Raw genomic sequence first — 57,671 nt, 5'->3', positions numbered from 1 at the left:
CAGAAATTTGATATCTGTGGTAACCAGAATTTGCCGTGCAAGTTAATTAGAAATTACTATTGACAAATAAAATTAATAATATATAATAAAATCAAAGAACACCCCCTAGAGGGGGAGGGAGGAAATTATGAGCGAAGAGAGAAAAAAAGCATTGCAATCATTAAAAACAGCAAAGGGTCAAATTGAAGGAATAATAAAAATGATCGAAGATGACAGGTATTGTATAGATGTTGCTAATCAATTAATGGCAGTTCAATCATTAATTAAAAAGGCCGATTTGATGATCTTACAAGGACATTTGCGTCATTGTGTAAAAGAAGCATTACTTAACAATAATCCTGATGAAAAGATCGAAGAATTAAACAAGGTTTTAGAAAAGTTACTTTCAAAATAATGATAGAGATTTGATAGAAATTATAAGTAAAGAGGTGAAAGTGAAGAATGAGTAAAAAAGCATTTAGAATTGAAGGAATGACATGCTCGGCATGTGCTAATAGAGTAGAGAGATTTGTTAAAAAATTAGAGGGAGTAAATATTGCTAATGTTAATTTTGCAACAGAGACATTGAATGTTGAATTTGATGAAAATATCTTAAACAGTGAAAATATAGAAGGTGCTGTAGTAAAGGCTGGATACGGAGTTAAGAAAAATTTAAAAACTTATACCTTTAAAGTTGAAGGGATGACATGCTCTGCATGTTCAAGCAGAGTTGAAAGAGTTACAAAAAAACTTAATGGAGTTCAAAGCTCTGTTGTAAATTTGGCAACAGAAAAGCTTACTATAAATATTGACGAAGATGAAATTGGTTATAGTGAAATTAAAGCGGCTGTGGATAAAGCAGGATATAAGCTGGTGAAGGAAGCAGAAAAAAGTGAAGAAAAGAAAAAATTAAGTGCAAGTGAGGTACTATTAAGAAGATTCATTTTATCATTAATTTTTACTGTTCCACTTTTAATAATAACTATGGGACACATGCTTGGAATGCTGCTTCCAGATATTATTGATTCTATGATGAATCCATTTAATTTTGCAGTAGTTCAATTGGTTTTAACCTTACCAGTAATGGCAGCTGGGTATAGATTTTATGTAGTAGGAATTAAAAATTTATTTAGATTAAGTCCTAACATGGATTCTTTAATAGCAATAAGTACACTCGCTGCAGTTTTGTATGGAATATTTGCAATTTATAAGATAGAAACAGGAGACACTAGCTATGCTATGCATTTGTACTTTGAATCAGCAGCAGTTATTTTAACATTAATAACTTTAGGCAAATATTTAGAAGCAGTTTCAAAGGGCAGAACTTCGCAGGCAATTAAAGCATTAATGGGACTCGCACCTAAAACTGCAACAATTGTAAGAAATGACACTGAAATGGTTATTCCAGTGGAAGAGGTAACTGTTGGTGATATTATTTTAGTAAGACCAGGTGAAAAACTTCCTGTAGATGGAGAAATTATTGAGGGAAATACTTCTATTGACGAATCAATGCTTACAGGAGAAAGCATACCAGTTGAAAAGACTATAGGAAGCAATGTAATAGGAGCAAGTATCAATAAAACAGGATTTATAAAGTATAAGGCAACTAAGGTTGGTAAGGATACTGCACTTGCGCAAATAGTAAAATTAGTGGAAGAAGCACAAGGATCAAAGGCTCCAATAGCAAAACTTGCAGACGTTATATCAGCATATTTTGTGCCAATAGTAATTGGACTCGCAGTTATAGCTTCAGTAGGATGGCTGATTGCTGGAGAGACAACAGTATTTTCACTTACAATATTCATCGCAGTACTCGTTATAGCCTGCCCATGTGCATTAGGTCTAGCTACTCCAACAGCAATAATGGTTGGAACTGGCAAAGGTGCTGAAAATGGAGTGCTAATAAAAGGTGGAGAAGCTTTAGAAACAACTCATGTAATAAAAACTATAGTGTTTGATAAAACTGGAACTATAACAGAAGGAAAGCCAGTAGTTACAGACATAATAACAAGTGATATTACAGAAGATGAGATATTAGTTTTAGCCGCAAGCAGTGAAAAGGGATCAGAGCATCCACTAGGAGAAGCAATAGTCAGAGGAGCAGAAGATAGAAGCTTAAGCCTTAAAGATATTGAAGAATTTAATGCAATTCCTGGGCATGGTATAGAAGTAAAAATAGAAGGAAAACATATATTGCTCGGAAATAAAAAATTAATGATAGAAAAAAATATAGACCTTAGTCAGTTAATAAAAGATTCAGATAGATTAGCAAGCGAAGGAAAAACACCAATGTATGTAGCTATTGATGGAACACTAAAAGGAATAGTTGCAGTGGCAGATGTTGTGAAGCCAAGCAGTAGAAATGCAATAAATGCTCTTCATAATATGGGAATAAAAGTAGCGATGATTACTGGAGATAATAAGAAAACCGCAGATGCCATAGCCAGCCAAGTTGGAATTGATATAGTTTTAGCTGAAGTATTACCAGAAGATAAAGCAAATGAAGTTAAAAAACTTCAACAGGGAGATGTAAAGGTAGCAATGGTTGGAGATGGAATTAATGATGCACCAGCCTTAGCACAAGCAGACGTTGGTATTGCAATAGGATCAGGAACTGACGTTGCAATAGAATCTGCTGATGTAGTTCTTATGAAAAGCGATTTAATGGATGTTATAACTGCTATTAAATTAAGCAAAGCAACCATTAAAAATATAAAGCAAAATTTATTTTGGGCATTTGGATACAATGTACTAGGAATCCCTGTTGCTATGGGCATTCTACATATCTTTGGAGGACCACTATTAAATCCAATGATAGCAGCAGCAGCAATGAGTTTTAGTTCAGTATCAGTACTTACAAATGCACTAAGACTAAGACATTTTACAGTTAACGGTTGATAGTTATCAGTTTTAGATACTAATTATGAACTATAACATTTTTAATGCGCATGATGAATGTTAAGCTATAAAATTTAATTTTAACAGCAACTGTAAACTGGAGTAAGGGGAGGAGGTGAAAAAATGAAAAAGAAAATATTAATTGAAGGAATGAGTTGTGAACATTGTGTTGCTCATGTAAAGGAAGGTTTAGAAAATTTAGATAAAGTGACATCAGTAGAAGTAAGTCTTGAGAATAAGTGGGCAATAGTTGAAACTGAAAATAGTGACGACGAATTAAAAAATGCAATTGAAGAAGAAGGCTATGATGTAGTCAATATAAAATAGTAGTTCAGAATTTATTTGATTAGAACTAAATGAAGGTTATGTATTTAAGATAATAAGATTAAATACATAACCTTATTTATTTTGAATTGGTTTAGAGTTGATGATTAATGTAATAAAATAATGACTAAACATAATAAAAGATAACAAAATATAAAATTTAACATCAATATATATAATAATAATATGTTTAGTAGAAAGATTTTGATAAATATAGACAAATAATAATAGGTGTGATAAATTAATATGTAATAAAACAATTTAATATGGTAGTAATGTATTTATTTGGATAAGGAAGAAAGCATAGTAATATTGTAGCAAAAAGAGTAATAAATACATTTGATAGCAATGACGCAACAGCGAAGAAATGATTTCTCTAGTAATGATTATAATAATCACTACTGCTGTTGTGTTTTTTTATTGTTGTATATAGAAAAGAAGTTAGAAGTAATTATTTAATATGAAGAAGTTAATTGAAGTATGAATTCATAAAGGAAAGGTGGTATAAGATGAAATTAGAGGTTAAGAATGCGTTTTGTGGTTATGGCACAAATATTATAGTCAAAGATATATCTATAAGCATAAGCTCTGGAGAAATATTATGTTTATTAGGAGCTAATGGTGTAGGAAAGACAACTTTTTTTAAGAGCATATTAGGCTTTTTGAAACTGCAGGGTGGAGAAATACTTCTAGATGGAGAAAACATAAGTGACTGGACTAGAAACAAGTTGGCCCGAACTATTGGTTATGTGCCTCAAGCCCATACCCCGCCTTTTCCATTTAAAGTTTTTGATGTGGTTTTAATGGGAAGAAGTCCACATATGTCTATGTTTTCTTCTCCAAGTCAGCAAGACATAGATATTGCAGAAAAAGCTATAGACTCTTTAAAAATATCGTATCTAAAGGATAAAATTTATACAGAAATAAGTGGAGGAGAAAGGCAGATGGTTTTAATTGCCAGAGCTCTTACGCAGCAACCTAAAATATTGATAATGGATGAGCCAACGTCCAATTTAGATTTTGGAAATCAAATTAGGGTTCTGGAGAGGATAAATGAGCTTTCTAAAAATGGCCTAGCAGTTATCATGACATCACATTTTCCGAATCACGCCTTTTTATGTTCGACAAAGGTTGCATTAATTCAGAGAAATAGTGAGTTCACAGTAGGAAATGTGGACGAAGTAGTTACAGAAGAAAAGCTCAAAAAAGCATATGGTATAAATGTTAAAATCATTACTACTAGTGATTTAAAGGGAGCTAAGATAAAAACTTGTGTACCAATGATTAGCTGAGAAAAATATTAATGGCATCTCTAGAGCTATTATTTATTTTTCTAATATTTATAGAAGGAGATTATTGTTTAATGAAGGAAACAAACCAGGTGACTCTAAAAAAAGCTAAAAGAATACCAATACAGATAATATTAATTTTAATACTGTTATTTATATTTCTAATTTCATTTTCAGTTGGAAGGTATTCTGTTACACCTAAAGAACTTATTTACATATTCTATGCAAAGATAACAGGAATTCCTAAAACTTGGTCCGATAATATTGAATCTGTAATATTCCAAATAAGATTACCACGAATTATGGCAGCTTTAATAATTGGCGCATCCCTCTCAGTTTCAGGAGCATCCTATCAATGTCTATTTAAGAATCCTATGGTTTCTTCTGATATATTAGGTGCTTCAGCAGGCGCTGGTTTTGGGGCAGCTATTGCTCTTTTATTATCCTTCAATATGTCAGGAGTAGAATTTTTAGCGTTTGTTTTTGGGATGGGAGCAGTTTTTGCAACTTACATAATAAGTAAGATCATTGGCCGCGGTAATAGCACGACATTAATATTAGTGCTTACAGGAATAGTAATTTCATCTCTATTTCAATCTCTTATTTCACTGATAAAATATGTAGCTGATCCAGATAGTAAACTGCCAGCTATAACGTTCTGGCTTATGGGTGGGATTTCTAATATAACAGCAAATGAAATTTATTTGTTACTAGCTTCATTTATTATAGGAATAATACCAATTTTATTACTGAGGTGGAAATTAAATATTCTTGCCTTTGGTGATGAAGAAGCAAAATCCTTAGGAATAAATGTAGATAGAATGAGGGTTATTTTAATATTCTGCTCTACTTTATTGACAGCATCTTCAGTTGCCATGGCTGGAATGGTCGGATGGGTAGGACTAGTTATTCCTCATGTAACCAGGCTTATTGTTGGACCAAATTATAAAACGCTTATACCAAATTGTGTAATAATTGGAGCGAGTTATCTACTCTTGATTGATGATATCTCAAGAACCATATTTCCAATGGAAATACCTCTTGGAATTTTAACTTCATTAATAGGGGCACCATTTTTTTTAAGTATATTGTTAAAAGCAAGAAAAAATTCAATATAAGGTATATTCGATTATACGTTTTAAACTAGTAATAAGAAAGAAGGAGAACAATAATGAAAAAATTAATAGCAGTAACTTTATGTATTTTTTTTGCAGCAGCATTTACTGGATGTAATTCAAGTCAAGGAACTACATCTTCGGAGCAGAATTCTAAAGCACAAGATTCTCAAAAAACGAAAAGCATTACGGATGCTTCAGGTGCAAAAGTTGAAGTGCCTACAACTATAAATAAAATTGCTGATTCTTGGAAAGCTCATAATGAAGTTTTATCTGTATTAGGTGTTGGTGATAAGGTGGTAGCAACCTCTCTTACTAAGGTAGCTACTCCATGGATTTATAAGGTTACTCCAAATATGAATAGCGCAGTCAGTACCTTTGGGGCAAATTTTAATACAGAGGATTTAATGAATAATAAGCCAGATGTAGTATTTGTACAAGCAGCTGATAAAAGCGTTGATAAAATTTCAAGCTTAGGTATTCCAACAGTCCAATTAAATTTCACTGATTTTGATTCAATGAAAAAGTGTGTGACTCTAACAGGAGAGGTTTTAGGTGGAGATGCTGAAAAACGTGCAGCTGAATATAATAAATACTTAGATGACAAAATAAAAATAATTAAAGATGTCACTTCAGATGTACCGGATAATGAAAAACCTAAAATTCTCCATGTAGAATCTCTATCTCCAATTGCAGTTGATGGAGGAAATTCTATTATTAATGACTGGATTGAATCTGCTGGGGGAATAAACGCAGCAAAGGAAATTAATGGTACTATGAAAGAAGTATCTTTAGAGCAGGTAATGGAGTGGAATCCTGATATAATTATACTTGGTGGTGACGGGTCTAATGGTAAAGTAAATCTTTTAGATAACATGGTTAATGATCCAAACTGGCAGAAAGTATCAGCAGTCAAAAATGGAAAGGTATATCAAAATCCAGCAGGAGCATATTTATGGGATCGTTACAGTTGTGAAGAAGCTCTTCAGATTCAATGGGCTGCCAAAACAATTTATCCTGATAAATTTAAAGATTTAGATATATCTGCTGAGACAAAAAGCTTCTTTAAGAAATTTTTGAATTACGATCTTACTGATGAAGAAGTTGAGCAAATACTAAAAGCGCAGCCACCTAACGAATAAAAGAATATTAGTATTGAATACTAGCCATTATAAAGCTATATGGAGATGTTATGTAGTAAATGTGATTTTTTATATGCTCTAAATTAAAGAATAAATATTGTTTTATTAATAAATCTTAGTTTAAACTATTATTAGAATTATAATATAGATAATGTTAAAAGACTGCTATGAAGAAAATATAGCAGTCTTTTATTATGATCTTATTTATCTTTAAAAAGATTCAAAAAGTTTTTCCCGGCAGAAGAAAGATAACCTGTTTTAGACCATATTATAGCTATTTGAGTTGACAGTTCTGCATTATCAATTTCCTTAAAAATTAAGTTTGAAGAACCTATTAATTTTATTGAAGATTTTGGAACTATAGCAATCCCAAGTCCAGCATTAGCCCAAAGTAAAGAGGTTCTTGCATCATCATTTTTGCAAAATATAGCAGGCTCAAAATTAGAAGCTTGACATACCTTGAATATTAGGCCTTCAAATCTCCTATAAAAGATTAATGGTTTATTATTTAATTCTGTAGTAGCAATAATATTATTATCTGTCCAATTAAGTTTCTTTACCATTGCTGCAACCATAGGCTCTTTTGGAAGAAAAATTGAGTTTATTCCAGAAGCATTAAAAGGAGTTCTTACTATTGCAATTTCAATTATGCCATTATTTAATGCTTCTAAGAGTTCGTAAGTATTCCCTTCATGAATTTCAAAATTTATGAAGGGATATTTTTCGTGAAATATACTCATTCTGCTGTCTAAAAGTGAAGCTCCAGATGAAGATACAGTTCCTATGGATAAGGTTCCGTTTACCCCATGTTTAAAATCCTTTAATTCATCTTCAGTAGATTTTGTCAGGGATAGTATTTGTTTAGCACGTTTATAAAGAATAAGTCCTGCATCTGTCAATTTTATATTACGGCTGCCTCTTTCAACTAGTTGTACTCCTAGTTCATTTTCTAGATTTTTCAGTTGATAACTTAATGGAGGTTGGGCAATGTGAAGCCTTTTTGCAGCATTCGTTATTTGTCCTTCTTCTGCGATAACATAGAAATATTTTAATTGCTTAATATCTATTTTTTTCACCTTCTCCCATATAAAAAATGTATGATAGCCATATATATTATGTATTTTTTATATGTGTCTGTTTTTGATATAATAATAAAGTAAATTTGAGGAATATTCAATATATAGATATCTAATTTAAGAATTTAACTTATAAATGTAATATATATGCATTATTGAGAAATTATAATCGTAACATTACACTATAAATACAATACATTTTTCTGGAGTAGGCATGTGAAATTGAGCTGATGAAGGTTCTTAAGCAGAGAGCCCAAATCTATGATTTGGTGTGAATCGCTTACTCAGCGAACGAATGTGAGTCGAGTTTCCTCTACGGCTTGTTCCATTTATAGCTTGTCAAAATTTTATATTTGGAACACGCTGAAATGGCGACAAGCTTATATTTAGAACCTTCCAGCGAAAATTTCACTAGTCCTGCGGAAGACAAATGTATTGTATTTCGGTAAGTTATCGCATAAGTCTAGGTTATATATTGTTTATCTATATGTCGAAGATCGGGGGATAAATTTTGAATAACTTATTAAAATTCATAAAGCCGTATAAAAAACAAGTTATATTAGGACCTATATTTAAATTGCTAGAGGCTGTTTTTGAAATATCAATACCTACCATAATGGTGCTTATAACAGATAAAGGCATAGGAACGAAGGATATTAACTACATAATTAGAATAGGAATTATAATGCTTTTAATGGCAGTCTGCGGAGTATTATCATCTTTTACCTGTCAATATTTCGCATCTATTGCTGCTCAAGGATTTGGAACAGCTCTTAGAAATGCTATATTTAAGAAAATAGGTACATTTTCTTATAATGAAATTGATGATTTTGGAACATCATCTCTTATTAATCGTGTAACCAATGATGTAAATCAACTTCAATTAGGTCTTGCAATGTTCATAAGACTTGCCATAAGAGTACCATTTCTTTGTATTGGTGGAATTATAATGGCAATGTTACTTGATGTTAAATTATCTTTAATAATGTATTTATCAATTCCATTTTTTATTTTTGCAATATATCTTATTATGAGTAAATCACTTCCACTTTATAAAGTAGTTCAAAAAAGACTTGATAAATTAGCTCTTATATTAAGAGAAAATTTATCTGGAGTAAGAGTTATAAGAGCCTTTTCAAGAGTAGAGGGTGAAAGAATAAGGTTTAAAGAATCCAATGAAGAACTTGCAGGTACTGCAATCAAGGTTGGAAAAATATCTGCCTTAATGAATCCTGTTACAAGTATAATAATGAATTTTGCACTTATGGCAGTAATTTGGTTTGGAGGAATAAGAGTAGATTCAGGAGCGATGACCACAGGAAAAGTCATTGCTTATATAAACTATATAAACATGGTTTTATCAGCACTTATAGTACTTGCTTCTCTTATAGTTACCTTTACCAAAGCAGCAGCCAGTGCAGCACGTGTGAATGAAGTGTTTAATACAGAAGCAAGCATTAAGTATAATGGAAATAAAAGTTTCAATAAAGAATGTGATGATACGATTCCAATACTTAAGTTTGACAAAGTATCCTTTTCTTATAAAGGTTCTAAAGAGGATGCCGTAAGTGATATAACATTTGAAATAAAAAGAGGACAGATGGTTGGAATTATAGGAGGTACAGGTTCAGGAAAAACTACTTTGGTTAATTTAATTCCTAGATTATATGATACCAGCAAAGGTGATATATTAATAAACGGAATTAATGTGAGGGATTATAAGAAAAATGAGCTTGATAATAATATAGGTTTTGTGCCTCAGAAGGCTGTTTTATTTTCAGGTAGTGTGTCAGATAACATAAAATGGGGAGCTCAAAATGCCACAATGGATGAAGTAAAAAAAGCAGCTGAAATTGGAATGGCGAAAGATTTTATAGAAAAAATGCCTGAAAAGTATGATACCTACATTTCTCAAGGAGGCGTGAATTTTTCTGGAGGGCAGAAACAAAGACTTACTATAGCAAGAGCTTTAGTAAAAAAACCAGAAATATTAATTATGGATGATAGCTTAAGTGCTCTTGATTATGCTACAGATGCAGCTCTTAGAAAAGCTCTTAAGGAAAATTCTAATGGAACAACTGTAATTATGGTTACTCAAAGAATAAGCACTATAAAAGATGCAGATTTAATAATTGTATTAGATGATGGAAAACTCGTAGGAGTAGGGAATCATGAAGAATTACTTAAAGAGTCAGATGTTTATAAGGAAATATGTAGCTCTCAAATTACAAAGGAGGCTATGTAAATGAAAAAAAGTACATTTTCTAGATTATTAAGTTATGTTTCAAAATATAAAGGTTATATGTTTATAGCTTTAATATTTGCTCTTATAAGTAATGTGCTCATTGCTTTTATGCCATTAATAGTTGGAAAGGCCATTGATAAGATAATTGCTAAAGGAAGAGTAGATTTTGATGGTTTAATTAATACGATTATAGTCCTTGGTGTAATTTATATAGTAAGTGCGATATTTACCTGGCTTTTCACCACAGTTGCTAATATAGTAGCTTATAATACTGTAAAAGATCTTAGAAATAAAGCTTTAGATAAAATAAGCAGTCTGCCTTTAAAGTATTTTGACAGAAATCCTCATGGAGATATTATAAGCAGGCTGACAAATGATATGGATAATATTTCAGATGGATTATTTCAAGGAATAACTCAATTTTATCCAGGAATAATAACAATAGTAAGTTCAATTGTTCTAATGATAAGTTTAAGCTTTAAATTAACGGTTGTAATAGTGTTAATGACTCCTCCATGTTTTATTATTGCTTCTTTTATTACAAGAAGGTCTAATAAAATGTTTAAGGAACAGCAAAAAACTCTTGGAGAATTAAATGGATATACAGAAGAAATAGTAGGGAACCAAAAGGTAGTAAGACTTTTTGGATATGAAGAGAGAGCAGAGGAGAATTTCTCTGGAATTAATAAAAGACTTTATACATGTGGACAGCTAGCACAGTTTTATTCCTCTCTCACAAATCCAGCGACACGTTTTGTAAATAATATTACATATATTTTAATTGGTTTAATCGGAGGGGTACTTTCTGTTTTAAGTGGATTAAGTGTTGGTGTAATTTCGAGCTTTTTAACGTACTCAACACAATTTTCACAGCCTATAAATAATATAACCAGTGTAGCTACTCAGCTTCAAGCTGCACTTGCTTCTTGTGAAAGGGTGTTTTCTATTTTAGATGAAATACCAGAAAAAGCAGATTCTAAAGAAGCTGAAAATATAAAGACTAGTGAGGGAAATGTTAAGTTTGAAAATGTATCCTTTGCTTATGATGAAAAAGTGCCCCTTATAGAAGATTTTAGTGTTGATATAAAAAAGGGAAGTACTGTAGCTATTGTAGGTCCTACTGGGGCAGGAAAAACTACTATGGTAAATCTTCTTATGAGATTTTATGAATTGAATAAAGGAAAAATCACCATAGATGGCAGAGAAATAAATAGTTTTACAAGAGATAGTCTTAGAAGTCAATTTGGTATGGTTCTTCAGGATACCTGGCTTTTTGAAGGAACTATAAGAGAAAATATAGCCTATGGCAAACCAAATGCCACTTTAAATGAGGTTGAAAGTGCTGCCAAGGCAGCGTATATCCATAGCTTCATAAAGAGACTTCCTGATGGCTATGACACAATGATAACTGAATCAGGAGGTAATCTTTCAGAAGGTCAGAAGCAGCTTCTAACTATAGCAAGGGTTATGCTCATAGATCCTCCTATGCTTATATTAGATGAAGCAACAAGTAACGTAGATACAAGAACAGAAATTAAGATACAGAATGCTTTTCTTTCAATGATGAAGGGACGTACAAGTTTTGTAATTGCTCATAGGCTTTCAACTATACGAGATGCAGATTTAATACTTGTTATGAAGAACGGTAAAATTGTTGAAAGAGGAAATCATGATGAGCTCGTAAATAAAGGTGGAATTTATACAGAACTATATAATAGCCAATTTAAGCATCAACTATAAAAAAGTATAAGAATTAAGGCACCATCGAAAAAATAATAAATCAGTATGTTTTATATAGTATTTATTTTTAAAGTCTAAAAAGCTTTTATTATCTAGTTAACTTGTCATTTATGTAATAGGGCATATGAAATAAAATAACAAGTTGACTAGATAATATGCATATATATTAATGTTAATAGATTAATTTTGAGTTATAGCTTGAGTAAACACCTTATTTTAATAGTGGACATCATAAATTTAATTAACAAATTAATAAATATATAACGAGGTAAAGAAATGAAGCTTAATCATAAGAACAAAGTAAATAGGAAAAGTAATATTAAGAAAGCAAGAATGAGTATACTATTTATTGTAGTTGCATTGTTAGTTATTACAGGAGGTTTAGTAGTTGCACAAAGATTTTCAACAAGTAAGCAAAGTGTACAAGCCATTACAGATAATGCAGTACAAAGCCAGGATAAGGACTCTGCTAAAGACAGTGATGATAATTCAATAGATAAAGAAAGTGATAGTAATGTGGAAAATGTTGCGTATTTAGAGAAATATATAGAGCAGCAGGTAAAAGGGCAAACGCCAGACGGAGCAGATGGTAAAAAAGTTGCTTACCTAACCTTTGATGATGGACCATCAGAAACAGTGACACCACAAATATTGGATATCCTTAAATCTGAAAATGTAAATGCAACCTTTTTTTTAATAGGAAAATATGTGGACAAAGATGATGCTAGTAAGGATCTGGTTAAAAGAGAAGTAGCAGAAGGTAATGCAGTAGGTATTCATTCTTATACACATGATTATAATTATTTATTTCCAAATGGAAAGATAAACTTGGCAAATTGTATGTCAGATTTTGATAAAACAGATAAAGCCTTAAAAAATGTTTTAGGACAAGATTTTTCCACAAGAGCCATAAGATTCCCAGGAGGACAGATGACCTGGAGTAAGACAGATCCAAAAGGAGCGGAGGCTGTGGATAAAGCTTTGCATGAGAAAGACTGGCATCAAATTGATTGGAATGCATTATCAGGGGATGCAGAAGATGGGGGACGTAAAAATGCAGCTCAGCTTACTCAGGAAGCTATAAAAACCATAGGAAATAGAGAAAAGGCGTTAATATTAATGCATGATACTTATGGAAAAGAAGAAACTGCAAAAGCTTTACCTGCAATAATAGAATATTTAAAGCAGAAAGGCTACGAATTTAAAATTATTAAATAAAGCTAAAGTAAATATGCAGATCAGGTAAATCATAAACTACTGATAAAAATTATGGTTTACCTGTATATATAGCATAAGAATATGGGATTATAATTTCGCTACCGATAACCTTGTAATTTGTATTTTCTACAGGATTTAAATCATTAATTAAGTTCATTCCAATAGTATAAAACATTTCAGCAGCAATATCTTGATTTTGAATGACAGTCCCAGTCATAATACCTTTATCAATTAAATTGATAGCTTCTGGCAGTCCGTCTATTCCAAATACCGATATATGTTTAGATTGATCGCCTTTGTTATATCCATATTTTTGCAGTGCTTCAATAGCACCTATAGCCATAGCATCATTATTGGATATTATTGCTTCAATAGTCCTATTATACTTGAGAAATAATTGTTCAAAGGAATCTTTAGCTAGTTCTTTCGTCCAATTAGCATCTATTATACCTAGACTCTCAGTTTTTATTGCTGAATCATTAAGTGTGGAAATGACATATTTACTTCTATCAATTGTTTGTGGATCATCAACTTCACCTTTTAATAAAACATATTGTAGTATGTTATCACCATTTTTATCTAAAGCTTTCCTATTGCTATTCCATAAGTCAACAATAATTTTTCCCTGGGTACTGCCAGCTTTTTTGGAATCTGGTAGTACAAAAGCTGCTTTACTATATAATGGGGAGACTTTTTTTACTGTATCTTGCGGAATATTCATAATAATTACTGGAATATTTTCTTTCTTAACATTAGAAATAATACTTTCTACAGTGTCTTCTTTTTTATTTGCTAAATTTAATATAATTAAATCAAAATTTTTTTTGAGAACAGAGTCTATTATTTCATTTTGTATAGCTATATTATTTTTGGCATCGTAAAATGTAAAATTGATATCATTATGTTTTCCCTGAATGTTCTTTAAGCTTTCTTTAAGTCTCATCATATAGGGGTCATCACCTCTATGAATTACTACTGCAACGTTATATATTTTTCTATTATTATTTATAGCCGAATAAGCAAATCTACTAACATTACTAATAGACGGTGGTATAAAGGCAATAAACATGACTAGAATAAATGTAATTATTTTTATTATTATTTTCATTATAATACCCCTAGATCTATATAAGAATTAAAAAATACATATATAGTTTATATAGAAATAGAAACTTTATTCTGTATTGATAGAATAATATAATGTTTTATATTCAAAATATTATATTATATAATTAAGAAAACCATAGAGAAATACTAATCTCTATGGAGTTTCACTTAAATTAATTGGAATTTTGCAAAAGGAGCTCGTGGTGTAACTACTTTTATTTTAATATATGATTTTAAATAGAATAATCTAGCCTAAGAAATGTGAGATTTTATTGAAAGCGTAATCCATCGCGCTTTCAAGATTTGAGTTATTTTTACCAGCACCTTGAGCCTGGAATGGGCTTCCACCGCCTTTACCATCAATAAGAGATATAGAATCCTTTAAAAGTTCATTCATTTTTATTTCACTAATATCTTTAGAGCAAGCGAAGAGCAGATTAACTTTGTCATCGGATTTTACAGCCATTAATGCTATGGTTCTCTCGCTTTCAATAAGTTTTGAAGTAAGATTGCTTACATACTTTAAGTTTTCTCCATCAAATATTTGTTTTATAAGTTTAATATCATTTACTTTAGCAGCATTTTCAAGGATTTCTTTGACTTGATATTTAGCTAATAAAGCATTGAGGCTTTTATTCATTTCATTGGCTGCACGAAGGCTTTCATTTAAGTTCTTAATACCATTTATGGCCTCATCTTCATTACAATTTAGGTATTTGCAAATAGAATTCTGGAACTCATCTTTTTTAAAGGAATCAGAAACAGCACGTTCACCAGCTAAAAATTCTATTCTAGTTCCTTCTTTGTGCTTTGTAAATCTTTTTATTTTAATAAGTCTTAAGTCTTGAGTTGATGCAGGGTGAAGACCACAGCAGGCATTTATATCAAAATCACCTATTTTGACAATTCTAATATCTTCTTCAGTATTTGGAAGGGCACGTCTTAAGCTTAACTTCTTTAATTCACTTTTAGTAGGAATAAAAGATTCAACAGTTAAAGCATCACCTATTATTTTATTTGCAAGCTTTTCAGCCTGGCGCACCTGCTCTTCAGATAAAATACCATAAATATCAACAGTACTTATATCAGAACCTAAATGTATAGCAAAGGTGTTAGCATTAAAAAGATTAAAGAAAGCTCCAGAAAGTACATGCTGGCCTAAATGTTGATGCATACCGTCTAATCTTCTAGTCCAATCAATTACACATTTAACCTTATGTATTTTTATGGGTTTCTTTTCAACTACATGATAAACAATTTCATTTTTTTCATAAACATCAAGAACTTCATGCTCTCCTATAGATCCAAGATCACAAGACTGACCGCCGCCACCAGGGAAAAAAGCAGTTTGATCTAAAACAACATGAAATTTACCATCAACTTCTTTTATGTCAACAATTTCAGCAGTAAAATCTTTAAGATATCGATTATCATAATAAATTTTTTCCATATGTAAACTAGCCTCCTAAATTTATTTATTCTAAACTCTTTTGTAGAAACATATTTATATTAGGTACAATCAAATAAATAACAAGTCCATCTGACAGCATACGCGGCTTTTGGAATTATTATTTATTTGTGATTGTGCCTTGAAATCCTAATTTGAGTCTTTAGAATAATTCAATAATACCATTATAGCAGATAAAAATTCTGTCTGCTAAAATAGTATCTAAAATATTGATAAATCAATTATATAAAATAATTATCCATTTTAGTTAAAATTTTAAGTGATTTTGGTAAGCTAGCACATAAGTTTAATTTTAAAGTTGCATATCTATATTTCTATTTGATATTAAGATCTCCGCTTACTGTGTTAATATTTATAAGAGAACTTTCATCTCCAGAAGTTAGCCTGTTATTTGGTGAACTTAAATCTCCTGAAACTGTTTCATAATTTATTTTATATCCAAAGCCCTTAGGCATGGATAAGATAACGGAACCGGAATGAGTACTTAAAGACATATTGTTTAAAGAATTTATAAATTGTAAATTAATATCTCCAGAGGAGGTGCTGCCAGTTATTATTCCAAGATTACCACTTCCATTAATATCACCAGAAGAAGAATTTAATTTAGTTTCTGACGATGTCTTTGTATTATTGAAATATATATCTCCACTAGAAGTATTAAAATTTAAATAAGTTAAATCTAAGTCGGAAGCTTTTATGCTGCCACTGGCAGAAGAAACATTTAAGGTATTCAAAGATAAATTAGAGATATTTACATCACCGCTGCTTGTAACAATTTTTAATGTCCCTCTATCTTGAAACTTTTTAGGAACATTCACTAAGATAGTGGAATCATTTGGTGTATAATATCTAGCATCAAGAATTAATTTATTACCGCTTTCAGTTTCAGATAATTCATTAGAGGTAGTATTATGACTCTTTATTTGAACATTTAAAGCATCACCATCATAATTAATAACTTTAACATCTTGAGAATTTAAATTAAAATCAATTTCATTAATGTTATCATTAATAGTGTAATCTTTTGAAGTAGAAGAAGCATTGAAGTCAAAGTTAAATTTATTAAGATCAAAATTATATTTAAAATCTTTAGGCTTTATATTAAGTTCATCTGCATAATCAGAAAGCTTATATCCACTTTGAACTAAAACAATGCAGCCAGAAGCGTAAAGTGCTATAGATAGTAGTAATAATACAAGCATAAATATTTTTATTTTGAAAGGAATTAACGCCTTCTCCATCATAATGCATCTCCCTTGCTTTTAAGTGAATGATAAATTTTGATTAGTATCTTTACAAAAAACTTGCAGAGGTAATAAAATAGAAGTATAAATAATATCGATAATGAAATTGATCCTAGGGAAAATAATACGACTACGGGGTATGGAAAGTTTGTAATAAATGCCGGTAAATTAGGAAGTCCAACAATGCTCGTAAAGGTTCCACCGATTAACACTCCTATGCTTGCAGCAAAAATGCCTATAGCTGCGCCAAAAAGTCCAATAATACAGCCAATGAATCCAGTTATGACTGGAAAAAGAATTATTAGAGCCAAAATGGCAATGCATATTTTTAGTATAGTATTTACATTAAAACGCGATGTTTTAGTACTATAATTTTTATTTGAAAAATTATTTGCGAAAGTACCTGAATTTTGATTATAATTAAAACTGCTATTATAATCATTTGATTTACTATTATTTTTAGTTTCCTCCTTTGTGTAATCGGTAGTGAAGATAGTATTGGTTTTGAAATCATTAGATTTATTATGAGCATCTATATTTTTATTTTTTGCAAAAGTCGGATCATCGACGTTGGATTCTTTTATATTGATATTATCTGTAGTATAATTTGGAGTAGTAAGAGTTAAATCTTCATTTCTATATTTATGAATTATTAAATTAGGGTCACCTAATTCATTTATTATTTCATTTTCTGTTTTTCCAGCAGCTAATCCAAGGGTGAAAATATTATCATAGAAAGAAATAACATCCTGTAAATTTTTTTCGGGTATGTCCTTTAGACCGTCCATTAGAATATTAAAAAATTCGTTTTGTGTCACTAAAGTAGACCTCCTTTATTTTAGTGAAAATATGAAAATAACGTTCTATCGTTTTCGTCCTCTAGTAAATTTTTAATGGTACGATTGATGAATTGCTATTTTTATTTAAATAACTAAGTTCCTGATTAAAAGTATATGATAGGAATAAACATACTACAATACATCAACAGGGAGTTTAATATTTAATTAAGGTATTATATTTGGAATTTAACAAAGAATTAAGAAATTATTAAGTTCTCCTATAATATTCTATTAATGTACAGGTAGATTTAAAATATCTACAATAAAACTGAATTTTGGATATAGATAGTATAAATTGTGAATAATATTGTGGATAAATTGTAAATTTATATAGTGAAAAAGTTAAGCAAAGCTAGTAATGTACAAGGGTTGTTCATAGTGTTGATAATTATGTAGGAACTGTGGATAACCTAGGTCAAGCTATAAATTTAGAAGTAAAGTTTATATTGCTATAATTTAAGTTTTTAATGAAAAATGATGATATTTGAATATTTTGATATTAATTTGTAGAAGAGTTTTTCTAGCAAATTTACTTTAAAAAAATTTATAATATTATAGTTATAAACAATATCCACACATTTGTGGAAAAAAACTGTGGATAATGTGGATAAAAAAGTGGATATTAATTTAAAGGTGGTGATAAAAAGATATATTTAGATTGTTAATTCTAATAAATTTAATTTTAAAACATAAAAGTATGCATAATTGAAAAAAATTATTATATAGTGAAATGTATTTATAGAAGTTTGATATATAATTCACGGGGAGAGGAGAAATTATGGCAAATAATAAAGAAACTAAATTTGTTCCACAGATAAAAGGTACTCTCAGAAATCATGTGATAGAAGTTCCTTCAGTTATAAGAAATTGCGGAGGGATTAAGATTTTTGGGAAAAGGATAAAATCATTGCTTTTTAGTACTGATGTTGCATTAATAAGAAATACTAATGCAGATGCAATTATTGCAGTATATCCATTTACACCTCAGCCACTAATAACACAAGCCCTTGTAATGGCAGCAGATGTTCCAGTATTTTGCGGCGTTGGTGGTGGAATAACCCAAGGAAAGAGAGTTGTAAATTTGGCTATGGATGCTGAATTTAAAGGAGCAATGGGAGTAGTAGTAAATGCTCCTACAAGTAACGAAATTGTTAGTAAAATTAGAGCAACTATAGATATACCAGTTATAGTAACTGTGATTTCAGAAGATGAAGATATTGCTAAACGCATTGAAGCTGGTGCAACTATATTAAATGTCTCAGGAGGAAGAAAGACAGCAAGTATTGTTAGAAATATTAGAAACAGGTTTCCGGAGTTCCCTATAATAGCTACTGGCGGACCTACGGATGAATCAATAAGCGAAACAATTCAAGCTGGAGCTAATGCTATCACTTATACACCACCAACTTCAGCAAGCATTATGGGCGATCTTATGGATGAATATAGAAACGAATAAAGTTAAATTTGGCAGGTGAAAATAATTCTTTTTATACTATTTAACTTTAGTAAGATGGCCTATTATAAAAGTTATTAGCAGATTTTATTTTAATATAATTTTCTAAAGAATAAAAAATAGTTGCTTTAAAAAGAATTTATGGTATCATATTTGTTATAGTTTAATATTATGGTACTATGATAAAAAAGCTATAGTAATATAGATTAAGAATTTTAAATGAAATTAATATAATAATATGACCTGGGGTAGAGGCGCCGTAATAAAGAGTAAGTATAAGGAGTTTGCAGACTGTGATTTATACTGAAAGGTATTATGGCCGAAGAAATAAATTATTGCAGAGATTTATTTCTGGGTGCTCATAAAATATGTGAGTAACTGTCACGAAAAGTGTTGAGCTACAAGGTGCTTTTTTCAGCCAACAATAATAAAGTTTGGCGATTAACAATTTAAGCAGAAATGATGAAGATTTTATAAAAGTAAATTCAAAAAATTTATTGAAATCTATTCGTATAATAAATTGATAATTAATGAAAAATATTGCACGCAGCAATAATATAATCTACCACTCGTCACAGACATATTCTGTGACGTTTGTTTTTTAATAAGAGCAAGGCATATTCAAAAAATAACAAGTCAGTATGCTAGTCTATTTCGTGTCATGCTTCGTCAGCATGGTTACCTAATAGGCCCGCTATGAGGTAACCATACTTCCTTGCCTGACGCAAAATATACATTGCATCTTTGACCTGTTATTTATTTCATATGCCTAAATCAAAATAAAGTTAATTAAGTTGATTGGTTCTGTTAATGGAATAATATCAATTAAGGTCTGTATTTTTACATTAGTTATCATTATGTTAGGTATATGGAAGAAATAACTAGTTCTAATATATAGATGGATCCACTTTTTATTTTTTTGATAATACCTTAATCAATGTATATTTCTTTTCAACATAGAGATGAAATCAAAATAAGTAATATTTAAATTTTGGGGGGGCAATCAAATGAAATTATTTGGAACAATGAAGGTACAAGATAATCAGCTAGCAATTGGAGGCGTTTTTGCTAAAGATTTAGTGAAAGAGTATGGAAGTCCACTATATGTATTTGATGAAGCTTTAATAAGAGAATACTGTAACGATTATAGAAAGTATTTTAAATGTGAAGAAAATAACAATAGAGTGGCCTTTGCCGGCAAAGCATTTTTAACAGTTCAAATGTGTAAATTGTTAAAGGAAGAAAATATGAGTTTAGATGTGGTTTCAGGGGGAGAATTATATACTGCATATAAGGCTGGATTTCCACTTGAAAGAGTAATGTTTCATGGGAATAATAAGACTTTAGATGAAATTGAGCTTGGTGTCAAATTAGGTGTAGGAAATTTCGTTGTTGATAATTATTATGAAATGGAAGCGCTAAATGATGCAGCTAAGGAATGTAATAAAGTACAGAATATTTACCTTAGAATAACACCGGGAATTGAGGCCCATACTCATGATTATATAAAGACAGGACAAATCGATTCTAAATTCGGTTTTGCACCAGTTGGAACTGTTATAGAAGATGCAATAAAAAAAGCAATAAGTTTAGAGCACATAAATCTTGCAGGTATACATTGCCATATTGGTTCACAAATTTTTGAATTAGAACCATATGAAGATGCTGTAGAAATAATGTTAGAACTTGTAAGAAAGACTAAGGAAAACCTTGGATATTTAATAAAAGAAGTAGATTTTGGCGGAGGCTTCGGTGTATATTATACAAAAGAAGATAAACCAAAGACTACGGAAGAATATTGCAGCGTAATAATTAACAAAGTTGAAGAAGTTTGTGCAAGAACTGGACAAGAAAGACCAATTCTTACAATAGAACCGGGGAGAAGTATTGTAGCGAATGCAGGTCTTACTTTATACACTGTAGGTTCAATTAAGGAAATTCCAAGTGTTAGAAAATATGTTTCAGTAGATGGGGGCATGACTGATAATATAAGACCGGCTCTTTATAATGCTGAGTATGAGTGCATTGTTGCAAATAGAATTCAAGATGCTGCAGATGAAACTGTAACTATATCGGGGAAATGCTGTGAATCAGGAGATATATTATTAGAAAATGTTAAGCTTCCACCAGTTGAAAGCGGCGATATTTTGGCTATTATGACTACAGGAGCTTATGGTTATTCTATGTCAAGTAATTATAATAAAATACCAAGACCAGCAGTTGTTATGGTTAAAGACAATTCGGCAAGAATTATCTGCAGAAGAGAATCTTATGAAGATTTACTAAAAAACGATGTTGAATAGTAAATTTTATTAGAAAAAAGAGTATAAGTTTTAAAAAATTAATAGGTGGGGATATCGCATTAGCGGATTCACTTTAGTGCGACAGCCCACCTATTCATTTTACACAGAATTTTTTTACAAAGCCTATTTAAAGTAAAGGCTTCTAATCTCATCAGTTAATTTTTTTACTTCTTTATCAATAATTATGTAAATTTCATCACACAACTCTTCAATATCATTATGATTATGACTTGTTAGTAAAATTGTATTCCCTTTATTCTTTAATGACTTTATCAATTCTCTTATATCCTTACTAGTTTTAAAATCCAATGCATTAAATGGTTCATCTAGTATAATTATATCTTGATCTTCCATGATAGCTTGAGCTATTCCAAGTTTTTGTTTCATTCCTAATGAATAATGTTTGACTTTCGTTTTATTATTTATATCTAAGCCTACTAACTCCATAGTCCTTTTTATTTTATTGTCATCAATTTTATTTTTTATCCCCGCCAAAAATTTGAGATTTTGAAAACCAGTATATACATTGATATATCCGGGCTTATTAATTACAATACCTATATTATCTGGGAAATCAAACTTTTTACCTAATTGATCTCCTCTAATATAGATTTCACCACAATCTGGTTGTAGAAGCCCACAAATTAATTTGAAAATTACAGACTTACCGCTACCATTCGCACCAATAAACCCAATAGTTGTACCTTTTTTTATATTTAAATTAATATTATTCAAAATAGATACTCCATTAAAACCTTTAGAAACATTGTTGATTTTTATAATCTCATCCATTGCATTCACCTCTAATAGAAATTTTTTTTATATACTCCATTCTGTAAATATAGATATATTAATATATTTATTGTTAACAATATATTGACTACAACTAAACATGATACTCCCTGGTCGCCAACAAATTCACTGATTCTTGCCAATGATCCCATTCCAATTGGAGTATACTTTGATATATCCGCTCTAAAAAAATAAGATAAATAACCAAATTGAATCAATAGAAATCCAGCTACTGAGTTCTTAGTATATAAATAACATGTAATAACAACTAAAAAATAAAAAATTAATTCTAGACTTTTTGTTATTAATATTAATAAGTATAAATTTTTTATATTAATAGCATTTAAATCATTTTTAAAAAGTAATCCGTATAACATTCCTATAACAAAACTAATACATAATGAAATAAGTATGTATGTAAAAATAAATAGAATGCCACACCATATAACTGAGCTAAACCATTGTTTTTTATTTTTTAAACGAATATTTAAAAAAATACTTCTATCATTTCTTTCCTTTTCTAGAAAGTGAGATAAAAGATATATCGGTATGCCATTATATATTATGAGACCAATAAAATCTACCAATTTAAAATAATTTATTCCATGTCCATAAAATTGTAATCTAATTAGATCATTAAAAGTTAACACATCAGTATTCAATATAATATTCATCACAAATATTATATTGAATACTACAATTATAAGAATATTATTTTTATGAAATAACATTCTCAAATACCATCTAATAAATCCAGTTTTTTTCATTAATTTTTCCATAAACCTAACCATCTATTTTACCAAACTTTCCGATTACATATAAAATTAAACTTGCAAAAGCAAACTCACTTAATATCATAATATAAAATTTACTACCCAATGCATCCAATGCATGGTGTAAAATTACATATTCATCTAAGAATAAAAAAGGAATTGCTTTATCAATGCCTGCGTTAAACCCCAATAATGCTAGCATATACATTGTCACTATTACTATTATAGTTAAATTTTTCTCTAATAATCTATTTGCACCTAATATCAAGATACCAACAAAAGTTAACCCTAATATCATATAAATTATATGTAAGCCTATTGCTAATACTGGTGTTTTAAAGTATTTATAGTAAGCAGCTATAACATCATTATAATTGCACGCTTCTACAGAAAATGTATTCTTTTTATTAAGGGCGACCCCTATTATTCCTACAATAAAAATGTGAATAAACATTAAAATAGCTGATATGCTAAACACTGAAGCTGCCTGTGCAAACAAATACCTTCTATATTTCTTTGTTCTGATTAATGTTAGACTATTTGTATCTTCCATAATTTTAAATACGGAAAAAATGTAAAAAGTCATTAAAAAATATAAAATATAATAATGATCTGTCACAGTATTAGCTATAAAGTCCCAATAAGTAAAATGATTGGCTTTAGCTTCTAGGAGAAATTTAAAACTAAACATAGAAAACACACTAATAAGTATTGCGATTTGTTTTGATAAAAAAACATCAATATTTTTATTTATTATATTTAATATCATAAATGTACGTAACCTTTCATAGCTAATTAAACAAAATCATATTTCGTATATCTTAGCTTTTTTTATTTTCGAAAAATACATTAAGGTGCAAAAAATAACTAAAAGTAATAAAACTGGTCCAACCAAAAGTCGCTCTATAGAGATTGCTTTCACAGCTAATGTACTTGGATCAAATGAGGTAATAATGCTGTAATATGGAACTCCTAAAATGGACAGTATGTAATGCGATATAAAAACATACACAAATGGAGCAGTCAAAACTATAAAAATGTTATTAATATACAATGAAAATACGAAGCCTAATATTCCAATACCAGCTCCTATAAAAGCTCTCCACAAGCTTAAAACCAATCCATATAAATAGGGATTATTAGCTAGATAATATCCACCGAATTGGTTAAGTGAACGATCATAACCCTGTAATTCAATCCCAGTCAATTCTATATTACTCGTAAAAATTGAGCAAAAAATTAGCCCGACAAATGAAACAATAAAAATTATTAATGCGCTTACTAAAGAAACCACTAGTAACTTATACAATATATATTTTTTCGGTGAAACTCTTGTTATCGTGTATATCAAAAAATTATTTTTTCTTTCATAATACATTAACCAGCACGTTGGTAAAACAACTATTAATGGAAATATTAAATCAGTAATTTGATTTGATTTTTGCCAAATTTCAATATTATGGTTATAATCATACCCAGAAGTAAATGGGAGAATAATTAAGCAACTATATATTATACTTATGAATAAGCTAATGCTGTAGGGATATTTAATTTTGTACCATTCTAATTTAATTAAATTCTTTTTCATTAATATACCTCCCAAATTAATACAAGCCTAAAGCAAAACTTACTAATAGGATTGTACAATTATAATTTAAAGTTATTCAATAATACTAGTGAGTAGCCCAAGTTCCACTAACTTGTACATTTACAGTCGTACTTAGGTTATTCTTAAATTGTAATCTTACATTGTCATCTTTTAAAAACTTATTTGAAACACTAAGATAGCAACACGTATCATCTCCTAGATCTGAAGTCCAACTTCCAGTATTTCCATTGTCATCTTGAGCTCTTACAGATACTAAATAATCTCCTCCAACGTATGTTGAATCAACTGAAGGCGATGCTCCAGTTGTAATTTGTTGTAGATACCCAGAATATCCATATCCAGCAATCTTTCCAACAGTGGTGTTATATGAACCATATGATGATGCAAATGCTGTAACACTTGATGAAATTAAAGCCATTCCTAATATAATTGCTATTTTTCTTTTCATTTTTCTCCTCTTATAACTTCAAAAAATATTAAAAGTTTATGCACAGTACTGCTTACATAATATATTAAATTATGTAAAAATTAAGCTTAATCTTATTTTATTTTACATTATTTAAGAACAATGTAAACACATATCTAAGTAAAACTTATAAATATTGGAGTAAATGGAAACTTATTGTGGATATTTAGAGAAAAAACATTAAACATATAACTACTGTAATAATAAATATTTCCAAACAACTTGATTATTAGAATAGCATCTAATACTAACTGCACGACTAGTTTTTCATTTGTTTTATTATCATGATTGCCTCAGTTAACACTAAAAAGGCTACAAGATCTGAAAGGGGCTGTCGCATCACGGATTAAAATCTTTAGTGCGACATCCCCTTTGTTATTTTAATAATTTACAAAAAACAAATGATAAAAAATATGTTTTTTGATAAATAATTCGTGCAATAATATAATATGAACAAATTGTTTGAAAATTAACAACTTGTAAATATTTTTAAGAGTAAAATATGGTATACTAGAACTATATATCTCAATTGACAATTAACAATGCCAAATTAGCAATGAAGGATGAAAATCCTAAAGGATTTTCTAAACAACATTAAGGATATTCAGAAGGAATATCATCCACAATTGTCAATTGTCAATTGTCAATTATATTTGGAGGAAATGTTGTGGCAGAAAACAAAGAAAATGAAACATTAAGTGATAAGAAAGCTAAAAAAAAGTCAATAATAAGAGAATGGATAATAGATATAGCAATTATCGCATCTATAGCAGTTCTAATTTGGAGGTTCGTAGGATATGGTGTTTGGATTACAAGTGGATCTATGATACCTACACTGCAAATTAAGGATAGATTAATTGTTGAAAGAGTATATAATCCTCAGAACTTAAAAGAGGGAGATATTGTATTATTTAAAAATGATGAATTTCCAGGAGATATTTTAATAAAGAGATTAATAGGGCTTCCTGGGGACAGGATAGAAATTAAAAATGGTGTTGTCTTTAGAAATGGAGAAAAGCTTGAAGAGAATTATGTAAAAAACAATGAATATATCAGTGGCGTTTATGAGGTTCCTGAAAGCAAATATTTCTTTTTAGGTGATAATAGAGCTAATTCTGATGACTCAAGGCATTGGAAAAATCCTTATGTTGATGCATCATATATAGAGGCAAAGGCTGTAATGAGATATTATCCAATAAAAAACTTTGAAATATTTAAATAACATAGTTAAAATATAGATTAAACAAAGCAATTTTAAGGGAGAATGTTAATGAGAGAAAATGATGATATTATGGAATCAAAAGATGTAGATTCAAACAGATTAGAAACCACCGGAAGTGCAGGAGAAATAGATAGTCAGAAAAAAGAGGAAACAGCATCTAAAAAAGGTTTTATAGGAGCTTTTTTATCAAAAGGTGGATTCTTTAGAGAATGGATAATTCCAATTATGGCAGCTATAGGAATAGCGATCTTAATAAATAAGTTTTTAGTATATAATGTTTATATACCAAGTGAATCCATGGTTCCCACTTTAAATGTTGGTGATAAATTAATGGTAACTAGAATATATGATACCAGCAAAATCAATCGTGGAGATATAATTGTTTTTTACTCAGATGAACTTGGTGAAACACTTATAAAGAGAGCAATAGGGCTTCCAGGCGATCATATTGTTATACATAATGGTATTGTTAATGTAAATGGTGAAGATATTAAGGAAGAATATGTGAAGAATAATGAAAATTTTAAAGGTGTCTATGATGTACCTAAAGGTAAATTTTTCTTTTTAGGTGATAATAGAATAAACTCATATGATGCTAGAAAGTGGATTAACCCATATATAGATGCATCAGATATACAGGGAAAAGCTAGAATTAAATTTTATCCTTTTCAAGACTTTGGAAATTTGCATTAAAAAATGGTTTAATTAATCTTGAATTAATTTATATTTATGAAAAGAGGATGTTAAATGAATGAAAGGTATATAATAGATAGAATAGAAGATAAATTTGCAATTGTTGAAAAGGAAAATGGAGACATGTATAAAATATCTGTTAATAGTATTAGAGGGAATTTTGAAGAAGGAGATATTTTAATAAATAAGGATGAATATTTTGAAATAGATAAAAATTTCACATTAAACCGAAAAAAAGAAATGGATGAAATTATGAAAGATATGTGGAAAGAGTGATCTGATCGATAAATATTGCTAGAATTTTAAAAGAAATTAACGTAAGGAAAGGTGATTAGATGCAAGATAATAATAAAAACAGTAAAAAGAAGAATAATAAAAATTCGTTTACTATAGCGATTACTTATTTTTTAATAGCTTTTGCATTTTTAATGGCATTTAACTATGCAAGAGATGAGGCTACAAATAAAGAAATTACTTATAATGAATTCTTAAAGATGCTGGATAATAAAGAAATTTCAAAAGTTACCATAACTAATGATAATTTAATAATAACACCAAGTGAAGATAATACAGAGTATAAGGGAAAAACTTTATACACAGCAAACGTAGGTGATCAGGCATTAATAGATAAGTTAAATACAGCAGGAATTGATTTTACAGGTAAAAACCCTAAAGAAAGTCCTATTATGAATATTGCTCTTTCTTGGATATTACCAATGGTACTTATATTCTTCATGTGGAGATTCCTATTCTCTAAAATGGGAGGCGGCGGAGGCGGTGTCATGGGCATCGGTAAGAATAACGCCAAGGTATACATGGAAAGTGAAATAAAAGTAACATTTGATGATGTGGCGGGTCAGGAAGAAGCAAAAGAATCATTAAAAGAAGTAATAGATTTCTTAAATGCGCCGGCTAAGTATACTGAAATAGGAGCAAAATTGCCTAAAGGTGTTTTACTTGTAGGACCTCCGGGAACAGGTAAGACTCTTATTGCTAAGGCTGTAGCAGGGGAAGCTAGAGTACCATTTTTCTCGCTTTCAGGTTCAAGCTTTGTTGAAATGTTTGTTGGAGTTGGAGCTTCAAGAGTTAGAGAATTATTTAAAGATGCAGTGGCAAAAGCACCATGTATTATATTTATAGATGAAATTGATGCAATTGGTAAAAGCAGAGATAATCAAATGCAGAGTAATGATGAAAGAGAGCAGACTTTAAATCAATTACTTTCTGAAATGGATGGATTTGATTCATCTAAAGGTGTTGTTCTATTAGGAGCTACAAATAGACCTGAAATACTTGATAAAGCGCTATTAAGGCCAGGTAGATTTGACAGAAGAGTTATTGTAGACAGACCAGATTTTAAAGGAAGAGAAGCAATACTTCAAGTTCATGCTAAAGATGTAATTTTAGGTAGTGATGTTGACTTGAAAGAAATTGCGAAAAGTACTCCAGGTGCTGTAGGAGCTGACCTTGCAAATATTATTAATGAAGGTGCTTTAAGAGCCGTAAGAAGGAGAAGAAAAACTGTTCTTCAAGAAGACTTAAGAGAAGCAGTTGAAGTTATAATAGCAGGTAAAGAAAAGAAGGATAGAATTTTGTCACCAAAGGAAAGAGAAGTGGTAGCTTTCCATGAAGTAGGGCATGCACTTGTCGCAGCAATGCTTAAGGGAGCAGATCCAGTACATAAAATAACAATAGTACCTAGAACTATGGGTGCATTAGGTTATACTATGCAATTGCCGGAAGAAGAAAAGTACTTAACTTCTAAGGAAGAGTTAATTAATCAGATAACCGTAATGCTAGGTGGTAGATCTGCTGAAGAAGAAGTATTTGATCTTGTTTCTACTGGAGCTTCAAATGATATAGAAAGAGCTACAGCCCAGGCAAGAAGTATGGTTTCAATCTATGGTATGTCTGATAGATTTGATATGATGGCTTTGGAATCAGTGCAAAATAGATATTTAGATGGCAGGGCAGTTAGAAATTGTAGTGAAGAGACTTCAACTGTTTTAGATGAAGAAACACTTAGAATAATAAGAGAGGCGCATAAAAATGCCAGACAAACTCTTAGAGATAATAGAGATTTATTAGATAAAATTTCAGAGGTACTTTTAGAAAAAGAAACAATATTTGGAGAAGAATTCTTTGATTTAATATATGAAAAGTATCCGGAAATGAAGACAGAACGAGAAAAGGAAAAGTTCGAGCACGAAAAGAGAGTCAAGGAATTAGAAGAAAGAAGAGCTAAAAAACATTCTTTAGATGTTATTATTGATGATAATGCTAAAAAGAATGAAGGAAAAACTGAAGAAGCTTTGGAAATGAAAGAAGAACAAACTATGTTAGAAAATATAAGCATAGGTGATAATGAGGAAGCTAAAAATTCAGTTACAAAAGAAGCTGATGAAGCAGATAATAATAAAACAGATGAATTTTAAAAATATTTAAATTAAAATTTAATGCACAATGGAGGTAAAACTAAACCTAGTTTTCAACCACACATTGTGCATTTTAGACTTATCAATTAACAAATTAAAATGTACAATTAACATTTAAAAAGGTATAATGTAATTTCTAATTATAAATTTGCATAGAAAAATTATAACTTTTAAACTAGAATTGCAAAATTAAGAAAGTTATATTAATAATCACTTGCGAATTTTAACAGTGAGCATGTAACTATAAAATACAAACTTAACTGTAAATTCCCCACAGGGTACCCTAAAGGGCATGAACTGTAATTTTAACTGCAAATTGTGAACTGTAAACTGAATTAAAGGCGGGGTGTTAATGATGAATAAAGAAGTAGATTTTTTAAGAGAAGAAGATAAACTAAATGAAATTTTAGATATATTAAATAAGGAAATATTAAATTATTTAGAAAAGAGGAAAAGTGTTACAAATTACATCCTCGAAGCTAGAAAAAAATATGTTGAAGAATATAAGGATGATGAAGATCAAATTATAGATTACTTTGACCATGAAAACTATGTTAAAGAAGAAGCTTATAAGACAATTGATAAAAGGCTTATGGAGTTTACTAAGCTTAAAGAAGTGCCTTACTTTGGAAAAGTTATTTTTAAAGAAGATGAGGATATACCAGAAGAAATTTATGTAGGCAGATATGGCTTGACTCTAGAGAAGAGCTTCGAACCATTAATAGTTGATTGGAGAGCACCTATTGCAGCACTATTTTATAAGGGGAATCTTGGAAGTTCAAGCTATAATCCACCATCAGGAGAAATAGATGTAGATATATTATCAAGAAAGCAGCTTATAATTAAGAAAGGTGAACTAAAGGGTATATTTGATTCAGCTATAGATGTTAAAGATGAAATACTACAAATGGTTTTAACTGAAAATTCCTCTGAGAAACTTAAGGATATAGTTATGACTATTCAAAAGGAGCAGGATGAGATAATAAGAGAAGATAGAAATAAAGTAATTGTTGTAAATGGTGTTGCAGGATCAGGAAAGACAACTATTGCGCTTCATAGAATCTCTTATTTACTTTACAATTTTAGAAAGCAGTTTGGCGATAAGGTATTGATTTTTGGACCTAATGATATTTTCATGGATTATATAGCTCAAGTACTGCCAACACTTGGTGAGAGTAATATAAAGCAGACTACTTTTGAGAATTTTGCGTTAAAGGAGCTTGGATTAAAACATGAAGATATAAAGAGCTTTGGAAGTTATATTGAAGATGCTATGAATGGAAATCAAGCAGCTTTAGAAGAATATAAATACAAAAGTTCTAAAGAGTTTGTAAACTTATTGAATTCAGGTATAGAAGTCTTAAATAAAGAGTATTTTAAAATAAAAGCGGTTAATTTCAAAGGGATAGAAATTGTTTCGGTTAAAGAAATAATTGAATTATTTGATGTATATTATAAGGATATGCCTTTATTTAGAAGAAGTGAAAAGATAAAGAGGATACTTACATCAAAAATTAAGGATAAAAGAGATGAAGAATTCTATAAGCTTAATGCGGAGTTTAAAGAAAAGATAAATAGTTTGTCTGAAGAGGAATTAAAGACTGAAAAAAATCACTTAGAATATTTAAAGAAAATTAAAATAAGAGAAATTATAAGAGAAGTTATGAAGTCTCGTGATGAATTAGATTCTTGGATTAACCATGAAACAATTATGGATATCTATAAGAAAGTCATAAATGCAGGAAGAAAAGGTAAGGGCTTAGAAGCTACAGCTAGTTATGCATCAGAAGAAAATCAAGACGAATTAGGATACATGGATTTAGCAGGAATTTTATATTTAATGGTTAAATTAAAAGGATTGAAGGTAAAGGATGAAATAAAACATATTGTAATTGATGAGGCACAGGATTACAGCTTTATACAATTTGAAATAATTAAAGAAATAACAGGCTGTATTAGCTATACAATAGTTGGAGACTCTAATCAAAGGTTAATAAAAACTGACGAAGATGTGGCAATGCTTCATTTAGATGATGTTTTTAAAGATTCTAATGTTGAAGTTAAAAACTATGATTTGAATAAGAGTTATAGATCAACTCAGGAAATAATGGAGTATTCAAATAAATTCCTAGATGAAGATAAAATTGTGCCCCTAGTTAGAAGAGGCGAGCCTGTTATTGAAGAAGAAGTTTCAAATGATGAAGAGTTTGTAAATACTATTGTTTCTATAATAGAAGACTACGAAGAAGAGGGTTATGAAAATATAGCAGTAATCTTCAAAGGTAAAAAAGAATTAAATAAATTTGCGGGTCTAATTAAAGAAAAGGTACAGTTACAAAACCTTGATAATGAGGATATCATTTATAAAGGAGGAAAGGTACTTATACCAGCTTATTTAGCAAAAGGATTGGAATTTGACGGGGTAATATTTATAGAAGAAGAGGAAGTTCAATCTTTAGTTAAATACATTATATGTACGAGAGCACTTCACAGATTATCTTTAATTAAGTATTCAAAATAAAAAGGTTCGATTTTAAATTTACACTTAGATGATGATTCACCGAAAGGTCAGGTACTCTGTTATTTCGGTTACTTAAGAGAATTAATTGTGGATTTCTAACATCAAAAGTTGCACTATTTCTGCATGTTCCCAAGGCAAGCGCTCACAGAGAAAGTTCGAAGAACGAAATATAAAATTTCGATTCTCACTTTTGTGACAAGCAAAAATAGAACAACTTCTGATGAAGAAATACCTACAATCAATTCTCTAATGTAACACTGCATAAAAGAGCACCTGACCTTTCTGGTATAGAATATGTTTCAAAGTATAAAAAACTTACAATATAGAATTGATTTAGATTTTAAATAGCTTAATTTCAAATGCCTTGTTTCACAAAATGTATATGGTTTCTGGTATAGCGTACACAAAGGTTTAGTAAGTATAGAGAATTATTTTATATATGTTGAAATAATAAAAGCATATTTAAGAAGTTTATTATTAAGGTAAATCCGTGAATATGAGTGGGGAAAAATAACTTTAACGTATATATTGATTTATAAGATGATTGAAGCGTTCAGCTACAATCATCTTTTTTAGAAAAAAGAATTTTAAAGCTTTTAAATAAAGAATTCAAAGTATGTTAAAAAATAGATTTTAATATTAAAAGTATATTAAATATATACCTTTATATATTTAAAAATCATATAATAAACAATATGTTACAAGTTAACTATATGGAATAATAGTAAATTTGTTACAGTAAACACTTGTGATTGTATTGTTACAATATTTTTACAAAAGCAATTTTTGCTTGATCTGTAGTTGTACAACTTTAGACTTATGAGGAAAGTATTTATTTAAAGGAGGATTTAATAATGAAAAAAGTTATTTCACTATTAGCAATGTTTATAATGGTGGTGGGCTTATTTGTAGGGTGTGGAAGCGGTAACAGTAAAAAAATACCGGATGAACTAGTTGTTTATTTTGTACCATCAAGAGAGCCACAAGAGATTATTACGGCAACTGAACCATTAAAGGATTTACTTAAAACTGAATTAAAGAATCAAGGGTATGATTTTAAAGATATTAAAATTGAAGTGGGAACAACTTATGAGGCAGTTGGAGAGGCATTAACAGCAGGAACTGCACATGTTGGATTCATTCCAGGTGGTACATATGTGCTATATGCTGATGGAGCAGATCCAATCTTAACAGCTACAAGAAATGGACTAAGCATTGATTCAAAGGAGCCAGCAGACTGGAATAAGGCACCAACAACAAATGTTGATAAGCAAGTAACATATTACAAGGCGTTAATAGTTGCAGGGCCTTCTGCTAAAGGTAAAGAATTAGCAGCTAAAATAAATTCTGGACAAAAATTAACAGCAGATGATATGAAGTCTGCAAAATGGGGTGTAATGGGAGCATCATCTTCAGCTGGATATATATATCCAAGTTTATGGTTAAAGGATAACTTTGGACTTAAAATAACAGACCTGCCAAATGTTGTACAAAACAATTCTTATGGAGATGCTATGACAAGATTAGCTTCTGAGCAATTAGATGTGATTTGCGAGTATGCTGATGCAAGAATAGATTATGCAGATAAATGGGAAAAAGATTATGCACGTAAAGATACAATTTGGAAAGAAACTAATATTATTGGTGTAACAGATAATATATACAATGATACAATTTCAGTTTCAAAGTCAAGTAATGCTGGCTTTATAGATGATAACTTTAAAAAAGCTCTTCAAACTGCATTTATAGACATTGCAAAGACACCAGAAGGGCAAAAGGTTATATCAATATATAGCCATAAAGGCTACGAAGTAGCAGATCCTAAGAATTATGAGGCTGAAAAGAAAGCTCAAGATTTAATAAAAGAAATGAATAATAAATAGTATTAATTAATTTAGTTATGAATTAAATCATATGTGTTTTAGAGTTAACTTTATAATTTTATAAGTAATAGTTAACTAGAATTTACAGGATTTTAGCATAAGGGTAAAGGACTGTCTCAAAATGAAGGTGATGCAATTTTATTTTTTGAATTATAATGTATCAAAAAGTTCATTTTAAGGCAGCCTTTTCATAATAATTAAGTTAATAATTTATAACAATTCGATAAATATTAAATTTGACATATTTGACTTTAATATGGAGGTATTATTTTGATTAAGTTTGAAAATGTAGATAAAGTGTATCCTAATGGAGTTAAAGGATTAAAAAATGTTTCGCTAGAAATTAATCAAGGAGAGTTTGTAGCGATAATTGGATTATCAGGTGCAGGAAAATCTACTCTATTGCGAACTATAAATAAAATGCATGATATAAGCAATGGAAGACTCACTGTGAATGGACAAGAGGTTAGGAAATTAAAAGGTAAAGAATTGAGAGTTTTTAGAAGAAAAATTGGAATGATCTTTCAATCTTTTAATCTTATCAGTAGAATAAGTGTCATAAAAAATGTATTAGCTTCTAGAGTTCCAGAACTTCCAACGTGGAAATGTATTCTAGGATTATTCTCGAAAGAAGATAAGATAGCAGCGTTAGAAGCTTTAGACAAGGTTGGAATTTTAGATAAGGCATATATTAGAGCAGATCAATTATCGGGAGGACAACAGCAAAGAGTTGCACTTGCAAGAACTCTTGCTCAAAATCCAGAAATAATTTTAGCAGATGAACCAGTCGCTGCATTAGATCCAGTTACGGCAAAAGAAGTTATGAATGATTTTAGAAGAATTAATAAAGAGATGAATATATCCATTATAATAAACATTCATCATGTAGATTTAGCATTGGATTATGCAGATAGAGTAATTGGAATAAAAGCTGGAGAAATAGTTTATGATGGTCCAGTTAGTGAGGTTGATAAAGAAACATTAACAAAAATATATGGACGTGACTTAATTTCTGGAGAGGTGATAGAAAGTTAATATGAAGAATATAAAAAATTTAATTATTCCTAAAAAGATAATTTTAAATAATGGCAAAGAAATTCAACCTCCAATACCTAAACTACCGTTTATACTGACTGGTCTTATAACTGTGATTATTGCGTCAGCAAATATTACGGATTTTAGTTTTGAGAAAATTATAAGAAATGGGAATCAATTCACCGCAATTTTAGCTGAAATGATTCCACCTAATTGGAAATATGCACAAGAGGTAATTAATCCTCTTAAAGAAACAATACAAATGTCTATGATTGGTTCGATTATTGGATCTGTTATAGCTATTCCATTTGCAATTTTAGCTTCAGTTAATGTAAATCACAGTAAGCCGTTGTTATTATTTATAAGATTTATATTAAGCTTAATAAGAACGTTACCAACATTAATAATTGCATTAATCGCTACTTTTGTATTTGATTTAGGACCATTTGCAGGAACAATTGCTATAGCGATATTTACTATGGGCATAGTAGCTAAAATGATATATGAAAAAATAGAAACTGTAGATATGGGCCCATTTGAAGCCTTGGAGGCATTAGGAGCAACAAAGTTCAAAGCATTTTTGTCAGCTATAATTCCACAAATTTTACCTACATATTTGTCAAATTGTTTATATTGCTTTGAAGTTAATGTACGTTATGCAGCTATACTTGGATATGTTGGAGCAGGCGGGATAGGTCTTATTTTAAATGAAAAAATAGGCTGGAGAGAGTATGATAAAGTTGGCATGATATTATTTATGTTATTTATTACAGTAGTGATAATTGAATATTTATCAAAATACATAAGGGGGAAATTAAGATAATGAAATTTGAAGTTAAAAATCAATTAGCAAAAGAGCCAAAACTTTGGATTGTAAAATTAATATCAACTCTTGTTGTATTGGCATTGATAATTTGGTCAGCTAATTCTCTTGAATATCATGGAATTAAGTATACAGGAGTTTCTATAGCAAAAAATATTTTAATTGGCTTAATTTCACCTAGCAAAGAACTTTTATTTAATTTTGGAACAAATGGAGTATTGTATCTTTTGCTTCAAACAGTAGCAATAGCTGTACTTGGAACTATAATAGGTTCAATAATATCAGTTCCTTTTGCATTTATGTGCTCAGCTAATATAGTACCTAAATGGATAAGTACACTAGGTACAATAATAGTTGCAGCTATAAGGACAATTCCAGCTTTTGTTTATGGACTAATGTTTATTAGAGTTACAGGGCCTGGAGCTTTTGCAGGTGTTTTAACTATTGGAATTGTTTCTATTGGCATGATGACAAAGCTTTATATTGAGGCGATAGAGGATCTAGATAGAAATATTATAGAGTCATTGGATGTCGCAGGATGTAATCTTGCTCAAAAAGTAAGGTATGGAATACTTCCGCAGCTTTCTACCAATTTTGTATCTACAGCAATATATAGATTTGAAATAAATTTAAAAGATGCAACTATTTTAGGCCTTGTTGGAGCAGGTGGAATTGGAGCACCGCTTATATTTGCAATGAATGCTTATAGATGGAAAGAGGTTGGAGCTATACTTATAGGGTTAGCTGTATTAGTTCTTATTGTAGAATACTGTTCAACAAAGATTAGAGCGAAGCTAGCTACAGGAATTTAATTCAGTTTGCAGTCAGCAGCTTATAATTAACTGTTAAGGATAAAATCCCTATAGAGATTTTTAAAAATAAATTCTTGAAAATCCATAGGCTTTTCCTCCACAACTGCAAATTGTTATAAGGGTGGTTATATGAAAACTTTAAAAATTTATTTTACCTCAGATATGCATGGATTTGTATATCCGACGGATTACACTGATAACATTCAGAAACCAATAGGTATATTAAATACAATTAACTCTTTTACTAAAGATAAAAATACTTTAGTAATTGATGGAGGTGATACGATACAGGGCTCACCATTTACAACTTATTTGTCTAAGATTAAACTTAAGGAGCATCCAATATCTAAAGTAATGAATGAAGGCGGATATGATTTTATTACTCTTGGAAATCATGATTTTAATTACGGATATGATTATTTGAAAAAATACTTAAAGGAATTTAAAGGGCAGTGTATTTGCTGTAATGTAAAGGATAAAACTGGGGAAATATCTATTTTACCATATGCAATTAAGAAAATGGAAAATGGATTAGTTGTCGGAATAATTGGCGTTACTACTGAATTTATAAATGTATGGGAGCAGTCTCATAATCTCGAAAATTTCAGCATAGAGGATACTTTATCTTCTTTAGAAAAACAATATAATGAGATAAAATATAAAGTTGATGTATTGATTGGAGTTTATCATGGTGGATTTGAAAGAGATTTAGATACAAATAAGATATTAAGTAATACTACAGAGAATTTGGGGGATAGAATTTGTAGTAAATTTAAATTTGACATTTTACTAACTGGGCATCAACATACGTCTATATCTGGACGAAGATTGTATGGTACATACATAGTACAAACTCCAGCAAATGGTCAGGGATTTATAGAGATAAACTTACAGTATGAAAATAGTATTAGTGAAATAAGTTCTTCAATAAGAATACCTAAAATAAAGCCTAATAAAAAAATGTTTAAAGAATTACTTCCTATGGAAAAGGAGGTTCAAAAGTGGTTAGATACGCCTGTTGGATATTTAGATGTAGATTTAATTCCCAAACATCATTTGAATATGGCATTAGAAGGATCTATAATAGCAAACTTTATTAATTTTATACAAATAAATGAGAGCAGAGCTGATATATCTTGTACATCCTTTGCCAATTCAATAAAAGGCTTTAAAAAGGAAGTAACTGTACGGGATATTGTTTCTACATATGTATATCCAAATACTCTAGTAGTATTAGAAATTACAGGAGAAATACTAAAGAAAGCTTTATTAAGAACTTGTGAATACTTTAATTATGATGGAAAAGAAATATCAGTATCAGAAACATTTTTAAAACCTAAAGTTGAACATTATAATTATGATTATTTTAGCAATATCCAATATTGTTTTAGACTTTATGAAAATAATAAACATAAACTAGAGTATGTTAGGCTAAGTGGTAAGGACATTGGAGATGAAGAGAAACTAACTATTGTAATGAATAATTATAGAGCAAGTGGTGCTGGAGGATATGAGTTTTATAAAAATTGTACAGTAGTTAAAGAAATTCAGTTGGAAATGACTGAAATAATAATAAATTACTTTGAAAAGTATAAAAATATCATTGTTGATAAAAATAAGTATGTTGAAGTTGTAACATAAAATAAAACACTGCATTATTTAATGAATAATAAATGTAGTGTTTTATTATTATGTAAGAGATTATAAGATTATTTAATATTGGAAGGCTGATTAAATTTGGAGTTAACACGGTGCAATTAATAATAAAGCATGGACAAACTAAAGAGTTTTATAAGAATATTTAAATGTATTCTGAAAAAGAATATTATACAAAATTGTATATTTTCAATTGTGGACTGCTAATTATAATCATGTAGTTTTGTTAAGGAAAATATGATTTTGAAGTTATAATATGCATAATTGTAATGTAGACTATGTATATTTTCCAATATTTTCTTGAGATAATTATAAAAGCTATTAAAAGGTTATAATAATTAACTATAAAATACAGAAGAATACTAGTGAAAAATTAAAATAAGTAAAAGTCCATAGATTGAGTATATGTAAAGCTATAAACGATACATAAATAATATAATAATATATATAATATATAGGGAAAATTAAATATTAATTAATAAAAATTTAAGTTTTTGATATATTACTATTGAATAAATATAACAAACTGTGTATAATTATGCTATCGGTTAAAGAAGGAAATAATTTTTGGAGGTATTTATTTATGAAAAAAGGAATAATAAAGAAAATAGCAGCGGTTTTAGCTGTGTCTACTATAGCAATAAGTATGATAGGATGCGGAAGCACTAGTAGTACAAAAAAAGATGGTGCTGCATCTAGCACTTCAGCATTAGATGCAATAAAAGCAAAAGGAGAACTTGTAATTGGAACAAGTGCTGATTACCCACCATACGAATTCCATAAGGAAGTGGATGGACAAGATCAAATTGTTGGTTTCGATATTAGTATTGCACAAGAACTTGCAAAAGATTTAGGGGTAAAACTTCAAGTAAAAGATATGGCTTTTGATGGGTTACTTGTAGCTCTTCAATCAGATAAAGTTGACATGGTATTTGCAGGTATGACTCCAACAGCTGAAAGAAAAGAAAATGCTGATTTCTCAGATATATATTATACAGCAACACATAGATTTATAGTAAGATCTGGAGATGAAACTGGAATTACTAAGATGGAAGATTTAAAAGGAAAGAAAATTGGAGTTCAAAAAGGTTCAGTTCAAGAAGGAATTGCACAAGCTAATTTTGAAGCAAAATATATTAAGTCTTTAGATAAAGTTACTGATTTAGTATTAGATTTAAAGAATAATAAAGTAGATGCAGTTTTAGCTGAAGAGCCAGTAGCTAAAATCAATGTTGAAAAGAATCCTGGTATAGCAATTGCAGATCAATTAGTAGTTAATGATCCAGACGGTGGTTCAGCTATAGCTATGAAGAAGAATTCACCAGACTTACAAGCAGAAGTTAATAAAGTAATAAAACAATTACAAGATGATAAGAAGATAGATCAATTTGTAATGGATGCAAATAAATTAGTAGACTAATATTTTAGGAATATAAAAAATATATGGGGATATATAATAAGATTATTTATTACATTTAAATTATAAAGAACATTAAAATAGTGACAAGTGATAAGTGATAAGGGGCAAGTTTAGGTAGAAAAATCTAAGGGTTTTTCAATAATACATTTTAGAAATTCATTTGGGAAAAAGAGAGATAAGTGAGAGTCCAAATTTTATATTTGGACTCTCGAACTTAGTTAAATTGCATATGCAATGTAACATCCTTTTATATATTGGATTTTCGCATTTTCTATTTGAGCTTCCTCCTTAACTTATTACTTGTCACTCTTAATTTGTCACGGATTAAAGTTTGCTAATGATTTTATTTTTCTTTTGATACATAAAAACATATTTAGCATAGTGTTTGTAAGTTTATACCTGTTGAAATTTTAGAATTAATAATTTATAATTAAAAATTAGTGATTATTTTATGATATTTGAATTTGAGGCATAATAAAAAATAACAGGCCAGTATATAATGTACCTCTTGGCCTATTGTTTATTTTTATGTGCTTGAGAACTAGGAGGGAAAATATTGAATTTTACGTTTTTAGGAAAATACTCGGAATATTATTTAAAAGGTGCGGAAATAACTGTTGTATTGGCGTTTTTTGCAGTGTTATTTGGTACGATTTTAGGACTTGGTTTAACACTTTTAAGACGCTCAAAAATTAAGCCAATAAGTTTTATAGCAGCTGCTTATGTAGAATTTGTAAGAGGTACTCCACTTCTAGTTCAAATCTATATAATTTATATTGGATTACCAAAGCTAATAGGAGTGGACATGCCAGATATGACCGTTGGTGCAATTTCATTAGCTTTGAATTCAGCAGCATATGTGTCAGAAATAATTAGAGCTGGAATAGATGCCGTTGACAGAGGTCAGATGGAAGCAGCAAGAAGCTTAGGTATGAACCAAAGGTTATCAATGATTCATATTATTATACCGCAGGCATTCAAGAACATATTGCCAGCCCTTGGAAATGAATTTATTGCTATACTTAAGGATTCTTCAATGGTTTCAGTTATTGGAGTTGCAGAACTTATGTATAATGCAGGAATTGTAAGAGGAAATACGGCTTTAGGTTTAGAGCCTATAATAGTAGCGGCAGTTGTGTACTTTGTATTAACTTTTACCATGTCAAGAGTACTAAACTATGTAGAGAGGAGAATGAAGGCAAGTGATATACGTTAAGAATTTATGCAAAAGTTTTGGAAAAAATGATGTTTTAAAAGGTATAGATGAGTGCATTAAAAAAGGCGAAGTTGTAGTTATAATTGGCCCATCAGGTTCAGGAAAAAGTACATTTCTAAGATGCCTTAATTTATTAGAGACTCCTACATCAGGTCAAATTACCTTTGAGGACAAGGATATAACAGCTAAATCTACTAATATAGATAAAGTTAGAGAAAAGATGGGTATGGTATTCCAACACTTTAATTTATTCCCTCATAAAACAGTGCGCGAAAATATATCTTTAGCCCCTGTTAAGGTAAAAGGAATTTCAAAGGAAGAAGCTAAAAATATAACAGTTGGACTACTAGAAAAAGTAGGTCTAATAGATAAAATAGATGCATATCCAGCTTCGTTGTCAGGAGGACAAAAGCAAAGAATAGCAATAGCTAGAGCTCTTGCAATGCAGCCAGCTGTTATGTTATTTGATGAACCAACTTCCGCTTTAGATCCAGAAATGGTAGGGGAAGTTTTAAATGTAATGAAGGATCTTGCAAAAGAAGGTATGACAATGGTAATTGTTACTCATGAAATGGGCTTTGCAAGAGAAGTTGGAGATAGAATATTATTTATGGATGAAGGAAAGATAATAGAATCAGGAACACCAGAAGAATTGTTTAAAAATCCTAAAAATCCACGTACAATAGACTTTTTATCTAAGGTTTTATAAAAAGTTAGCCTATGTTAAGGAATTATATTGGAAAGTATTATAAGAAAGACAACTAAATATTTAGTTGTCTTTCTTTATACTATCTTAAAATATATTCAATTTTTTATTAATTCTTTATATTTTTTAAGTAAAATGCTTATCGAGGGTGATTATACAATTATATAATGGATGGGAATTTTTGATTTCTTCAGAAATTTTATTAATTAATTCATCATCAGTTATAGATGCTTTCTTCTGAGTATCTATAACTGCATCAAAAATTAAATTTTTTATGTCACCCTGGCCAACAATTCTAAAATCATGTATGGATTCTATATAATTATATTCCTTTATTATAGATAAGACCTCTTCATAGGTATCTTTAATTTCACCTTCAATAATGCAGATTGGATCAATATGTATTACGAGATAAATTTTAAGTGCTGAAGATATTTCACGTTCAGCTTTATCAATTATCTCATGAATATCAACAACATTTATATCACTTGGGATTTCAGCATGAATTGATGCCATGCATTTTCCAGGACCATAATTATGAATGATTAAATCATGAGTACCAAGAATGTTATCATAAGATAAGACCATTTCTTGTATAGATTCAACCAGTTTAGGGTCTGGGGCTTCACCTAAAAGAGGATTAACGGTATCTTTAACAAGATTAAAGCCTGAATAAACTATAAATAGTGAAACAAGAATTCCCATGTAGCCATCTATAGGCAAAGAAGTGAATCTTGAAACCAAAAGTGAAATAGCGATACAAATTGTAGTAACAACATCAACTAATGCATCTGTAGAAGAGGCTTTTAAAGCAGCAGAATTAATTTTTTCACCAATGAATTTATTAAATTTTGAAAGCCAAAGTTTAAAAAAGATAGATACAATAAGCAAAATAAAAGAAACCATCTCAAAGGTAATAGGTTCTGGAGTAATTATCTTTTCAAAGGAAGATTTAATAAATTCAAAGCCAACCAGCATTACCATAAAAGCAACAAGTAAGGCTGAAAGATATTCAATTCTTCCATGACCAAAAGGATGTTCCCTATCAGCAGGTTTATTTGAAAGTTTAAAGCCTAAGATAGTTATTAAAGAAGAACCCGCATCAGAAAGATTGTTAAAGGCATCAGCTGTAATAGCTATACTTGAAACAATAATTCCTACAGAGAGCTTTATAATAAATAAAATCACATTTACTAAGATTCCAATAACTCCACCAAGCATACCATAAGAATTTCTAACCTTATCGTCTTTGATATTAGTATTATCTTTTACTAATTTATCAACTAATAATTTACTAAACATTTTGTACACTCCAATCATTTCCATAAAGAACTAACAATAATTAATACATTTATTATAACAATATTTTTAGTTAATAAGTATTTTTTATTATTTTAAATACATTCTAAGTTTATAGTATCACTTTACTATGTTATAATTATATAGAAAATATTCGAGGGGGCAATTTTTTATGAAGGATATTATATTTACTGGTGCAGCAGTAGCAATTGTTACACCTTTTACAGAAGATGGAGTTAATTTCTCTGAATTAAAAAAATTAATTGATTTTAATATAGAGAATGGTAGTGATGCAATTGTAATTGCAGGAACTACAGGGGAATCTTCTACTATGAGTGATGAAGAACATAGAGAAGTGATTAAATTTACAGTCGAGTATGTAAATAAAAGAGTACCAGTTATAGCAGGTACAGGTTCTAATGATACAATTTATGCGGTAGAACTTTCTAAATATGCTGAAAGCGTTGGTGCTGATGCACTTTTATTAGTTACACCATATTATAATAAAACTACTCAAAGTGGATTAATTAAACATTATAATTATATTGCAGATAGAGTTAATATTCCTATTATTTTATATAATGTACCATCAAGAACAGGAGTTAACATAGCACCTGAAACTTATGTTGAATTAGCAAAGCATCCACGTATAGTTGCTACAAAAGAAGCTAGCGGAGATCTTTCAGCTATTGCAAAAATAAGAGCTCTTTGTAAAGATGAACTTAATATTTATTCAGGAAATGATGATCAGATACTGCCTATATTATCGCTTGGGGGAAAAGGCGTTATTTCTGTTTTTTCAAATGTTATGCCAAAGGAAGCACACGAGATTTGTAGTTTATATTTTGAAGGAAAAGTAAAAGAGAGCAGTGAACTTCAAACAAAATATTTAGACCTAATTAATACATTATTCGTAGAAGTTAATCCAATTCCAGTAAAGACAGCATTAGGTCTTATGGGATATGAAGTGGGACCTCTTAGAATGCCACTATTCCCTATGGAAGGCAAAAACTTAGAGTTACTAAAAGAACAACTTTCTAAGAATAATCTTATATAGATATCTAAAGTATATATTTTGATTTATGCCATAACTTATCGAAATGAGAGGTACTCTGTTATTTCGGTTACTAAAGAGAATTAGCCTAAGGATTTCTAACAGCAAAAGTTGCACCATTTCTGCATGCTCCCGAAACAAGTTCGTGACAAGCAAAAATGGAACAACTTCTGCTGAAGAAATACCTACAACTAATTCTCTAATGTAACACTGCATAAAAGAGTACCTCTCATTTCTAGTATGGCATATATTTCAAAGCACAGATTGGATATCTATGTAGATATCCAGAATGTGTAGAGTAGAATTAAGCGTGTATCAAATGAAAAGAGATATATGTTTATTACGTAAAACTATAAAGATTTGTTTAAACAGTTAAGAATTAAAAATTCATATTAGGAATTTTGTTCTTAACTTATAAAAGTCAGAAAGAAAACACTTGTTTATTTATATAGGCAAGTGTTTTTATATATAATAAAATTTGCCTGAGTAAAAGTTTTTTGTAAATTTTTTGAAATTTATGTAATCTTTAAAATTAGAGCATATATCCTATATAGAAATTATTAATATAGAGGAGCGTGTTAAAAATGAGGGAAAGAAAATTTGTTAAATTAAGAGTTGATATGCATGAGGATACTAAATTTAAGATAATCGATAGAATGGAGCAGAGAGATCTTATTTGCTATATTTGGATCAGACTTATTGCTTTGGCTGGCAAAGTGAATTTAGGAGGAGAATTATTTTTATCTAGAAATATTCCATATACTATAGAAACTTTATCTATAGAATTCAATAGGGAGCCTTCTCAAGTTGAGCTTGCTATTGAAACTTTTATAAAGCTTGAAATGGTTGAATTAACTGAAGATAAAATATATAGAGTTAAAAACTTTGCAAAGCATCAAAATATTAAAGTACAGGAAAAAATTAAAACAGAAGATAAAATTGAAACAAATTCTAAAACTTCTGGAAATAAATCTGTAGCTAATAATGAGCAGGATAAAGAACAATTAGGAGCTAGCTGTGAGGCAGCAGCTGATTTAAATAATAATATTATTTCATTAAACAACAGTAGTACAAATGAAAATTCAAAAGCTGATGATACAAATAGAGCTGGTAATATAGGCAGTTTGACTTGTAGTAATGATACTATAAAAACTGATGAATCTAAGGATGTTAAAATGAACTTGACTCAGAATATAAATACTATGAATAATATTGAATGTATTGATCAAACTTCTAATGATGCCAAGATTGAGACAGAAAGAATTCATGCAAAAAGTTTCGAGTTCAATGTTCCAGAATTATTAGAAAAAAAGAAAAGGGTTAGTAAAGGTAAAAGGAAAAATAATAATATTAGTGATGAAATTAATGTCAATGATGATAATGAAGAAGTAATAGAATTATATAACGGTGAAAGAAAGTTAGGGAAAAATGAACAGCTTGTGAGCAGTTTTAGTTTTTGATTCACAGGGTGTTTATGTATGTGTGAGTATAGTATATAATATGAATAAATGAATAAATGAACGAGGTGAATAATATGCCGGTTATCACAAGATTTTATGGAATAGTAGTTAAAAATGTATCCAAATGATAATGCACCTCCTCATTTTCACGCAATATATGGTGAATTTGTTGGAGTTATAGACATTAATACATTGGAAATGTTAGAAAGAGATTTATCAAATAGAGCTTTAAAATTAGTGAAAGAATGGGCTGAGAAATATAAAAAAGATTTAATAGATATGTGGAATACTAAGGTATTTAGAAAATTGGAAGGGCTAGAGTAACAATTTATGGATTGCCATAAGATAAAAAATATACAAGTGGATTCTCAGCATTATATCCTACTAGTTTTATTTGATAATGGAGTAGTTAAGGAAATTGATTTTAAGCCTAAATTAGACGAAGAGTTTTATGGTGATTTAAAAAATAAATTATTATTTGAACAAGCAAAAGTAGATACTCATGGATATGGGGTTAGTTGGAATGAAGATATTGATATTAGTGAGTATGAACTATGGAATATTGGAAAGATTACCAATAATCAAATAAGTAATTAATATATAATTAAAGAAGGTAGACATATGAGCAATACACAACAATTATTAGATTTTATAAATAAGAGTAAAACGGCTTTTCAAGGTGCCTATGAGATTAAAGCAATTTTGGATAAGGAAGGTTATGAGGAGCTTAAGGAAGAGGATAAATGGGACTTAAAAAAAGGCGGAAAACATTATGTAATGAAAAATGACTCTGCTTTAATTGCATTTGAAATTGGAAGCGGCGATATTGAAAAGGATGGCTTTAGATTAATTGGAGCTCATACAGATTCACCAGGCTTTAGAATAAAGCCAAATCCTGAGATGAAAGTTGAAGGTCATTATATTAAATTAAATACAGAGGTTTACGGAGGAGCAATACTCAGCACATGGTTTGACAGACCACTAAGCATAGCAGGAAGAGTGACCTTAAAAGGAGAAAATCCATTTAAGCCAAAGACTCAGTTAATTGATATTAATAAGCCAGTTTTAATCATTCCAAATTTAGCAATACATATGAATAGAAGCATTAATGAAGGCTATGAATATAATAAGCAGAAGGATACATTGCCACTACTTACAATGGTTCAAGATAAACTGGAAAATGATCAATATTTAATTAATTTAATTTCAGAGACCTTAAAAGTAGATGCTAGTGATATATTAGATTTTGATTTGTTCTTATATGAGTATGCGGAGGGAATTCTATTTGGAGCAGATAATGAATTTATATCATGCGGAAGATTAGATGATCTTTGGATGGTATTTTCAGGCTTAAAGGCTTTAACTAGTAGTAATGAAATTAAGTCGACTAAAGTTTTAGTGGCTTTAGATAATGAAGAAATAGGAAGCTTAACTTCGCAAGGTGCAAATTCCTCTATTTTGAGTAATATTTTAGAAAGAATAGCTATAGGCCTAAGAAAAGAGAGAGAAGATTTTAAGAGAGCCTTAAGTAATTCAATAATGATTTCAGCAGATTTAGCTCACGCACTGCATCCAAATTATACTGAAAAATGTGATCCAACAAGCAGACCAATGCTTGGAAAAGGACCAGTTCTTAAAATTGCAGCGGGAGGAAGCTACTCAACAGACAGCTATGCAAGTGCAGTATTTAAGGGAATATGCGAAAAAGCTGGAGTACCATGCCAGGTATTTGTAAACAGATCAGACTTAAGAGGCGGAACAACAATAGGGCCTATTACAGCAGCAAAATTAAACATACCAGTAATAGATCTAGGTGCACCAATACTTAGTATGCATTCAATAAGAGAATTAGCAGCTGTAATGGATAATGAATATATAATTAGAGCGTTTACTGAATTCTTTAATTAAGATAGTGAAATCAGATAAGAATACTAAATCCTATATTGGAAAGGAGCCTACAGACAAAATGTAGACTCCTTACTTTTTTATATATTATTTTTAACTTATACTTCATAATTTCTTACAAACGTTATGATACATCTACGATAATGAAGTTTCATCAGTAGGATTTTATTTTCTTGAAATAACACTAACAACATTACTAATAAATTTTTCAAAATCACTAATATTATTTTGAACTATATCATATATCATTTCATCACTTATGTTAAAATACATATGAACTATCCTATTTCTGAATTTTGCCATATTAAAGTATATAGATACATCTTTATCAAATTTCATTAATATTGCCCCCATTAATGTTATAACTTTCGTAAAAATCGTACATAAATCGATCCAGATAATATTTTTCATCTCTATATTTATTAAATATCTCCTCCATAAAGTCACAGACTTTATAGTAATCTCCTTCATAAATATTTCTATTTTCATCTATAACCTTAAACTGCAAAGTTATAGGGGCAGATAATAAGTTAATTGTGTCAATATTATCAAAATCAGCGATTTCACTGATTTTACAGGATATAGACATTTCGTCCATAATACCAACCTGTTTGTCAAATAGCAATGCAATATCAATATCACTATCTTCTCGCTGATTTTTTGTTCCATATGAACCTGTAAACCATGCCGCTAGTATATTATTGCTACTTTTAAAATAATCCTTTAATTAATTAACCAATAGAATGCAAAACTGGTTACGGACATCAATTAGTAACAGTTATGCTTATTTGTGATATCTAGTATAGTTTCAATGTTTATTTTAGACACTTGCAGAAATGCAAGTGCCTTTTACTATGCACTAGAAAAATTATGTATACTCTATTCATAACCGTATATTATTATTCGTTAATAGAATAATAATAGAGTCTATTATATTTACAATTAAGGGAGGAAGGTACTTATTATGCTAATTTATGCAATAATAACAATTACATTGGCTCTCGTGTTCTATACTATAGGGGTATGGATCGAAAAAATTCAAGGCGGCCTCAAGAAATGGCACTTGATTATGTTTTATTTAGGCTTGGTATTTGATACTACTGGAACTACAATTATGAGCACAATTGCAGCTGGTGGGTTCAAACTTAATTTTCACGGTGTTACAGGTTTACTAGCGATTATTCTGATGTTATTTCACGCATTTTGGGCAACTGTAGCATTAATTAAGAAAGATGAAAAGACCAAAGCAAACTTCCACAAATTAAGTATTACTGTTTGGATTATCTGGCTAGTACCTTTCATTTCAGGTGCTTTATTTGGTATGACAAGATAATAAAACTATTGCATAACATTAAGGTCAAATGTGCAATTGGATAATTTTATTAAGAGCATTACATAAATAAATTAAGAATACTTTTTATAATTTTGGTAAAAATATCTCCGTTAAGTAATTATTTTTAGATTACATGAAGAAGGGAGTTTTTTACTTGAAGAGAAATAATTCTTATGGAGTGAGGAAGAGTGTTTTAAGAGAACTTGCAGAAGGCTTTTCTTGCATCCATGATAATTTCATGTACTTTCGTAAGTTATCAAAAAATGGAGATAAGATGCTAGGGGCATCTGAATGGCTTCTTGATAATATATATTTGATTGAAAGAGAATATAAAGCAATAAAAGTTGAAATGCCTATAGATTATTTCAGAGGGTTATCTTCCATAGGTGAAATTAATAATGATAAAGATCATGAAAATGAGGAATTGGTTCCACGTATTTTTATGGTGGCGAAAAATTATATTAATGCGGGAAATGAAATTGATTGCGATAAATTTATAAGTTATATAAATGAACTTCAAGGGAAGAATACAAACGAAAAGTCTTTTAATAAGGATAAGATTTTTACAATGGGAGAATTATGGGCATTTCCTCTCATGCTGAAGATAGCAATTATTATAAACTTATCTAAATATACTAATGAACTTGTTAATATTCAAAAGGAAATTATAAAAGGAAAAAATTTAGCTGAGAAAGTTGTTGATGCCATTAACAATAATAAATTGGATGATGAGATCAGCAGTATTTTTTCTGAGGGCAAAAATATAAGCAATTTATTCTTAAGAGAATTTTTTAGAGTTTTAAGAGATAATTCCATAGAGGATAAACGAGTTGATAAGTTTATAGAATCTAAGTGGAAAATGAACACTGATTTAGAAAGTAATAATATTAAAAGTGAATTGCGGGAAGAATCCTTAGAAAGGCATATTGGTGAATACATAACCTCTATTAGAAAAATAGAAGGAATAAGCTGGAGAAGGTTTTTTGAAAGCACTTCTTTAGTTGAGCAGATTCTAAAAAAAGATCCAGAAGATGTTTATAATAAAATGGATTTTGAATCTAAGGATTATTATAGGCATAAACTTGAGAAAATAGCTAGAACTGCTGGAATGAATGAGATTGATGTTGCAAATTATATCTTAGGATTTGCACAAAATAGCAAAGATAATAAGGAAGAAAGTTATAAATGTCATATTGGTTACTACCTAATAGATGATGGGGTAAATGAGTTAAAAAGATACAGCAATAATATAAGAACTGTGATTTCAGAAAATGTATATGTATTGTCCAATATTCTTGGGACAATAGGCTTGAGTTTTTTGATTTTGTTTGTGAGTACCTTACTCGGAGCTGTCTATACTAGGATGCAATATATGCTTTCGTTCCTAGTTCTATTAATTCCGGTAAACGAAATCGTAATTGCTCTTACTAATTATACTGTGAGCAAAATTGGTGATATAAGATTAGTTCCTAAATTAAATTGCATTGAAGGAATTCCTGATAAATATAAAACAATAGTTGTAATTCCGGCAATAGTAAGTTCAAAAGAAAAGATTCAGGAACTTATGAAAAAATTAGAAGTAATTTATTGTGGTAATAAAGATAAAAATTTATATTTTGCTTTGCTTAATGACTTTTCAGATTCTGAGTATGAAAGCGTAGAAAAAGATGATGAAATAATTAAATCTGGAATAGAATGTGCTAGACGCTTAAATGAAAAATATTATAACGACTTTATGAATGATAGTGAAAGTAGATTTTTCTTTTTGAGCAGGCAGAGGATTTATAATAAGAAGCAAAGAGTATATATGGGAAAGGAAAGAAAACGCGGAAAATTGATGGAGTTTATGGCTCTTATCAGAGATAGAAAGGATCATACATATAATGTTCTTAGTGATAACATAGAAATACTTAAAGATGCTAAATATTTAGTTACGCTGGACGAAGATACTTTTATGCCAAGAGAAAGCATCTTTAAACTTATAGGTGCTATGAGCCATGTTTTAAATATTCCACACATAATAGGAAACAAGGTAGCTAGGGGATATGCAGTAATGCAGCCTAAAGTAAGTATAAGTTTAGAAGCTAAAAATCAGACTTATTTTTCGAAAATCTTTGGAGGAGAAGAAGGTGTAGATGGGTATTCAGTAGCTTATTCTGATACTTATCAGGATTTATTTGGGGAAGGTTCTTTTACGGGTAAGGGAATAATATGTATAGACGAATTTTATAAGGCACTGCATAATTCTATAAAAGATGATACGATCTTGAGTCATGATCTACTTGAAGGTGGTCTTGCAAGATGTGCACTTTTAAGTGATGTAGAATTTATTGATGGATATCCTGGATCCTATGAGGCTAGCTCCAGAAGACTGCATAGATGGGTCAGAGGAGACTGGCAATTAATAGGCTGGCTATTTTCAAATAAAATGAGTTTATTATATAAGTGGAAGATATTCGATAATTTAAGGAGAAGTTTACTGGCACCTAACTTACTTCTTACTCTTATTTTATCCTTGACTGTCTTAAATAATGGAAGTCAAATTGTATTACTTGCTTTTTTAGCATTAATAGTACCTTTAGTATTTACAGTAACGGATTTCGTTGTAACGCCTAAAAATAAATTAATGGGAACATTTAAGACCTTTGACCAGATGGTGTTAATAGTAAGTTTTATTCCTTATCAAGCTTTTTTAATGCTTCATGCAATAATAGTAACACTATTTAGAGTTCTTATTTCTAAAAGAAATCTTTTAGAATGGCAATCAGCAGATCATGTGGAGAAAAAAATAAATAATGATTTTACTAATTACTTAAGGAGGATGTGGATTTCTCCGGTAGTTGGAATAGTAGTACTTTATTTATCACTATATAGTTCTCTTGGAGCTATTGCTTATAATATAGTGGTTGCTGGCCTTTGGATTGTCGCTCCTTACTTCGCTTATTTTATAAGTAAGAAGATACCAGAAAGAAATAAAAATCTTTTAAGTAATGATGAAAAAACATTCCTTAGAAAAGTTTCAAGAAGAATATATGCATATTACGAGGATTTTGTTAATGAAGAAAACAATTATTTAGCACCAGATAACTATCAGGAAAAACCACTTAAGGGCGTTGCCCATAGAACCTCTCCAACCAATATTGGTATGGGTATTACCTCTAATATTGTTGCATACGACCTAGGATATATAACCATGACAGAGTTTGTTGATAGAACAGAGCTTATATTAAATAGCATGAAAGGTCTGCAAAAAGTAAATGGCCATTATTTAAACTGGTATGACACGAAAACAAAAGAGCCCTTATGGCCGAGATATGTATCAACCGTTGATAGTGGAAATCTTCTAGGAGACTTATGGCTGCTAAAAGAAACTTTAAATGAACTTAAAAGCAATAAAGTAATAAGAACTAAAGAGGTAATAGCTTTAAATGATATTTATAAGATAATTGAAGATGAAGATTCTTTTCTTAAACTTAAATTTTCATCACATATAAATATTGGAGAATATTTTAAAACCTTAATCGAGATCTCATTTAAACTTAATGAGTTAAAGGATAATGAAAATATATTGGGGGGAGCATCAAAGGAAAATGATTATAATAAAAATGGGGCAAAGCCTGAAAATAAAGAAACAAGGTATTGGATTAACAAGCTTATAAATGAGGTTAATAGGAAAATAGAGTATTACAATCTCATGTTTGACGGCTTAGAAAATATATATAGCAGAGAATTTTTTGAGGGTGTTCCGAGTATTAAAGAATTAGTAAAGAGATGCGAGGAAGTAAAAAGAAAAAATGGGGATAACTTTAAATGTTCCTTAGGACAAAAGATTGATACCTTAAGAAATTACATAAATAAAATAAATCATTTAATAGAAGATATTGATGGTATCTCAAAGGAAATGGACTTTAATTTTCTTTATGATAAAACCAGAGGTTTGTTTTCTATTGGATATAATGTAGAAGAGAATTCACTTGGAAATTCATATTATGACCTATTGGCATCAGAATCAAGAATAGCATCTTTTGTTGCTATAGCTAAAGATGATGTGCCTTCGTCTCATTGGTTTAAGCTTGGAAGAGCGATGACGAATGCATTTCACAGCCACTCTCTTGTATCTTGGAGTGGGACTATGTTTGAATATTTTATGCCTTCACTCATAATGAAGAATTACCCAAAAACTTTACTCAGTCAAACCTATAGGGCTGTAATAAAAGCTCAAATAAGTTTTGCAAAACAAAAGAAAACTCCTTGGGGAATATCAGAATCTGCATTTTATGAATTTGATCCTTCTGATAATTATCAATATAAGGCGTTTGGAGTTCCAGGACTAGGCTTAAAGAGAGGTCTTGAAGATGATCTTGTAATATCCCCATACTCAACTTTAATGGTTCTTCCTTTTGCTAAAAATACTGCAATTAAAAATCTTAGAAGGCTTGAAGATATAGGAGCTTTAGGACGATATGGGTTCATTGAAGCTTTGGATTATACTAAAGCAAGAAGTGATAAATATATAATGACACTTTCAGAAAATGAAGCTGAATTAAAAGTTGCAAATAGTACTTTAAATAACAATAATATATCAACAGCTGAAGAAAATTATGCACAAAATGTGGATAAGTATGAAGAATCTGTGGATAACCTCCTAAAAAGCGTGGATAATGTAAGGGATAAAAAAGAAGGTTATATTGTTGAAAACCATGTGAATAATGTTGATAATGTGGATGATTTTGAGGAAAATAACGAAAAACATATAAATAATGCGAATATCAGAGGCTCTAAGGTTTTAAGTTATCCACAAAGCATTAACAAAGTTATGACTTACATGGTACATCATTTAGGAATGTCACTCATGTCTTTGGATAATGTATTGCTAAATAATATATTAGTTAATAGATTTCATGATCTGCCAGAAGTTAAGGCGACTGAACTCTTATTAAAGGAAAGAATACCACAGTATGTAACATTTGAAAGAAATGAAGATTTTTCTATAAAGAATAGATATTTTAAGGGAGAAGTATTAATTCCAAGGATATTCGAAAAAGTAAATCAAGATAGTCCACAGTTTTTGTTATTAAGTAATGGAGACTATTCATCCATGATTACAGTGGGTGGAAGCGGATATTCAAAGAAAAATGATACTATGCTTTATAGATGGAAAGGAAATTCAACAAGCGATGATAGTGGAGTTTTCTTCTATATAAAGAATTTAAATTCTAATGATTACTGGAGCTCAACTTATGAACCTTGTAAGAGTTCTGGAGATAAATATTTAGTAGAATTCAATTTAGATAAAGCAAAGTTTAGCAGAAAAGATGGTAACATTGAAACTGAAATGGAAGTTGTACTCTCTTCAGAAGAAAATTTTGAAGTAAGAAAGCTCACTTTAAATAATTTGAGCGATAAAGGAAGAAGTGTTGAGATAACAAGTTATATAGAAATAACTTTAGCGGCCTTTAGTGCAGATGCAGTCCATCCAGCCTTTTCTAATTTATTTGTTCAGACTGAATATGATTCAGAAGAAGAGATACTTATAGGCAGCAGAAGACCAAGAGTTAAAGATGGAAAGATTCCTTATGTCTTCCACAAGGCAGTTGTTAATGGTGAGCTGGAAGGAAGCTTATCCTATGAAACTTCTAGGCTAAATTTTATAGGCAGAGACAGGGAATTAAAGAATCCATTGGTCATGGATAATGATAAAGCTTTAAATAATACAGTGGGAACAGTTTTAGACCCTATAATGAGTATGCGTACAAGGATTAGATTAGAAGCAAAATCTAAAAGAGAAATTTATTATATTACAGGAATATGCGATTCAAAGGAACAGGTGCTTGAAATATGCAGAGAATATAATGACTATAAAAAACTTGATATAGTATTCAAGAATTATAGCATAAGTACACAGCTTGAGCTTAAGAATTTAGGAATAAGAAGTGCAATGGCTAATGCTTTCCAAAGTGCTGCAAGTAATATATTCTTCTTAAGCAGCAGCAGAGAAAACAGAGAAAATTATATTGAGAATATTTCAAAGCATCAAAAGGATTTATGGGCTTATGGCATCTCAGGAGATTTACCTATTATAATGTTATTTATTGAAAAAGGAGAAGATGTAAACATAGCGTTTACTGCTGTAAAATTTCATCATTATTTAAAACTAAAAGGAGTTAAATTAGATTTAGTTATATATAATAATGAGGAAGTTACTTATGAAGCACCCCTTCAAAAAAATATAATGGATATAATAAGAACTTCTAATGAAAGAAATTCCCTAAACAAATCAGGTGGAATCTTCGTGCATACTAAAGCCACTATGGATTCTGAAACTAAAGATTTATTAATAGGAATCTCAAGGATATATTTAGATAGCAAGAATAGTCTAAATTCCTATGTATATTCAGAGAAAAATTTAAATACTTATATGAATTTAGATGCAGAAGGTTTAGATTCACGTATAGCCCTTAGAAACAATTCAAGGTTTATAGATAAATATAAGAAGGAAGAAAATTCAGAGGATATATCAAAGCAGGAAGAGTTAAAGGATATACAAAAGGAAGAAACTTTAAGGGATATACCATATGAAGTATATGATAATGATGAAGAAGTAATAAATAACTATGACTTGATTAAAAATACTAAGGGGCCAGAAAAACAACATGATTTGAGCAGGAAGAATGAAAAAGTAAATGAGCCGGAAAGCTACAAAAATAATATGAAGAAGGCTGCTAACGAAATTGCTGAGGAGTTGACTTTAGAAGTTGATAAATATAAAGATAAGCAAGTTAATAGAGATGAAGCCGAAAATTCAATTAATATAGGTTATAACCATGAAGCTGAAACTTCAATTAACATGGGTTGCAACGATGAAGCTAAACCTTCAATTAATATGACTTTTAGCGATGAGGTTAATGAGGATTTTAAAATAGAAGATTTAGATTTCTTTAATGGATTTGGAGGCTTTAATAAAAAAGATAATAGTTATGTGATTAAACTATCACATTATAAGAATACTCCAGCACCTTGGATTAATGTTATTTCTAATGAAGATTTTGGATTTCACATATCGGAAACAGGTTCAGGTTATACTTGGTGTGGAAATTCAAGAGAAAACAAGATAACACCTTGGAGTAATGATTATATTAGAGATCCAGCCGGAGAAGCTCTTTATGTCAGAGATAATAATTCTGGTGAGTATTTTTCAATAACACCAAAACCAGTTAGAGACTCAGGAGATTATATAATAAAGCATGGTTTTGGATATTCAGAATATAAGCATACAGCCTATGAGCTTAAAGGGAAACTTGAAGTTTTTGCACCTAAAAATGAAAGAATAAAGCTTCAAAGGGTTACCTTGGAGAATTTAAGTAATGAGGATAGAGAACTTTCATTATTTTACTATGCAAAACTCGTTCTAGGAGTTTACGAGTATGATAGTGCAAGATATATTTCTACATATATAAAGAAAAATCAAGGCAGCGGGAATGAAATTAGTAATGGATTCATAGGAGCGCATAATCCTTATAGTGAGTACTTTGGAAAATTAAATGCTTATTTAACAATTATAGGTGGAGAAGAAACAAGTTTTACTGGAGATAATAAGGAATTTATAGGGATTGGTGGGGAAACAGCTAAGCCACAGGCATTAAGCAGTAAGAGTTTAAATAATAAATTCGGGGGGATTTATGATCCATGCTTGGCAGCTCAAACTACTTTTAAATTAAGAAAAGGTGAAAAGAAGGAATTAGTAGTTTTATTTGGCCAGGATGAAAAGGATAATATAGCAAAATTCATAGAAAAATACAGTAATTTTGCAAATGTAGAAGATGAATTAGATAAAGTAAAACAATATTGGAGACATTTCCTTGGAAATATACAAGTTAAGACACCAGATAAATCTTTAGACCATCTTTTAAATGGATGGCTTTTATATCAAACCTTAAGCTGTAGGTATTTAAGCAGAAGTGCATTTTATCAAAGTGGAGGAGCATATGGTTTTAGAGATCAGCTTCAGGATTCCATGTCTCTTGGAGTTGTAGAGCCTGAAATACCAAAAGCACAGATTTTAAGAAGTGCATCAAGGCAATATGTAGAAGGAGATGTACAGCATTGGTGGCATCCAGTTGTTAATTCTGGAATAAGGACCAGATTTAGTGATGATCTTCTATGGCTTCCTTATGTAACTGCAGAATATGTTAATTCTACAGGAGATTATGATATTTTAGATGCAAAAGCTCCTTATCTTGAAGATGAACCTTTAAGAGAAGGCGAAGATGAGAGATATACAATAGTTAATCAATCTTCAAAGGAAGGTACCATATATGAGCACTGTTTGAAGGCCATAGAGAAAAGCTTAAAATTTGGAATTCATAACATTCCTTTAATGGGCAGCGGAGATTGGAATGATGGAATGAGCACTGTTGGAAATAAAGGAAAAGGAGAAAGTGTATGGCTTGGATGGTTTTTGTACTCCATTTTAAACAGCTTTATTGAAATTTCAGAAATAAGAAATGATCTGGAAACAAAAAAACACTATGAAGAAAGAAAAGGCTTTATAAGAGAAAATTTAGAGAAAAATGCATGGGATGGAGGCTGGTATAGGAGAGCGTATTTTGATGATGGAACTCCACTTGGTTCAAGGGAAAATCCAGAATGCCAGATTGATTCCTTAGCTCAAAGCTGGTCCATAATTTCAGGAGCCTTTGATGATGAATACAAATTTGAGCCTAAAGTAGATAGTAAAACAAGAGCAATGGAAGCAATGGAAGCTGTTGATAATAATCTTGTTAAGAGCGATAAGGGTATGATTTTGCTGCTTGCACCACCATTTAGTAATTCAGAATTAGAACCAGGTTATATAAAAGGTTATGTACCAGGAGTAAGAGAAAATGGAGGGCAGTATACTCATGCAGCCGTATGGGTAATCTTAGCTTTAACTAAGCTTAAGCTTGGAGATAAGGCAGTCAAATACTATAATATGATAAATCCTATAAACCATTCAAAGACAGAATTAGAATGCATGACTTATAAAGTAGAACCATATGTAATGTCAGCGGATGTTTACATAAAGGAGCCTCATGCAGGAAGAGGAGGCTGGAGCTGGTATACAGGAGCTTCAGGCTGG

Annotated in this window: 44 protein-coding genes and 1 riboswitch (1 of these 45 cut by a window edge); of the genes, 31 read left to right on the top strand and 13 right to left on the bottom strand. The window is 30.0% G+C overall.

The genetic code is table 11. The annotated features are described in order from the left end of the window. Positions 1 to 127 precede the first annotated feature (127 nt). From CDLVIII_RS27940 to CDLVIII_RS27915, 6 genes are all read left to right on the top strand, one after another. The gene (locus CDLVIII_RS27940) at positions 128 to 394 is read left to right on the top strand and encodes a metal-sensing transcriptional repressor (RefSeq protein ID WP_009172843.1); all 267 of its coding nucleotides are present in this window, start codon (positions 128 to 130) and stop codon (positions 392 to 394) included. A gap of 47 nt (positions 395 to 441) precedes the next feature. After that, positions 442 to 2,877 carry a heavy metal translocating P-type ATPase gene (locus CDLVIII_RS27935; protein ID WP_009172842.1) on the top strand — a complete coding sequence of 812 codons (2,436 nt, stop codon included), beginning with the start codon at positions 442 to 444 and terminating at the stop codon, positions 2,875 to 2,877. A gap of 123 nt (positions 2,878 to 3,000) precedes the next feature. Further along, a complete protein-coding gene (locus tag CDLVIII_RS27930; RefSeq protein ID WP_009172841.1) occupies positions 3,001 to 3,204 on the top strand; it encodes a heavy-metal-associated domain-containing protein in 204 nt (67 codons plus the stop codon). A gap of 506 nt (positions 3,205 to 3,710) precedes the next feature. Then, positions 3,711 to 4,493, top strand: coding sequence for an ABC transporter ATP-binding protein (locus CDLVIII_RS27925; protein ID WP_009172840.1), 783 nt, complete (start codon positions 3,711 to 3,713; stop codon positions 4,491 to 4,493). 71 nt (positions 4,494 to 4,564) lie between these two features. Then, positions 4,565 to 5,608, top strand: coding sequence for an iron ABC transporter permease (locus CDLVIII_RS27920; RefSeq protein ID WP_009172839.1), 1,044 nt, complete (start codon positions 4,565 to 4,567; stop codon positions 5,606 to 5,608). A gap of 53 nt (positions 5,609 to 5,661) precedes the next feature. Continuing rightward, positions 5,662 to 6,747 (top strand): ABC transporter substrate-binding protein, encoded by a 1,086-nt coding sequence (locus tag CDLVIII_RS27915; RefSeq protein WP_009172838.1) that lies wholly within the window; start codon positions 5,662 to 5,664, stop codon positions 6,745 to 6,747. Between the two features lie 200 nt (positions 6,748 to 6,947). Here the strand turns inward: CDLVIII_RS27915 and CDLVIII_RS27910 are convergent, their stop codons facing one another. Further along, positions 6,948 to 7,814, bottom strand: a complete 867-nt coding sequence (locus CDLVIII_RS27910) for a LysR family transcriptional regulator (RefSeq protein ID WP_035302638.1) — start codon at positions 7,812 to 7,814, stop codon at positions 6,948 to 6,950. Between the two features lie 520 nt (positions 7,815 to 8,334). Here CDLVIII_RS27910 and CDLVIII_RS27905 point away from each other — a divergent pair. From CDLVIII_RS27905 to CDLVIII_RS27895, 3 genes are all read left to right on the top strand, one after another. Further along, the gene (locus CDLVIII_RS27905) at positions 8,335 to 10,068 is read left to right on the top strand and encodes an ABC transporter ATP-binding protein (RefSeq protein ID WP_009172836.1); all 1,734 of its coding nucleotides are present in this window, start codon (positions 8,335 to 8,337) and stop codon (positions 10,066 to 10,068) included. Then, positions 10,069 to 11,808 (top strand): ABC transporter ATP-binding protein, encoded by a 1,740-nt coding sequence (locus CDLVIII_RS27900; protein ID WP_009172835.1) that lies wholly within the window; start codon positions 10,069 to 10,071, stop codon positions 11,806 to 11,808. A gap of 276 nt (positions 11,809 to 12,084) precedes the next feature. Further along, positions 12,085 to 13,026, top strand: coding sequence for a polysaccharide deacetylase family protein (locus CDLVIII_RS27895; protein WP_009172834.1), 942 nt, complete (start codon positions 12,085 to 12,087; stop codon positions 13,024 to 13,026). Between the two features lie 49 nt (positions 13,027 to 13,075). Here CDLVIII_RS27895 and CDLVIII_RS27890 read toward each other — a convergent pair whose 3' ends face one another. The 4 genes from CDLVIII_RS27890 to CDLVIII_RS27875 all read right to left on the bottom strand — a co-directional run bounded on the left by CDLVIII_RS27890 (position 13,076) and on the right by CDLVIII_RS27875 (position 17,663). Next, positions 13,076 to 14,134 carry a galactose ABC transporter substrate-binding protein gene (locus CDLVIII_RS27890; RefSeq protein ID WP_009172833.1) on the bottom strand — a complete coding sequence of 353 codons (1,059 nt, stop codon included), beginning with the start codon at positions 14,132 to 14,134 and terminating at the stop codon, positions 13,076 to 13,078. Between the two features lie 246 nt (positions 14,135 to 14,380). Then, entirely contained in the window at positions 14,381 to 15,583 is a 1,203-nt protein-coding gene (locus CDLVIII_RS27885) for a DHHA1 domain-containing protein (RefSeq protein WP_009172832.1), read from the bottom strand. A 332-nt stretch (positions 15,584 to 15,915) separates the two neighbouring features. Next, the gene (locus CDLVIII_RS27880) at positions 15,916 to 16,845 is read right to left on the bottom strand and encodes a DUF4097 family beta strand repeat-containing protein (RefSeq protein ID WP_009172831.1); all 930 of its coding nucleotides are present in this window, start codon (positions 16,843 to 16,845) and stop codon (positions 15,916 to 15,918) included. Beyond that, complete coding sequence (locus tag CDLVIII_RS27875; protein ID WP_009172830.1) at positions 16,842 to 17,663, bottom strand: DUF1700 domain-containing protein; 822 nt, start codon at positions 17,661 to 17,663, stop codon at positions 16,842 to 16,844. Before CDLVIII_RS27875 ends, CDLVIII_RS27880 begins: the two co-directional genes overlap by 4 nt. Positions 17,664 to 18,462: 799 nt before the next feature. On the opposite strand from CDLVIII_RS27875, the gene CDLVIII_RS27870 reads away from it, so the two are divergent. Together CDLVIII_RS27870 and lysA are read left to right on the top strand one after the other, a co-directional pair. Beyond that, positions 18,463 to 19,140, top strand: a complete 678-nt coding sequence (locus tag CDLVIII_RS27870; protein WP_009172829.1) for a hydrolase — start codon at positions 18,463 to 18,465, stop codon at positions 19,138 to 19,140. A gap of 238 nt (positions 19,141 to 19,378) precedes the next feature. After that, a riboswitch (Lysine riboswitch) is annotated at positions 19,379 to 19,546 on the top strand. Between the two features lie 598 nt (positions 19,547 to 20,144). Beyond that, a complete protein-coding gene (gene lysA, locus CDLVIII_RS27865; RefSeq protein WP_009172828.1) occupies positions 20,145 to 21,440 on the top strand; it encodes a diaminopimelate decarboxylase in 1,296 nt (431 codons plus the stop codon). A 123-nt stretch (positions 21,441 to 21,563) separates the two neighbouring features. Here the strand turns inward: lysA and CDLVIII_RS27860 are convergent, their stop codons facing one another. The 5 genes from CDLVIII_RS27860 to CDLVIII_RS27840 form a co-directional block, all read right to left on the bottom strand. Then, on the bottom strand, positions 21,564 to 22,232 hold the full coding sequence (locus CDLVIII_RS27860) for an ABC transporter ATP-binding protein (protein ID WP_009172827.1): 669 nt from the start codon (positions 22,230 to 22,232) through the stop codon (positions 21,564 to 21,566). Positions 22,233 to 22,243: 11 nt separating this feature from the next. Then, positions 22,244 to 23,011, bottom strand: coding sequence for a hypothetical protein (locus tag CDLVIII_RS27855; protein WP_035301960.1), 768 nt, complete (start codon positions 23,009 to 23,011; stop codon positions 22,244 to 22,246). 4 nt (positions 23,012 to 23,015) lie between these two features. Beyond that, positions 23,016 to 23,558, bottom strand: coding sequence for a hypothetical protein (locus CDLVIII_RS27850; RefSeq protein WP_186005532.1), 543 nt, complete (start codon positions 23,556 to 23,558; stop codon positions 23,016 to 23,018). 252 nt (positions 23,559 to 23,810) lie between these two features. Beyond that, complete coding sequence (locus CDLVIII_RS27845; RefSeq protein ID WP_009172824.1) at positions 23,811 to 24,593, bottom strand: ABC transporter permease; 783 nt, start codon at positions 24,591 to 24,593, stop codon at positions 23,811 to 23,813. Positions 24,594 to 24,678: 85 nt separating this feature from the next. Next, entirely contained in the window at positions 24,679 to 25,062 is a 384-nt protein-coding gene (locus tag CDLVIII_RS27840; RefSeq protein WP_009172823.1) for a hypothetical protein, read from the bottom strand. A gap of 685 nt (positions 25,063 to 25,747) precedes the next feature. Between CDLVIII_RS27840 and lepB (CDLVIII_RS27835) the strand changes: the two genes are divergently transcribed. The 13 genes from lepB (CDLVIII_RS27835) (at position 25,748) to CDLVIII_RS27775 (ending at position 41,505) form a co-directional block, all read left to right on the top strand. Then, positions 25,748 to 26,302, top strand: coding sequence for a signal peptidase I (lepB, locus tag CDLVIII_RS27835; RefSeq protein ID WP_009172822.1), 555 nt, complete (start codon positions 25,748 to 25,750; stop codon positions 26,300 to 26,302). A gap of 225 nt (positions 26,303 to 26,527) precedes the next feature. Beyond that, positions 26,528 to 26,995: a signal peptidase I gene (lepB, locus tag CDLVIII_RS27830; protein WP_242836041.1), complete on the top strand. Its 468-nt coding sequence runs from the start codon at positions 26,528 to 26,530 to the stop codon at positions 26,993 to 26,995. A 54-nt stretch (positions 26,996 to 27,049) separates the two neighbouring features. Beyond that, positions 27,050 to 27,271 carry a DUF3006 domain-containing protein gene (locus CDLVIII_RS27825; protein ID WP_009172820.1) on the top strand — a complete coding sequence of 74 codons (222 nt, stop codon included), beginning with the start codon at positions 27,050 to 27,052 and terminating at the stop codon, positions 27,269 to 27,271. Positions 27,272 to 27,330: 59 nt separating this feature from the next. Then, positions 27,331 to 29,430: an ATP-dependent zinc metalloprotease FtsH gene (ftsH, locus tag CDLVIII_RS27820; protein ID WP_009172819.1), complete on the top strand. Its 2,100-nt coding sequence runs from the start codon at positions 27,331 to 27,333 to the stop codon at positions 29,428 to 29,430. Between the two features lie 355 nt (positions 29,431 to 29,785). After that, the gene (helD, locus tag CDLVIII_RS27815) at positions 29,786 to 31,951 is read left to right on the top strand and encodes an RNA polymerase recycling motor HelD (RefSeq protein ID WP_009172818.1); all 2,166 of its coding nucleotides are present in this window, start codon (positions 29,786 to 29,788) and stop codon (positions 31,949 to 31,951) included. Between the two features lie 854 nt (positions 31,952 to 32,805). Continuing rightward, positions 32,806 to 33,834: a PhnD/SsuA/transferrin family substrate-binding protein gene (locus CDLVIII_RS27810; RefSeq protein WP_009172817.1), complete on the top strand. Its 1,029-nt coding sequence runs from the start codon at positions 32,806 to 32,808 to the stop codon at positions 33,832 to 33,834. Positions 33,835 to 34,098: 264 nt separating this feature from the next. Beyond that, the gene (gene phnC / locus CDLVIII_RS27805) at positions 34,099 to 34,869 is read left to right on the top strand and encodes a phosphonate ABC transporter ATP-binding protein (protein WP_201767398.1); all 771 of its coding nucleotides are present in this window, start codon (positions 34,099 to 34,101) and stop codon (positions 34,867 to 34,869) included. 1 nt (position 34,870) lies between these two features. Further along, positions 34,871 to 35,692 (top strand): phosphonate ABC transporter, permease protein PhnE, encoded by an 822-nt coding sequence (gene phnE, locus CDLVIII_RS27800; protein WP_009172815.1) that lies wholly within the window; start codon positions 34,871 to 34,873, stop codon positions 35,690 to 35,692. Next, on the top strand, positions 35,692 to 36,504 hold the full coding sequence (gene phnE / locus CDLVIII_RS27795; protein ID WP_009172814.1) for a phosphonate ABC transporter, permease protein PhnE: 813 nt from the start codon (positions 35,692 to 35,694) through the stop codon (positions 36,502 to 36,504). Before phnE (CDLVIII_RS27800) ends, phnE (CDLVIII_RS27795) begins: the two co-directional genes overlap by 1 nt. 129 nt (positions 36,505 to 36,633) lie before the next feature. Continuing rightward, positions 36,634 to 38,145, top strand: coding sequence for a bifunctional UDP-sugar hydrolase/5'-nucleotidase (locus tag CDLVIII_RS27790; protein ID WP_009172813.1), 1,512 nt, complete (start codon positions 36,634 to 36,636; stop codon positions 38,143 to 38,145). Between the two features lie 598 nt (positions 38,146 to 38,743). Next, positions 38,744 to 39,580, top strand: coding sequence for an ABC transporter substrate-binding protein (locus CDLVIII_RS27785; protein ID WP_009172812.1), 837 nt, complete (start codon positions 38,744 to 38,746; stop codon positions 39,578 to 39,580). A gap of 556 nt (positions 39,581 to 40,136) precedes the next feature. Next, entirely contained in the window at positions 40,137 to 40,796 is a 660-nt protein-coding gene (locus CDLVIII_RS27780; protein ID WP_009172811.1) for an amino acid ABC transporter permease, read from the top strand. Further along, complete coding sequence (locus CDLVIII_RS27775; RefSeq protein WP_009172810.1) at positions 40,783 to 41,505, top strand: amino acid ABC transporter ATP-binding protein; 723 nt, start codon at positions 40,783 to 40,785, stop codon at positions 41,503 to 41,505. The genes CDLVIII_RS27780 and CDLVIII_RS27775 overlap by 14 nt, the downstream gene beginning before the upstream one ends. A 123-nt stretch (positions 41,506 to 41,628) precedes the next feature. Here the strand turns inward: CDLVIII_RS27775 and CDLVIII_RS27770 are convergent, their stop codons facing one another. Beyond that, on the bottom strand, positions 41,629 to 42,804 hold the full coding sequence (locus CDLVIII_RS27770) for a cation diffusion facilitator family transporter (RefSeq protein ID WP_009172809.1): 1,176 nt from the start codon (positions 42,802 to 42,804) through the stop codon (positions 41,629 to 41,631). Positions 42,805 to 42,973: 169 nt separating this feature from the next. Between CDLVIII_RS27770 and dapA the strand changes: the two genes are divergently transcribed. The 5 genes from dapA (at position 42,974) to CDLVIII_RS27745 (ending at position 47,223) form a co-directional block, all read left to right on the top strand. Continuing rightward, positions 42,974 to 43,858, top strand: coding sequence for a 4-hydroxy-tetrahydrodipicolinate synthase (gene dapA, locus CDLVIII_RS27765; protein ID WP_009172808.1), 885 nt, complete (start codon positions 42,974 to 42,976; stop codon positions 43,856 to 43,858). 581 nt (positions 43,859 to 44,439) lie between these two features. Then, a complete protein-coding gene (locus CDLVIII_RS27760; RefSeq protein ID WP_009172807.1) occupies positions 44,440 to 45,315 on the top strand; it encodes a phage replisome organizer N-terminal domain-containing protein in 876 nt (291 codons plus the stop codon). A 114-nt stretch (positions 45,316 to 45,429) separates the two neighbouring features. Next, complete coding sequence (locus CDLVIII_RS27755) at positions 45,430 to 45,639, top strand: DUF4160 domain-containing protein (protein WP_050816301.1); 210 nt, start codon at positions 45,430 to 45,432, stop codon at positions 45,637 to 45,639. A 6-nt stretch (positions 45,640 to 45,645) separates the two neighbouring features. After that, the gene (locus tag CDLVIII_RS27750) at positions 45,646 to 45,912 is read left to right on the top strand and encodes a DUF2442 domain-containing protein (RefSeq protein WP_009172805.1); all 267 of its coding nucleotides are present in this window, start codon (positions 45,646 to 45,648) and stop codon (positions 45,910 to 45,912) included. Between the two features lie 24 nt (positions 45,913 to 45,936). Continuing rightward, positions 45,937 to 47,223 (top strand): M18 family aminopeptidase, encoded by a 1,287-nt coding sequence (locus CDLVIII_RS27745; protein ID WP_009172804.1) that lies wholly within the window; start codon positions 45,937 to 45,939, stop codon positions 47,221 to 47,223. Between the two features lie 162 nt (positions 47,224 to 47,385). Here CDLVIII_RS27745 and CDLVIII_RS31700 read toward each other — a convergent pair whose 3' ends face one another. Together CDLVIII_RS31700 and CDLVIII_RS30345 are read right to left on the bottom strand one after the other, a co-directional pair. After that, positions 47,386 to 47,559: a HepT-like ribonuclease domain-containing protein gene (locus CDLVIII_RS31700; protein WP_186005614.1), complete on the bottom strand. Its 174-nt coding sequence runs from the start codon at positions 47,557 to 47,559 to the stop codon at positions 47,386 to 47,388. Continuing rightward, on the bottom strand, positions 47,549 to 47,917 hold the full coding sequence (locus CDLVIII_RS30345) for a nucleotidyltransferase domain-containing protein (RefSeq protein WP_085959810.1): 369 nt from the start codon (positions 47,915 to 47,917) through the stop codon (positions 47,549 to 47,551). The genes CDLVIII_RS31700 and CDLVIII_RS30345 overlap by 11 nt, the downstream gene beginning before the upstream one ends. 267 nt (positions 47,918 to 48,184) lie before the next feature. Here CDLVIII_RS30345 and CDLVIII_RS27735 point away from each other — a divergent pair, with 267 nt between their 5' ends. Both CDLVIII_RS27735 and CDLVIII_RS27730 read left to right on the top strand, forming a co-directional pair. After that, positions 48,185 to 48,553 carry an HsmA family protein gene (locus tag CDLVIII_RS27735; RefSeq protein WP_009172803.1) on the top strand — a complete coding sequence of 123 codons (369 nt, stop codon included), beginning with the start codon at positions 48,185 to 48,187 and terminating at the stop codon, positions 48,551 to 48,553. A 154-nt stretch (positions 48,554 to 48,707) separates the two neighbouring features. Beyond that, on the top strand, positions 48,708 to 57,671 hold the 5' portion of the coding sequence (locus CDLVIII_RS27730; protein WP_009172802.1) for a glucoamylase family protein. 276 nt of this gene lie beyond the right edge of the window; the window shows 8,964 of its 9,240 coding nt (coding positions 1–8,964); its start codon is at positions 48,708 to 48,710; its stop codon lies beyond the right edge, outside the window.

Source organism: Clostridium sp. DL-VIII (assembly GCF_000230835.1).
Classification (GTDB): Bacteria; Bacillota; Clostridia; order Clostridiales; family Clostridiaceae; genus Clostridium.
Note: the sequence above shows the minus strand (reverse complement) of the source record. Positions and strands in the feature narration are given on the sequence as shown.

What these genes read in the sequence shown, in the direction of transcription:
- CDLVIII_RS27940 (WP_009172843.1), top strand. Translation starts at nt 128, where the DNA reads ATGAGCGAAGAGAGAAAAAAAGCATTGCAATCATTAAAAACAGCAAAG.
- CDLVIII_RS27935 (WP_009172842.1), top strand. Translation starts at nt 442, where the DNA reads ATGAGTAAAAAAGCATTTAGAATTGAAGGAATGACATGCTCGGCATGT.
- CDLVIII_RS27930 (WP_009172841.1), top strand. Translation starts at nt 3,001, where the DNA reads ATGAAAAAGAAAATATTAATTGAAGGAATGAGTTGTGAACATTGTGTT.
- CDLVIII_RS27925 (WP_009172840.1), top strand. Translation starts at nt 3,711, where the DNA reads ATGAAATTAGAGGTTAAGAATGCGTTTTGTGGTTATGGCACAAATATT.
- CDLVIII_RS27920 (WP_009172839.1), top strand. Translation starts at nt 4,565, where the DNA reads ATGAAGGAAACAAACCAGGTGACTCTAAAAAAAGCTAAAAGAATACCA.
- CDLVIII_RS27915 (WP_009172838.1), top strand. Translation starts at nt 5,662, where the DNA reads ATGAAAAAATTAATAGCAGTAACTTTATGTATTTTTTTTGCAGCAGCA.
- CDLVIII_RS27900 (WP_009172835.1), top strand. Translation starts at nt 10,069, where the DNA reads ATGAAAAAAAGTACATTTTCTAGATTATTAAGTTATGTTTCAAAATAT.
- CDLVIII_RS27895 (WP_009172834.1), top strand. Translation starts at nt 12,085, where the DNA reads ATGAAGCTTAATCATAAGAACAAAGTAAATAGGAAAAGTAATATTAAG.
- CDLVIII_RS27890 (WP_009172833.1), bottom strand. Translation starts at nt 14,134, where the DNA reads ATGAAAATAATAATAAAAATAATTACATTTATTCTAGTCATGTTTATT.
- CDLVIII_RS27885 (WP_009172832.1), bottom strand. Translation starts at nt 15,583, where the DNA reads ATGGAAAAAATTTATTATGATAATCGATATCTTAAAGATTTTACTGCT.
- CDLVIII_RS27880 (WP_009172831.1), bottom strand. Translation starts at nt 16,845, where the DNA reads ATGATGGAGAAGGCGTTAATTCCTTTCAAAATAAAAATATTTATGCTT.
- CDLVIII_RS27870 (WP_009172829.1), top strand. Translation starts at nt 18,463, where the DNA reads ATGGCAAATAATAAAGAAACTAAATTTGTTCCACAGATAAAAGGTACT.
- lysA (WP_009172828.1), top strand. Translation starts at nt 20,145, where the DNA reads ATGAAATTATTTGGAACAATGAAGGTACAAGATAATCAGCTAGCAATT.
- CDLVIII_RS27860 (WP_009172827.1), bottom strand. Translation starts at nt 22,232, where the DNA reads ATGGATGAGATTATAAAAATCAACAATGTTTCTAAAGGTTTTAATGGA.
- CDLVIII_RS27855 (WP_035301960.1), bottom strand. Translation starts at nt 23,011, where the DNA reads ATGGAAAAATTAATGAAAAAAACTGGATTTATTAGATGGTATTTGAGA.
- CDLVIII_RS27850 (WP_186005532.1), bottom strand. Translation starts at nt 23,558, where the DNA reads ATGGAAGATACAAATAGTCTAACATTAATCAGAACAAAGAAATATAGA.
- CDLVIII_RS27845 (WP_009172824.1), bottom strand. Translation starts at nt 24,593, where the DNA reads ATGAAAAAGAATTTAATTAAATTAGAATGGTACAAAATTAAATATCCC.
- CDLVIII_RS27840 (WP_009172823.1), bottom strand. Translation starts at nt 25,062, where the DNA reads ATGAAAAGAAAAATAGCAATTATATTAGGAATGGCTTTAATTTCATCA.
- lepB (WP_242836041.1), top strand. Translation starts at nt 26,528, where the DNA reads ATGGCAGCTATAGGAATAGCGATCTTAATAAATAAGTTTTTAGTATAT.
- CDLVIII_RS27825 (WP_009172820.1), top strand. Translation starts at nt 27,050, where the DNA reads ATGAATGAAAGGTATATAATAGATAGAATAGAAGATAAATTTGCAATT.
- ftsH (WP_009172819.1), top strand. Translation starts at nt 27,331, where the DNA reads ATGCAAGATAATAATAAAAACAGTAAAAAGAAGAATAATAAAAATTCG.
- helD (WP_009172818.1), top strand. Translation starts at nt 29,786, where the DNA reads ATGAATAAAGAAGTAGATTTTTTAAGAGAAGAAGATAAACTAAATGAA.
- CDLVIII_RS27810 (WP_009172817.1), top strand. Translation starts at nt 32,806, where the DNA reads ATGAAAAAAGTTATTTCACTATTAGCAATGTTTATAATGGTGGTGGGC.
- phnE (WP_009172815.1), top strand. Translation starts at nt 34,871, where the DNA reads ATGAAGAATATAAAAAATTTAATTATTCCTAAAAAGATAATTTTAAAT.
- phnE (WP_009172814.1), top strand. Translation starts at nt 35,692, where the DNA reads ATGAAATTTGAAGTTAAAAATCAATTAGCAAAAGAGCCAAAACTTTGG.
- CDLVIII_RS27790 (WP_009172813.1), top strand. Translation starts at nt 36,634, where the DNA reads ATGAAAACTTTAAAAATTTATTTTACCTCAGATATGCATGGATTTGTA.
- CDLVIII_RS27785 (WP_009172812.1), top strand. Translation starts at nt 38,744, where the DNA reads ATGAAAAAAGGAATAATAAAGAAAATAGCAGCGGTTTTAGCTGTGTCT.
- CDLVIII_RS27770 (WP_009172809.1), bottom strand. Translation starts at nt 42,804, where the DNA reads ATGTTTAGTAAATTATTAGTTGATAAATTAGTAAAAGATAATACTAAT.
- dapA (WP_009172808.1), top strand. Translation starts at nt 42,974, where the DNA reads ATGAAGGATATTATATTTACTGGTGCAGCAGTAGCAATTGTTACACCT.
- CDLVIII_RS27760 (WP_009172807.1), top strand. Translation starts at nt 44,440, where the DNA reads ATGAGGGAAAGAAAATTTGTTAAATTAAGAGTTGATATGCATGAGGAT.
- CDLVIII_RS27755 (WP_050816301.1), top strand. Translation starts at nt 45,430, where the DNA reads ATGTATCCAAATGATAATGCACCTCCTCATTTTCACGCAATATATGGT.
- CDLVIII_RS27750 (WP_009172805.1), top strand. Translation starts at nt 45,646, where the DNA reads ATGGATTGCCATAAGATAAAAAATATACAAGTGGATTCTCAGCATTAT.
- CDLVIII_RS27745 (WP_009172804.1), top strand. Translation starts at nt 45,937, where the DNA reads ATGAGCAATACACAACAATTATTAGATTTTATAAATAAGAGTAAAACG.
- CDLVIII_RS31700 (WP_186005614.1), bottom strand. Translation starts at nt 47,559, where the DNA reads ATGAAATTTGATAAAGATGTATCTATATACTTTAATATGGCAAAATTC.
- CDLVIII_RS27735 (WP_009172803.1), top strand. Translation starts at nt 48,185, where the DNA reads ATGCTAATTTATGCAATAATAACAATTACATTGGCTCTCGTGTTCTAT.